Here is a 54,773-nt window from a genome sequence, read left to right on the forward strand (position 1 = left end):
AGCAGCCGGGCCGAGGCGGTGATGTAGAAGCCGGTCAGGCCGTCCTGCACGGCCGCGACCAGGGCCCGCCCGGGCAGCAGGGCGAACAGCCCGCCGGTGATCACCGCGGAGGCGCGCACGTCGGTCTCGGTCAGCTTCAGGGCCACGCCTATGGCGGCGGGCGGCATCGCGGCGACCACGAACTGGTAGAACTCCGGCAGCCCGCGCCCGGCGCACAGCCAGGCCAGCCGGTCGCCGAGCATCGCCCCGATCGCGGCGGCGAAGAAGACGAAGACGCCACCGCCGACCAGGGTGGAGGCGGCCCCGGCGAGCAGCCCGGCTGCGGTCGTCAGGACCCAGGAGGGGTACGGGTGCCGGTTGCGGCGGATCTCGGCGAGGCGCCGGTAGGCCTCCTCCAGCGAGAGCTCGAACTCGTGCGCGCTGATGTCGTCCACCAGCTGGTAGACCGCGGCCAGCCGGGTGTAGTCGGTGCCGCGCCGGCGTACGGTCCGGCTCGCCGAGACCGGGTCGTCGATCAGCGAAGGCTGGTGGGTGATCGACAGCAGCGTGAAGGTGACCGTGGGCTCGCAGCGGTCCAGCCCGTACGAGCGGGCCACCGCGAACATCGCGGCCTCCACGTCCTCGGCGCCCTCGCCGCCCGCGAGCAGCAGTTCCCCGATGCGCAGGGTGAGGTCGAGCACGCGGCCCACGGCGGGTCCGGACTCGGCGTGCTTCTGCACGACCTCGGGGACGGGCCGGACGTCGACGGGCATGCGCAGCATGGTGCGCATGCGGTCCTGCCAGGGGGATTCCTTCATCAGGGAGACGGGGAACCCCGCGCCGGGCGTGTAGGCGGGCGGGGAGTGCTGGGCGCTGTACGTGGCCGGGGGAGCGAAGGCGGAGCCCTCGGTTCCGGGATCGGCGGTCGGCTCGGGGACCCCTTCCGGCACGGCGAACTCAGAGGTCGGCTGGTCCTCGTCGACCGGTTCCGGCTCGATTCCGGCGGGGGGAGCGAAGGCGCTGCGCGCCTCGTCGGATTTCGGCTTCCGGTCCTCCGCGCCCCCGGATCCCTCGCCCTCCGCCACACGTCCTCCAGTCCCCGACCAGCCCGGGTATCAGTATGCGGAACCGTTTCGTCCTCGGCGAAACCAGACGACGAACGGGCGGTACCCCCTCGGTGAAGGGGTACCGCCCGTTTCTGTCCTTCAGGGGCTGAGCGGACTCAGTGGTGGCCGCCCTGCGCCTCGAGGCGCTTGAAGGAGGCCTCGATCTCGGCCTCGGCCTCGGCGCGGCCGACCCAGTTGGCGCCCTCGACCGACTTGCCCGGCTCCAGGTCCTTGTAGACCTCGAAGAAGTGCTGGATCTCCAGGCGGTCGAACTCCGACACGTGGTGGATGTCGCGCAGGTGCTCCACGCGCGGGTCCGAGGCCGGCACGCAGAGGAGCTTGGCGTCGCCGCCCGCCTCGTCGGTCATGTTGAACATGCCGATCGCGCGGCACTTGATCAGGCAGCCCGGGAAGGTGGGCTCGTCCAGGATGACGAGGGCGTCCAGCGGGTCGCCGTCCTCACCGAGGGTGTTCTCGACGAAGCCGTAGTCCGCCGGGTAGCTGGTGGAGGTGAAGAGGCGACGGTCCAGACGGATCCGGCCGGTCTCGTGGTCCACCTCGTACTTGTTCCGCGAACCCTTGGGGATCTCGATGGTGACGTCGAACTCCACGTCCTGCTCCTCCATGATCAGCTTCATTGCTTCGGGACTGCATTGATTCATCTGCGCGCGGGTCCGGCCCGACCCCTGCCGGGTGGGGTGCCATGCTCGCGGCAAGACGCAGTGGTTAAGTGTCCCTCACGCATATGTGTGATCGCGAAAGGGGCTGGTCCGAGGTGCCATTGGTCAAGACGTGGCAGCTCATCGCGGTGTCGGCCGTCGCCGGCCTCGCCCTGTCGGTGGCTGCGGTGGCCGCCGCCGGTCCTTGGGACTCCGGCCAGCGTAAGGCCGAGCGGGACAGGGCCGCCTCCCGGGGCCTTACGGGTGGCACAGATCACGGCGGCGACCGCGGCGCGGGACTCCTGCCGCAGGCCGCGCCCAGCGCCCCCGGGGTGCTCTCCGGGATCGGCCCGGGCGCCGCGCGCACGGCCGGCAGCGGGGTCGCGGCCGCCGATCCGGGGCGGCTCGCCGAGGTGCTGCGGCCGCTGCTGGCCGACCCCGCGCTCGGGAGCGTCCGTACGGCCTCGGTGGTCGACACCGCCACCGGCCAGGTGCTCTTCGAGTCCGGGCCGCGCGAGGCCATGACCCCCGCCTCCACCACCAAGATCGCCACCGCGGTGGCGGCGCTCGAAGCGCTCGGCCCCGAGCACCGGATCCGGACCACCGTGGTCCCGGGTGCCGCCCCCGGGGAGATCGTCCTGGTCGGCGGCGGAGACCCCTCCCTCACGGCCAAGAAGAAGAACCCCGCCGGATCCGGCGGCAGCCTCGTCGCCCTCGCCGCCGACACCGCCCAGGCCCTCAAGGCAGCCGGCACCGACTCCGTGCGCCTCGGCTACGACGACACCCTCTTCACCGGCCCCGCCCGCCACCCGATCGGCGAGAACCCCAACATCGCCCTGGTCACCGCCCTGGCGGCCGACGAGGGCCGCACCGACGACTCCACCTCCGGCCCCGTCGACCGGGTCGAGGACCCCGCCCGGGAGACGGCGCGCTCCTTCGCCGCCCTGCTGGGGGACCGGGGCGTCAAGGTCACCGCCGACCCGGCCCGGGCCAAGGCGCCCGCCGGGGTCCAGCCGCTGGCCACCACCCTCTCCACCCCGCTCGCCGGGCTCGTCGAGCGGATGCTGACCAACAGCGACAACGACATCGCCGAGGTCCTCGCCCGCCAGACCGCCCTCGCCTCCGGGCAGCCCGCCAGCTTCGAGGGCGCCGAGAAGGCCGTCACCGGCCGGCTGACCGCCCTCGGCGTCGACACCTCCGGCTCCCGCTTCGCCGACGGCAGCGGCCTGGGCCGCGCCGACAGGATCAGCACCGGGCTGCTCACCGGACTCCTCGCCAAGGCCGCCGACCCGCAGCGGCCGGAGCTGCGGCCCGTGCTCACGGGCCTGCCCGTCGCCGGATTCACCGGGACCCTGCGCAGCCGCAACGCCGGCACCTCCCCGGCGGCCGGCCTGGTCCGGGCCAAGACGGGCACCCTGAGCGGCGTGAACTCCCTCGCCGGAACCGTCGTCGACCCCTCCGGGCGACTGCTCGCCTTCGCGTTCCTGACCGCCAACACCCCCGACTCCGGGGCCGCGGAGAAGGGCCTCGACAAGCTCGCCGCGGCCGTCGCCCGCGCTTCGTAGCACCTCCGAGGGGCTCCGCCGCGGCGCCGGTCCACGTACCGTTGACGCATGACGAGCATCGGTGGTGCCGAGATGGTCGACTGGAATCTCGCGGTGGCGACCGCGACCCGGCTGGTCCGGCCGGGTCCCGAGGTCAGCCGCGACGAGGCCCGAGCCGTGGTGGCGGAGCTGCGCGGGCATGCGAAGACCTCCGAACGCCACGTCCGCGAGTTCACCCGGATGATCCCGGAGGGGATCACCGTCCCCGACACCCCCGTCCTGGTCGTCGACCGGGCCGGCTGGATCAGGGCCAACGTCGCCGGCTTCCGCGAGATCCTCGCCCCGCTGCTCGGCAAGATGCAGGACCGCCGCGCCGGCGCCCCCGCGGGCGCCGTCCTCGGCGCGGTCGGCGGCAAGGTCACCGGCGTCGAGCTGGGCATGCTGCTCAGCTTCCTGGCCTCCCGCGTGCTCGGCCAGTACGAGACCTTCGCCCCGGCCGGGCGCGACCTGCCGGGCTCCGCCGCGGGCGGCGGCCGGCTGCTGCTCGTCGCCCCGAACATCGTCCACGTCGAGCGCGAGCTGGACGTGCGCCCGCACGACTTCCGGCTGTGGGTCTGCCTGCACGAGGAGACGCACCGTACGCAGTTCACGGCCGTCCCCTGGCTGCGCGACCACCTCGAGGGCGAGATCCAGACGTTCCTCGGCGCCACCGAGGTGGACCCGGCGACCGTCCTGGAGCGGCTGCGCGAGGCCGCCCAGTCCTTCGCCGGCGCCCGCCCCGACTCCGATCAGGGCGACGAGGGCCGCTCGCTGGTCGAGCTCGTCCAGACCCCCGAGCAGCGCGAGGTGCTCGGCCGCCTGACCGCCGTCATGTCCCTGCTGGAGGGCCACGCCGACTACGTCATGGACGGCGTCGGCCCCGCCGTGGTGCCCTCGGTCGCCGAGATCCGCGAGAAGTTCCAGCAGCGCCGGGCCAGCGGCGCGGGACGGCTCGACGCCGCGCTGCGCAAGCTGCTGGGGCTCGACGCCAAGCTGCGCCAGTACCGCGACGGCGAGCGCTTCGTACGGGCCGTCGTCGGCCAGGTCGGCATGGACGGCTTCAACCGGGTCTGGACCTCGCCGAACACACTGCCGACGAAGGCGGAGATCGCCAAGCCCGCGGACTGGGTCGCGCGGGTGCACCGCAAGGGCGAATAGAAGCGAAGGGGGGTGACTCAGGGGGCGTAAACATGTCTCACTGGGGGAAGAAGCGTCACCCGTCCGAGGGACCGTGGGGCGTGGAAGGGCGTGCGATGCTCAGGGAACGGCTCGGTTCTGTCACCATCGACGCACTCTGAGTGACAACCCTCATCTCGCGGGGGCTCCCAGCGGGGGGCTCCTCACGGGGGCCGGGGCACCGGGCAGCGTCGAACAGCACCGAACAGCAGCCGTTCCAGCACCACACCCCCAGCCTTCGAGGCATCCGAACTCCACCGAAGGGCACCGGACATGGGTCCCCATCCTGCGGTCGCGGCGATACGCCTGGCGGTCCGCCGCGTACTCCACGACGTCCTCACCGACCTCACCGACCGTCCCGCCGGCCACTCCCCGAACCCGTCCGGGGGGATTCCCGCCGCCGCGGCCGGCACGCTGCCACTCGTACTCGTCGCCTGCTCAGGCGGCGCCGACTCGATGGCCCTCGCCTCCGCCCTGGCCTTCGAGGCGCCCAAGCTGGGCATCCGGGCCGGCGGCATCACCGTCGACCACGGGCTCCAGGCCGGCTCCGACCTGCGCGCCGCCGAGGTCGTCACCCGCATGACCGCGCTCCGCCTCGACCCGGTGGAGTCCGTCTCCGTGCGCGTCGGCCGTGACGGAGGACCCGAGGCCGCCGCCCGCGACGCCCGCTACGGCGCACTGGACGAGGCCGCCGACCGCCTGGGCGCCGCCGCCGTACTGCTCGGCCACACCCGGGACGATCAAGCCGAAACCGTCCTGCTGGGCCTCGCCCGCGGCTCCGGGATCCGCTCGCTGTCCGGCATGGCCGAGGTGTCCGGCGGCCCGGGCCGCAGCCACCGCTACCGCCGCCCCTTCCTGCAGATCGACCGGCAGACCGCCCGCAAGGCCTGCATGGTCCAGTCGCTGCCGGTCTGGGACGACCCGCACAACATCGACCCCGCCTACACCCGCTCCCGGCTGCGCCACGAGGGGCTGCCCGCCCTCGAGAAGGCGCTGGGCAAGGGAGTGGTCGAGGCGCTGGCCCGCACCGCCCAGCTGTCCCGCGACGACGCCGACGCCCTCGACTCCTGGGCCGCCGAGGCCGAGGCCGGCGTACGGGACGCGGACGGCCGGCTGGAGTGCGCCAAGCTGTACGCCCTGCCCCCGGCCGTCCGCCGCCGCGTGCTGCGCAGGGCCGTGGTCGCGGCCGGTTCCCCCGCGGGCTCCCTCTTCGCCCGTCACATCGAGGAAGTGGACCGGCTCATCACCGGATGGCGCGGCCAGGGCGCCATCAACCTGCCCGGCCGGGTCGAGGCTCAGCGGCAGGGTGGCAGACTTGTCATCCGGCAGGGCTGATTGGTGCTGAAACACGGCTGAGTCCTCCGGGGGCACCCCCGGAGCCCCGGCCGCAAACGAAAGTGATGCGGGTGGACGAGAAGGACATGGGCAGCGACCTCCAGTCGGTGCTCATCACCAAGGAAGAGATCGACGCGAAGCTGGCCGAGCTGGCCGCGAAGATCGACGCGGAGTACGCGGGCAAGGACCTGCTCATCGTCGGCGTCCTCAAGGGCGCGGTGATGGTGATGGCGGACCTGGCGCGCGCCTTGTCCACCCCGCTCACCATGGACTGGATGGCGGTGTCCTCGTACGGCGCCGGGACCCAGTCCTCCGGTGTGGTCCGGATCCTCAAGGACCTGGACACCGACATCAAGGACAAGCACGTCCTGATCGTCGAGGACATCATCGACTCGGGCCTGACGCTGTCCTGGCTGCTGTCGAACCTGGGCTCCCGCCAGCCGGCCTCGCTGGAGGTCGTCACGCTGCTGCGCAAGCCCGACGCCGCGAAGGTCGCGATCGACGTGAAGTGGGTCGGGTTCGACATCCCGAACGAGTTCGTCGTCGGCTACGGCCTCGACTACGCGGAGAAGTACCGCAACCTGCCGTTCGTCGGCACCCTCGCCCCGCACGTCTACGGCGGCTGACGCCCGGATCGCGATCGGGCCCCGGACCGGGGCCCGCTCAGGGGAACCCTGGAACGATTCCTGCCGTTGGAGCAGGGGAAAGCAGTTCTGTCAGCCGTCCCACGAGGCCGCGGGTGACAATACAGGGGTACATTCCGAAGAACAGTCTTTACTCACAGCAGCATTTACCTACGGGCAGGAGGGACGGGGCGCCTGGCGCCCCGTATGGATGGACGTGAAGCGATACTTCCGTGGGCCGGTCATGTGGATCGTGCTGGCCGTCCTCGCCGTGGTCGTGTTGATGAACGTCGTCGGCTCCGGCGGCGGCTACAAGTCGGTGGAGACCAGCGAGGTCATCAAGGCGATCAACAGTGGCCAGGTGGAGAGCGCCAAGCTCACCACCGGTGACAGCCAGATGATCAAGATCGAGCTGAAGAAGGACCAGAAGCTCGGCGACAACGACGGCACCAAGTTCCAGGCCAACTACATCGGGGACCAGGGCGTCCAGCTCGCCCAGAACCTCCAGACCAAGTTCGAAGCCGGTCAGATCCCGGACGGGTACACCGTCTCCCCGGACAAGACCAGCCCGTTCCTCAGCGTGCTGCTCTCCCTGCTGCCCTTCGTCCTCATCGTCGTCGTCTTCCTGTTCCTGATGAATCAGATGCAGGGCGGCGGCTCCCGGGTGATGAACTTCGGGAAGTCCAAGGCCAAGCTCATCACCAAGGACACCCCGAAGACGACGTTCGCCGACGTCGCGGGCTCGGACGAGGCCGTCGAGGAACTCCACGAGATCAAGGAGTTCCTGCAGGAGCCGGCCAAGTTCCAGGCCGTCGGGGCCAAGATCCCCAAGGGCGTGCTGCTGTACGGCCCGCCCGGCACCGGCAAGACCCTGCTGGCCCGCGCCGTCGCGGGTGAGGCCGGCGTCCCGTTCTACTCGATCTCCGGTTCCGACTTCGTCGAGATGTTCGTCGGTGTCGGCGCCTCGCGTGTCCGCGACCTGTTCGAGCAGGCCAAGGCCAACGCCCCGGCGATCGTCTTCGTCGACGAGATCGACGCCGTCGGCCGGCACCGCGGTGCGGGCCTCGGCGGCGGCCACGACGAGCGCGAGCAGACCCTGAACCAGCTGCTCGTCGAGATGGACGGCTTCGACGTGAAGGGCGGCGTCATCCTGATCGCCGCCACGAACCGCCCGGACATCCTCGACCCGGCGCTGCTGCGCCCGGGCCGCTTCGACCGGCAGATCGCGGTCGACCGTCCGGACATGCAGGGCCGTCTGGAGATCCTCAAGGTCCACCAGAAGGGCAAGCCGGTCGCTCCGGACGTCGACCTCTCGGCCGTCGCCCGCCGCACCCCCGGCTTCACCGGTGCCGATCTGTCCAACGTCCTGAACGAGGCGGCGCTCCTCACCGCCCGCTCGGACCGCAAGCTGATCGACAACCACATGCTGGACGAGGCGATCGACCGCGTCGTGGCGGGCCCGCAGAAGCGGACCCGGATCATGTCGGACCGGGAAAAGAAGATCACCGCGTACCACGAGGGCGGTCACGCCCTGGTCGCGGCGGCCTCCCCGAACTCCGACCCGGTCCACAAGATCACGATCCTGTCCCGCGGCCGGGCCCTGGGTTACACCATGGTCCTGCCCGACGAGGACAAGTACTCGACCACGCGCAACGAGATGCTCGACCAGCTGGCGTACATGCTGGGCGGGCGCGCGGCCGAGGAGCTGGTCTTCCACGACCCGACGACCGGCGCGGCGAACGACATCGAGAAGGCCACGGCGACGGCCCGCGCGATGGTGACCCAGTACGGCATGACCGAGCGCCTCGGCGCGATCAAGTTCGGCGGGGACAACACCGAGCCGTTCCTGGGCCGCGAGATGTCGCACCCGCGGGACTACTCGGAAGAGGTCGCGGCGCTCGTCGACGAAGAGGTCAAGAAGCTCATCGAGACGGCGCACAACGAGGCCTGGGAGATCCTGGTCGAGAACCGCGACGTCCTCGACAACCTGGTCCTCGCGCTCCTCGAGAAGGAGACGCTGGGCAAGGAGGAGATCGCCGAGGTCTTCTCGACGATCGTGAAGCGCCCGGCCCGCCCGGCGTGGACCGGTTCCTCGCACCGCACCCCGTCGACCCGTCCGCCGGTGCTCTCTCCCAAGGAGCTCCAGCTGACGAACTCGGCGAACGGCACCTCGGCGGGCACGCCGGCCGTGTCCGTGGAGAAGGACCCCGCGCCGGAGGACCGCGCCGAGTAGCCCTCGGCCGGACCGTCCCGGAATGGATGCCGCGCCCCCCAGGTTCTAGCCTGGGGGGCGCGGCACTTTTGCGTGCCGGTGAGGCGCCAGTGCACAGAGGAACGAGGAAGAGATGACCGACCCAGTGACCCTGACCGGTGACGAGGGCACGATCGGCGAGTTCGACGAGAAGCGAGCCCAGGCGGCGGTCCGCGAACTCCTGATCGCGGTCGGCGAGGACCCGGACCGCGAAGGTCTCCTGGAAACCCCGGCCCGCGTGGCCCGCGCGTACAAGGAGATATTCGCCGGCCTCTACCAGAAGCCCGAAGAGGTTCTGACGACCACGTTCGACCTGGGGCACGACGAGATGGTCCTGGTCAAGGACATCGAGGTCATGTCGAACTGTGAGCACCACCTGGTGCCGTTCCACGGTGTCGCGCACGTCGGCTACATCCCGTCCACCGACGGCAAGATCACCGGGCTGTCGAAGCTGGCCCGCCTGGTCGACGTGTTCGCCCGCCGCCCGCAGGTGCAGGAGCGGCTGACCACGCAGATAGCGGACTCCCTGATGGAGATCCTGGAGCCGCGCGGGGTCATCGTCGTCGTCGAGTGCGAGCACATGTGCATGACCATGCGCGGGGTCCGCAAGCCCGGTGCGAAGACGATCACCTCGGCGGTCCGCGGCCAGCTGCGCGACCCCGCCACCCGCAACGAGGCCATGAGCCTGATCATCGCGCGCTGACCGCGCGCCCGAAGGCGGGCCCGCCCGGCCGGGGGCCGGTCCGTCAGGCGCGGGAGGGGGCCTGGGGGGCCGTGTCGTCGTCTTCCGGGAGCTTGAGGACGTGCTCCAGGAAGAGGGCGGCGGCGATGACGGCCGCGCCCGCCAGGACCGCGAAGCCCGCGTACCAGGTCTGGTCGCGGCGGGCGGGGACGTCGAGGGAGTCCATCAGCAGGAAGACGCCCACACCGCCGTACATGCCCGCCACGAGGGCGGCCACGAGGGCGCTGGCCTGTCCGAAGACGACCGCGCGGGCCGCCATCAGCGGCTCCACGCCCTTGGCGCCCGGCCGCCGCTCGCGCTGCGCCTTGAGGCGGGCGCGGAGCGAGAGGGCCGTGGCCAGCAGGACGACCGCGATGGCGCCGAGCACGATGGGCGCGGCGAGCGGAACGCCCGGCAGGGTCCCGTACGCGTTCCACAGCCGGGCGCCCGCCCAGGACAGCACCCCGGCGACGACGAAGATCCCCGCGAGGACCGCCGGCCTCAGTTGCTTCACGTACCCGTTCCCCGCTCTCCGCGCCGCGGACTCGTCGGCGTCCTCGGCTCCCGCCACAGGTTAACGACTACTCGGGCAGGCGGAGTTCCAGATCCGGGCGCGGCGTGACGCCCGCCAGGCCGATTCCGGCCAGCAGCGCCGCGACGGGGCCGCGGCCGGGGATCTGCGCCTCGGGGTCGATGTCGTTCCAGGGGGCCAGGACGAAGGCGCGCTGGTGGGCCCGCGGGTGCGGGAGGGTGAGGACCGGGTCGTCGGAGACCACGTCGGCGTACGACACGATGTCGACGTCGATCGTGCGCGGGCCCCAGCGCTCCTCGCGGACGCGGTCGAAGGCCTCCTCGATGGCGTGGCCGCGCTCCAGCAGCGAGGACGGCGGCAGGGTCGTCTTCAGCGCGACGACCGCGTTGAGGTACGAGGGCTGCGAGCCGGGCTCGACGCCCCACGGCTCGGTCTCGTAGACCGGGGAGACGGCCTTGACCCGCAGGCCGGGGGTGTCCCCGAGGGCGTCGATGGCGCCCTGGAGGGTCTCCAGGCGGTTGCCGAGGTTCGCGCCGAGCGCGATGACGGCCCACTTGGGGTTGGAGAGGGTGGTGTCGGCCGCGTCCACCGTCTCGACGACGGATGCGGGCACCGGCTGGACGGTGGGGTCGCTCTGGGCGTTCAGTCCGTTGTTCACACGCGGCTCCGGGTGATCGTGATGGTCACGTCGTCGAAGGGGACGGTGATGGGGGCGTCCGGCTTGTGCACGACCACCTCCACCTGTGCCACCGCTTCGTGCTTGAGGCACTGCTGGGCGATCCGCTCGGCGAGGGTCTCGATCAGGTCGACGGGCTCTCCCTGGACCACGTCGACGACCTCCTCGGCGACGACCCCGTAGTGCACGGTCTTCGCCAGGTCGTCGTCGGCCGCCGCGGGGCGGGTGTCGATGTGCAGCACCAGGTCGACGATGAAGGTCTGGCCTTCCTCGCGTTCCCGGGGGAAGACGCCGTGGTGCCCGCGAGCCTTGAGGCCGCGCAGCGCGACACGATCCACGCGAATCACTCCTGCTTTCGTAGGTGCTTCCGGTCCGGGACTCCCCGGATCCATGGGCCTGCGCCGAGTGCGGTCGGCGTCGTCCGTCTTCGAATTTACCTGCGAAAGACCTCGGGCCCCGCCGGTGGGGTCAGGCGGAGTCCTCTTCCTCGTCCCCGTCGGAGTCCGTCAGCACGGGAGAACCGTGGTGGGACCAGAGCCGCCAGCCCTCCGATGTGCGTCGGAACACATTCGTGGCGACGACCAGCTGGCCGACGAGCGGGCCGAGCTCTCCGCCGTCCTCCGCGGGCCCGCCGCTGAGGATGTTCTCCGTGCAGGTCACCAGTGCGGTGTCACCTATGACGGCGACCTTCGTGTCGGTGAGGAAGAACTGGATGTAGTCGGTGTGGGACATGATCAGCGCGTACGAGCGCAGCACCTCTCCGCGGCCGGAGAGCACCGGCCAGCCCGGGTGCACGCAGGAGATCTCGTCCTCGAGCCAGAGCGCCGACAGTGCGTCGAAGTCCCCCCGCTCCATGGCCTCGTAGAAGGCCGTGTTGACCTCGTCGACCGCTTCGATGTCGGTTCTGCTCACCGTGCTCCTTCTCGTTCGATGGTCACAGCGCTCCTTCCACGGCACGGGCCACCCGAACCGCGTCGGCGGTCGCCCGTACCTCGTGGACCCGTACGGCCCAGGCCCCCTGGTGGGCCGCGATGGCGGAGACGGCGGCGGTGGCGGCGTCGCGCTCGCGGGCGGGGGGCGGGGCGGCGTCGGCGGCGCTGGCCAGGATCCGGCCGAGGAATCGTTTGCGCGACGCGGCGACCAGCAGCGGGAAGCCGAGGGCGCGCAGCTCGGGGAGGTGGGCGACCAGGGCCAGGTCGTGCTCGGCCATCTTCGCGAAGCCGAGCCCGGGGTCGACGAGGAGCCGCTCGGGGGCGATCCCGCCGGCCACGACGGCGTCGATGCGGGTCCGGAGCTCGGCGGTGACCTCGGCGACGACGTCCTCGTACACGGCGAGCTTGTTCATGCCGTCGCTGAAGCCGCGCCAGTGCATCACCACGAACGGCACCTCGGCGGCGGCGACGGCCGGGATCATGCCGGGGTCGGCGAGGCCGCCGCTGACGTCGTTGACCAGCGTGGCGCCGGCCGCCACGGCCCGGGCGGCGACGGAGGCGCGCATGGTGTCCACGGAGACGGTGACCCCCTCGGAGGCCAGTCCGCGCACCACGGGCACGACGCGGCGCAGCTCCTCCTCCTCGTCGACGCGGGTGGCGCCGGGGCGGGTGGACTCGCCGCCGACGTCGACGAGGTCGGCGCCCTGGGCGACGAGGTCGAGCCCGCGCTTGACGGCGGCGGTGGTGTCGAACCAGCGCCCCCCGTCGGAGAAGGAGTCGGGGGTGACGTTGACGACGCCCATGACCCCGCAGCGGTCCCATTCCGGCAGGCCTGCGACCCGGCCCCTGCCGGTGGCCCCGCGCTTGATGTTCATGGCTCCAGGGTAGGGCCGGGGCCGTGGCCGGGCCGTATGCGGCCGCCCCGGCCGCCCCCGCCGCCCGCCGCCGGGCCGGGCGCATACGCCGAAGCCCGGTCCGCCGGGGATGCGGCGGACCGGGCTTCGTACCCGTGGGCGGGCCCCCGGGCGGGGTCTACGCGACCTGGACCTCGCGCTCGGCCTTGGCCTGGGCCGGCACCGGGGCGGTCAGGTGCGTGTGGGCGCAGGTGCGGACCGGCTTGGGACGGCGGCGGCTGGCGAACAGCCGGGGCAGGGCCAGCGTGACGAAGCCCTCGGCCTGCATCACGGCGAAGCCGATGCGGGGCAGGTCGCGGCTGTTGCGGTAGACCATGAAGCGCGGCTCCCAGCGGGGGCGGAACTTCTCGTTGAACTTGTACAGCGACTCGATCTGGAACCAGCGGGACAGGAAGACCAGCAGGCTGCGCCACATGCGCAGGACCGGTCCGGCGCCGATCTTCTCGCCGCGGGCCAGGGCCGCGCGGAACATCGCGAAGTTCAGGGAGACCTTCTCGATGCCCAGCTCGGGGGCCTGCTGCAGGGAGGCGACGATCAGCAGCTCGTTCATGCCCGGGTCGGCGGCGCGGTCGCGGCGCATCATCTCCAGCGACATGCCGTCCTTGCCCCACGGCACGAAGTGCTGGATGGCCTTGAGGTCGCCGAACGGGCTGGTGTCGCCCTCCTCGACCCGGTGGGCGGTGGCGATGAAGCAGTCGCCGTCGCCCTCGTCGCCGACGCGGCCCAGGGCCATGGAGAAGCCGCGCTCGGTGTCGGTGCCGCGCCAGGCGACGGCCGCGCCGCGGACCTGCTCCAGCTCCTCCTCGGTCAGCTCGCTGACGCGGCGGACCTTGGTGGTGTAGCCGTTGCGCTCGATGCGCTTCACCATCTGGCGGACGTTGCGCATGGGGCGGCCGGTGAGCGAGAAGTCTTTGACGTCGACGATCGCCTCGTCGCCGAGCTCGAGGGCGTCCAGCCCGGTCTCGCGGGTCCAGACCTCGCCGCCGGTCTCGCTGCAGCCCACGACGGCCGGGGTCCAGGAGTGGGCCTTGGCCTCCTCCATGAACCGCTCGATGGCGCCGGGCCAGGCCTCGACGTCGCCGATGGGGTCGCCGGAGGCGAGCATCACACCGGAGACGACGCGGTAGGTGACGGCCGCCTTGCCGCTGGGGGAGAAGACGACGGCCTTGTCGCGGCGGAGCGCGAAGTGGCCCAGCGAGTCGCGTCCGCCGTGCTTGGCGAGCAGCTCGCGCAGCTTCGTCTCGTCGTCGGCGGTCAGCCGGGCGGCCGGGTGCTCGGGGCGGAAGGCCAGGTAGATGGTGGTGAGCGCGGTCAGCATGCCGAGGGCGCCGAGCGAGTAGCCCACGGTCCAGGAGACCCGGCCGGAGTAGTCGACCGGTCCCTCCATGCCGAAGAGCCCGTACACGACGTGGCTGATCTGCTCGTAAATACCCGGATGGCCGACGACGCGGCTCGGGTGGGAGTTGACGATGACGAGACCGAGGCCGATGGAGCCGGCGCTCATCAGCACGAAGTTGGCCAGCGCCTTCCAGCGGCTGCGCGGGTCCGGCAGCGCCTTGAATTCACCCTGGTGGCGCACGATGAGCCCCAGGAGCACCGCGGCGATGACCACGCTGATGACCGAGTGCCGGTACATGAACTGCGCCACGGCCCCGGCCGGGATCAGCACGACGGCGGCCCGCCAGGCGCGGCGCTTGCGGCGCTTGAGTCCGTGCGCGAGAAGGAGGAGGAGCACGCCCGCGCTGATGGCGAGGGCGGCTGCGAACGGGCCCAGCGAACCGGGCAGCACCTCGGTGACCGCGTGGATCCGGCTGTGCCGGAACCGCGGGAACACTCCCGCCGCGATGTCCAGAAGGCCGACGATCATGACGGCCGTACCTACCAGCCCGGGCACCGACTCCGGTCGTGGGCCGCGGAAGATTCGGCGGACCTGCTTCGGAACCTGTCCCGACTTATCGCCATCTATCCTGCTAGACATCGCTTCCCGTTGCTCCGCGAGAGATCATGTGGCCGAAGGCCGCGACAGCCTCCGGAGTGTGGTGCGTCCACTAGGACGACATCGGGGTCGAGCGGGTTCACTCTTCCGCCGAGAAAAACTAGTCCTGCCATCAGAAAGTCGACTGACTGCTCATGGGTCTCACCAGTAATACGGTTCTGGCGCTGGCCATCATCGCCGGTGTGCTGCTCTTCGCAGCCACGGTGTGGTTCTGGCCCCGGCTCTCGGGCCGCACCTGGCGTGCGCTGCTCGGCCGGATCGGGCTCCTCCTCGCGACCCAGCTGGCACTGTTCTCGGCCGTGGGTCTGGCGGCGAACAAGTCCTTCTCCTTCTACGGCTCGTGGGCGGACCTGTTCGGCCAGCAGACATCTGTCGGCAAGGTCGTGGACCACTCCATGAGCAGCAAGGACATCAAGGTCGTCGACAAGCAGAAGCTCGACGTGCCGGGCGGGGCCCAGCCCCAGGTCGGCGGACAGATCCTGAAGGTTGCCATAACCGGGCAGAAGTCGAAAATAACGAGCCCCGGCTACGTGTGGCTGCCGCCGGAGTACTTCCAGCCGCAGCACAAGGAGCAGAACTTTCCGGCCTCCATCGTGCTGACGGGCTACCCGGGCACCGCCGAGAACCTGATCAAAGGGCTGAACTACCCGATGACGGCCTTCAAGCAGGCCAAGGCGGGCAAGATGAAGCCGATGATCCTGGTGATGCTGCGGCCGACCGTCGCGCCGCCGCGTGACACCGAGTGCGTGGACATACCCGGCGGACCGCAGACGGAGACCTTCTTCGCCGAGGACCTGCCGCAGGCCATCCAGGACACCTTCCGGGTCGGCAAGAAGCCGCAGAACATGGGCTTCATCGGGAACTCGACGGGCGGCTACTGCGCCCTGAAGATCGCCGCGCACTACCCGCAGACCTTCGGCGCCGCCGTGGGTCTGTCCGCGTACTACGACGCGGCAAACGACGCGACGACCGGCAACCTGTTCCAGGGCGACGACAAGCTGAAGAAGCGCGCGGACGTCCTGCACAGCATCGAGCACAAGAAGCCGACCGGTACGTCCTTCCTGGTCACCAGCAGCGAGACGGGCGAGCCCAACCTCGACGACACCAAGAAGTTCATCAAGCTGGTCAAGGGCCCGGACCGGGTCTCCTCGATCATCCTCGACAGCGGCGGCCACAACTTCAACACCTGGCGCCGCGAGATCCCGCCGATGCTGGTGTGGATGAGCAACCGCATCCAGGCCTGACGCCCGGCCCCGGCTCGACGCGGGGACCGGGCCCGGCCCAGGTCCCCCTACGCCTCTTGCAGTTGGGCCCGGCGCAGCGCCCGGTGGACCCCCTCCGGGGTCAGTACGCCGACCAGCTCGCCGGAGTCCGGGTCCGTGACCCCGATCCGGCCGGAGTCCTCCTGCAGCAGCAGCGCGAGCGCCTCGCGCAGACTCGCCCCCAGCGCCACTGCGGCGGTGGGGGCTTTCCCGTCGGCCTGCCCCTGCGCCAGGTCGGCCCGCTCCACCGGGGTGACCGCGAGCCGCTTCAGGCCCCGGTCCGCGCCGACGAAGGAGGCCACGTACTCGGTGGCCGGCGCGCCCAGTACGGCGGCCGGGCGGGCGAACTGCTCGATGGTGCCGGAGCCGTAGACGGCGATGCGGTCGCCGAGCCGGATCGCCTCCTCCAGGTCGTGCGTGACCAGCAGGATCGTCTTGCGCACCGTCCGCTGGAGCGCCAGGAACTCGTTCTGGAGCCGCTCGCGGACCACCGGGTCCACCGCCCCGAAGGGCTCGTCCATCAGCAGCACCGGCGGATCGGCCGCCAGTGCCCGTGCGACGCCGACGCGCTGGCGCTGCCCGCCGGACAGCTGCTCCGGGTACCGGCCGCCGTACACGGCCGGGTCCAGCCCCACCAGTTCGAGGAGCTCGGCCGCCCGGGCGCGGGCCTTGGCCTTGGGGGTGCCGATCAGCTGCGGGACGGTCGCGGTGTTCTCCAGCACCGTCTTGTGCGGGAACAGCCCGACCTGCTGGATGACGTACCCGATGCGGCGGCGCAGCTCCACGGGGTCGGCGCTCGCGATGTCCTCGCCGCCCAGCAGGATCCGGCCGGAGGTCGGCTCGATGAGCCGGTTGACCATCTTCATCGTGGTCGTCTTGCCGCAGCCGGACGGGCCCACGAGCGTGACCAGCTCACCCTCCGCCACCTCGAAGGACAGGTCCTCGACGGCCGTGGTCCCGTCGGGGTAGCGCTTGGTCACATGCTCGAATCGGATCACATGGCCATCCTCCCCCACACGCCGCGGGTTGTTTGTGACAGGAGTATTACCCCGGTGCGAAGGTTTCCGGCCATTGTCCGTCCCGGGGGTTATGGTCGCTCTTGGCCGTGCCCGTTCGGACGGGTGTACGCAGCGGCGGCAGGGGGTGAGGACATGGCCGGGCAGAACTGCCTGGTGGCGAACGACTGGATCTGCTGGGACTACGTCACGTCCCGCTCCCAGGAGCTCACCGACGCCACGGTCCAACATGTGTGGATCACGGGGGTGTCGGTGCTTATCGGCCTCGCCGTGTCCCTGCCGCTGGCCCTGCTGGCCCGCCGCGGCCGCCGCTGGGCCGCGCCCGTGCTGGGCCTGACCACCCTGCTCTACACGGTCCCCTCGCTCGCCATGTTCTCCCTGCTGCTGCCGCTGTTCGGGCTGTCGGCCGCGCTCGTGGTGACCGGGCTGGTGCTGTACTCGCTGACCATCCTGGTCCGCAACGCGATGGCCGGCCTGGAAGCGGTCCCCGAGGAGGTACGGGAGGCCGCGCGCGGCATGGGGTACGGGCCGGGGCGGCTGCTGTGGCGGGTCGAACTGCCGCTGGCGCTGCCCGCGCTGCTCGCCGGGGTGCGGATCGCCACGGTGTCCACGGTGGCGCTGACCACCGTCGGCTCCATCGTCGGCAAGGGCGGCCTGGGCAACCTCATCGCCCCGGCGGTCAACAGCTCCTTCAAGGCCCAGGTGCTCACGGCCTCCGTGCTGTGCGTCCTGCTCGCCCTGGTGGCGGACCTGCTGCTGCTCGGCGTGCAGCGGCTGCTCACCCCGTGGACGCGGGCGACGCGCGCGCCGCGGGCGGCGCGGCGGACGAAGCCGGTGCCCGCGGAGCCCGCTCCGCCGGAACCGACGACCGCGAAGGGGGCATGAGGCGATGGGCGTGCTCGGAGGGGCCTGGGACTGGCTGGCGAACGGGGCCAACTGGTCCGGGGAGAACGGGGTGTGGCACCGGCTCGGCGAGCACGTCTACGTCAGCGGGATCTCCCTCGCCATCGCCTGCGCGGTGGCCCTCCCCGTCGGCCTGTGGCTCGGCCACGTCGGCAAGGGCGGGGCGCTCGCCGTCAACGTCTCCAACATCGGGCGGGCCGTCCCCGTCTTCGCGGTGCTGGCCCTGTTCATGGTCTCCCCGCTGCGCAGCGCGGGCTATCTGCCCACCATCGCCGCGCTCGTGCTCTTCGCCATGCCGCCGCTGCTGACCAATGCGTACGTCGGCATGCGCGAGGTGGACCGCTCGGTGGTGGAGGCCGCCCGCGGCATGGGCATGTCCGGCGGCCAGCTGTTCTGGCGGGTGGAACTGCCGCTCGCCCGCGAGCTGGTCATGACCGGGCTGCGCTCGGGCGCCGTCCAGGTGATCGCCACGGCCACGATCGCGGCGATGGTCGGGCAGGGGGGCCTCGGCCGGATCATCACCGCCGGCTTCAACACGTACAACACTCCGCAGGTCTTCGCGGGGGCGCTGCTGGTGGCGGCGCTGGCCCTGCTGGTCGAGGGCGCCCTGGTGGCGGCGGACCGGCTCTTCCCGCGTCCGGCGGCGCGCTGACCCGTCCGCCCGGCCGTCCCCGCGGGCCCTCCCTCGTCCGTTGGTCGTTTCCACTCCCTTGGAGGAGCACAAGATGAGCAAGACCACGCGCGTCCTCGGCGCGGTACTGGGGGCGGCGGCCCTGACCGCCTCCCTCGCCGCGTGCGGCGGCGACAGCCTGGAGAAGAGCAAGGACACCGGATCGGGGGCCTCCGCCCCCTCGGACTCCGGTTCCGGTTCCGCCAAGGGCAAGATCGTCATCGGCGCGGCCGGTTTCACCGAGTCCAACGTGCTGGCGGAGCTGTACGCGCAGGTGCTGGGGGACGCGGGCTACAGCACGTCGATCACCACGGTGAACAACCGCGAGCTGTACGAGCCCTCGCTGGAGAAGGGCGAGATCGACGTCGTCCCGGAGTACGCGGCCACCCTCGCGGAGTTCCTCAACGCCAAGGTGAACGGTCCGAAGGCGCCGGAGGAGAAGCCGGTCGCGTCGAGTGACGTGGCGGCGACGGTCGCGGGGCTGGAGAAGCTCGCGGCCCCGCTCGGCCTGAAGGCGCTGCCGGCAGGCCCGGCCGTCGACCAGAACGCATTCGCGGTGTCGAAGGAATTCGCCCAGAAGAACAACCTGAAGACCCTTTCCGATCTTGGTAAGTCGGGGCTGAAGGTGAAGATCGCGGCGGGTGACGAATGCGCCGTACGGCCCTTCTGCGCACCGGGGTTGAAGAAGACCTACGGAATCGACGTTTCCGGTATCGACCCGAAGGGCGTCGGCACCCCGCAGGCCAAGCAGGCGGTCAAGGACGGCGTGGACCAGCTGGCGCTCACCACGACCACCGACGCCACGCTCGACAGCTTCGGCCTGGTCCTGCTGGAGGACGACAAGAAGCTCCAGAACGCCGACAACGTCCTGCCGGTGGTCAACGCCAAGGACGCCGGATCCCCGGAGATCGCGGCCGCCCTCGACAAGCTGACCAAGGTCCTGACGACCGCCGACCTCGTCGAGTTGAACAAGCGGGTGGACGCCCAGCGCGAGAAGCCGGCGGACGCCGCGAAGGCCTACCTGAAGGCGAAGGGCCTCACGAAGTAGGAGTAGTTACGGGTTTGGTGGAGAAATGACGGGTAACTGCCCGGCCACAGATTGCCGGGCAGTTACCCCACGGGACCTCCACGCCCTGTAAATTTCAGGCCATGCCCCGTGGACGCCACCGCAATCCCGAACCCCTGCACCGGCTGCTCACGCCGACGACCGTGGCCGGAGTCTCCGTCGCCAGTGCGGCCGCGGCCTGGCTGCTCGCGGAACCCCTGCCCTTGCGCCTGCTCGTGGCCCTCGCGGGGGCGGCGGGCGTGTCCGGCGCCGTCCTCATGCGCGCCTGGGACCGCGCGGCCGGGCGCCGCGTGGCCGAACTCGCGCGCGAGCGGGTCAAGGACGAGTGGAAGACCGAGGAGCGGATAGCCGAGCTCGAGTCCGACCTCGAAGAGGCCCGGGCGCTGCGCGCCAAGCTGGACGCGAAGCTGCGGGCCAAGCGGGTCGAACTCGCGGGGCTGCGCGGCGAGCACGCGGCGCTGCTGCGGCGGTACGCCACCGCCGAGACCGAGCGGGCCAGCGCCCTGGAGGGCCGCCGGCTGCTCGCCATCGAGGCCTCGGCCGCCCCGGAGTCCGCGGCGGCGCCCAAGGAGCTCCCGCCCGTGACCGAGGAGCGCACGTCGAGCGGCGCTCCCACCAGCATCGGCTACGCCCGGGCCAATGCCGCCATGGCGGCCCTCGTCCGCAAGGCGGAGGCCGAGGCGGCGGGCAAGGCGGAAGGCAAGGCGGAACGCTCCACGCAGGCCGGGGCGGAGCCGGCCCCGCCGAAGATGCTGCAGGGCAGGGCCGCCGAGCCGATGGCGCTGGAGGCCGGGCACGCCCGTACGGGCGCGGTCCCCGCGCGCCGGCCGGCCGCGGCGGTGGCCCCGTACTCGGCCGCGCGCCGCACGGCGTCCCGGGTCGAGGGCGGCTTCGACTTCTTCGGCACCAAGAACGCGGCCCAGGCCCGCGCCGTGATCGAATCGGTCCAGAACGAGGACCTGGCCGATGTGGTCGGCGCGGAGGCCCTCGCGGTCCACCAGGCGGAGTCGGCCCAGGCGGAACGTATCGCCGCCGATCAGCCGGCCAAGGACCCGGGATTCAAGCAGCCCACCCCCGAACAGCGCGCGGTGGGCCAGGTCATCGACCTGACGGCCCACGACGAGACGGAGCCGATCGACGTGGTCCGCCTGCGCACCGCGATCTCCTAGGGGTGTCGTCAAAGTCCCTTCTGGCCGGCCTCACGGGCGGACGAAGCTACTTTGACGACACCCCCAGGCCTCAGAACAGCGGGAGCTGGCCCGGCAGCGGCGGGAGGGCGAAGCCGTCCAGGGTCGGGGCCGAGGCGCCGAGCACCACGCGGGCCCGCGAGCCCGGGCAGGAGACCATGTCGGCCCGGCCGCGGCCGGCCGGCGGGTCGTGGCGGGCGATCCGGCCGGCGGTCACGGCGCAGTCGCGTCCGCAGGAGGGGCAGGCCCGTCTGGGGGAGTGGGACATGCCCCAAGTCTGCACCCCCGTACCGACATCAGCCCCGGGCGGCCAGCCACGTCTCGTGGGCCGCGCAGACCCGGTCCCACAGGGCGGTGCGGTCCGCCGGGGTCAGGTCGTCGAGCTTGCGCCCGAAGAGGCCGCCCACGACCGCCCAGAACTCGCCCGGCGTGTCCAGGATCCGCTCGGTCGTCCCCTTCGCCGGTTCGGTCCGGCTCAGCACCCGGCCCCGCAGCGCGTCGGTGCCGTGCGCGTCGCGGCGCAGCAGCGCGAGGGTCCGTACGAAGCCGGAGTCCGGCGCGGTCGACAGCCGCGCGTGCGTGGCCTCGAAGTCGGCCGGCGCCGCAGCCGGCGCCGAGAGCATGTTGACCACCGGGCAGGGGCCCGCTTCGTACACGTACCTCCAGCCGGGCAGGTCCCCGTCCAGCGGGCCCAGCTCGTACGTGAACCGGCCCTGCCGGTGCGTACCGGCGCGCAGCGGCAGCGGCTCGTGCGGGCCGTCGCCGAGCCCGGCGTCGACGAAGTACTCCTCGCCGCCGGTCCGGACCGTCAGCGCGAGGTGATCGCCGTTGACATCGCGGCGCTCGCGCTCCGCCGCGACGAGGACGCCGGCCAGGTGCCGGGTCACATCGAAGCCGAGGTGCTCCAGGAGCAGCGCGAAGGCGCCGTTGAGGTGGAAGCAGTACCCGCCGCGTCCGGCCGCGATGCGGCGTGCGGAGAGCTCGGGGTCGATGCCGGGCGGCCGGCCGAGCTGGATGTCGAGGTTCTCGTACGGGACGCGCTCGACGTGGGCGCGCTGGAGCGCGAACAGCGCCTCCGCGGTGGGCCGGGGCGGCCGCGCGAAACCGAGCCGCCGCAGGTAGCCGTCGAACAGGCCAGGGGTCATGGCCGCACCCTAAGCAGGAAACTCCCGCGCAGTCGCGGGAGTTCCCGCGACTTATCACTTGTCGATGTCTCCCACGACGAAGAACAGCGAGCCCAGGATCGCCACCATGTCCGCGACCAGCTGCCCCGGCAGCAGCACCGACAGGGCCTGGATGTTGTTGTACGAGGCGGAGCGCAGCTTCAGCCGGTACGGGGTCTTCTCGCCCTTGGAGACGAGGTAGTAGCCGTTGATCCCGAGGGGGTTCTCGGTCCAGGCGTACGTGGCCCCCTCGGGCGCCTTCAGCACCTTCGGCAGGCGCTGGTTGATCGGCCCGGGCGGCAGCTCGGCCATCCGGTCCAGGCAGGCCACGGCCAGGTCGAGCGCGTTGTGCGTCTGGTCCAGCAGGCACTCGAAGCGGGCCAGGCAGTCGCCCTCGGTGCGGGTGACCACCTTCAGGACGTCCTGGAGCTCCCCGTACGCCAGGTACGGCTCGTCGCGCCGCAGGTCGAAGTCGACGCCCGAGGCGCGGGCGATCGGGCCGGAGACCCCGTAGGCGTGCACCGCCTCGGCGGACAGCACGCCCACCCCGCGCGTGCGGCCGCGGAAGATCTCGTTGCCGTGGACCAGCTTGTCGTAGACGTCCATGCGGGTGCGGACGTCGGCGATCGCGGCGCGCGCCCGGCCGAGCCAGCCGGCCGGGAGGTCCTCCTTGAGGCCGCCGACCCGGTTGAACATGTAGTGCATGCGGCCGCCGGAGATCTCCTCCATGACGGCCTGGAGCTCCTCGCGCTCGCGGAACGCGTGGAAGATCGGGGTGATGCCGCCCAGTTCGAGGGGGTACGAGCCGAGGAACATGAGGTGGTTCAGCACCCGGTTCAGCTCGGCGAGCAGGGTCCGCATCCACACGGCCCGCTCGGGGACCTCCATGCCGAGCATCCGCTCGACGGCCATGACCACGCCGAGCTCGTTGGAGAAGGCGGACAGCCAGTCGTGGCGGTTCGCCAGCATCACGATCTGCCGGTAGTCGCGCGCCTCGAAGAGTTTCTCGGCGCCGCGGTGCATGTAGCCGACGACCGGTTCCGCGCTGACGATCCGCTCGCCGTCCAGGACGAGGCGCAGGCGCAGCACGCCGTGCGTGGAAGGGTGCTGGGGTCCGATGTTGAGCACCATGTCGGTGCTCTCCGCCGCTCCGCCGATACCGACCGTGGTCTCCGTCATGGCGGCATTGTCGCAGCCCTACGCTGGTCGGATGGAAACGGGGACTTCGGGTGAGACGGACCGGGCCGAGTGGGTGGGGCTGCCGGGCGGGCTGCTCAGGCTGCGGAGGCTGCTGCTGGTGGTCTGGGCGGTGCCGCTCACCGCCGGGACCGCGCTGCTGCTCGGGTTGACGGCCGGTCCGGCCTGGGCGGCCCTGGCGGCGCTCTGGCTGGTCGCCGCGGTCTGGGGCTGGGTGGTGCTCGGCCGCAACTGGCGGTCCTGGCGGTACGCGGAGCGCGCCGACGACCTGCTGATCAGCCGGGGCGTGCTCTGGCGGGCCCAGACCGTGGTCCCGTACGGGCGCATGCAGCTGGTCGAGGTGACCTCGGGGCCGCTGGAGCGGCGCTTCGGGCTGGCCTCCCTCCAGCTGCACACGGCGGCCGCGGCCACCGACGCCAAGATTCCGGGACTGGCCCCGGACGAGGCGCAGCGGCTGCGCGACCGGCTGACGGAGCTCGGCGAGGCAAGGTCGGCGGGCCTGTGACCGCCGAATCGGCCGCCGTCGAGCGCCGGCTGCACCTGCTCACGCCGCTGCGCCGGGCGTGGGTGCCGATCGCCGCGACCGTCGGTGTCGTCGTCCAGCAGGCCGACCAGGTCCAGCGGTGGGCGAGCGGGCTCTCGGTGACCCTGCGCGCCCTCGCCCTGCTCGCCCTCGTCGTCGTCTTCGGCGTGTACGGGTTCCTGAGCTGGTGGTTCACCCACTACGCGGTGACCGACACCGAGCTGCGCATCCGCAGCGGGCTGCTCTTCCGGCGCACCGCGCACATCCGCCTCGACCGCATCCAGGCGATCGACGTGACCCGGCCGCTGCTGGCCCGGGTGGCGGGCGTCGCCAAGCTGCGCCTCGACGTGATCGGCACCGAGGACAAGGACGAGCTCGCCTTCCTCGACGAGGCCGAGGCCGTGGCGCTGCGCGCCGAGCTGCTGGCCCGGGCGGCCGGTTTCGCACCCGCGGAGGCCGTCTCGCTCGGCGAGGCCCCGCAGCGGGAGCTGCTGCGCGTCGGCCCCCGCGACCTGGTGGTGTCGCTGCTGCTCACGCTCTCGGCCTGGGGCGCGCTGGCCGCCGGGCTGGGCGTGCCCGTCGCCGTGTGGTGGTTCAGCGGGAACCCCTGGGCGACGATCGCGACCATGCTGCCGATGCTGGGCGGGCTCTGGTCGGGCACCGTCGGCCGCTTCCTGGGCGAGTTCGACTGGCGGGTCGCCGAGTCCCCCGACGGGCTGCGCCTCGACCACGGGCTGCTGGACCGGGCGCACGAGACCGTGCCGCCGGGGCGGGTGCAGACCGTACGGATCGTGGAGCCGCTGCTGTGGCGGCGCCGGGACTGGGTCCGGGTGGAGCTGGCGGTGGCCGGCTCGAAGAACGACGTCCTGGTCCCGGTGGCCTCGCGGGACGCCGCCCAGGCGGTGGTGGCCCGGGTGCTGCCCGGCGTGGACCTGGGCGCCCTCGTCTTCGGCCGGTCCCCGAAGGCCGGGTCGCGGTGGGTGGTCCCGGTGTGGTGGAGGGGCTACGCCCTGGCCGTCTCCGCGGACGTGTTCGCCGCCCGCAAGGGGCTGCTGTGCCGCCGTACGGAGATCGTCCCGCACGCCAAGGTGCAGAGCGTCCGGCTCACCCAGGGCCCGTGGGCGCGGGTGCAGGGTCTCGCCGACGTCCATGTGGACACCGGCGCCAACGGCACGGTCACGGCCCGGCTGCGCCCGGCGGCCGGGGCCGCGGGGCTGCTGGACGCCCAGGCGGCCCGCTCCCGGACCTCCCGCGCCGACGCCCGCCCGGACCGCTGGATGACCTGACGGGCCGCCCGCGGAGCGGGCGCTCGGCGAGACGCCCCTACGCGCCGACGCCCCTACGCCCCTACGCGCCTACGCCCCTACGCCCACGCCCCTACGCGCCGCCGGCGCGGACCAGCCCCGTTTCGTAGGCGAGGACGACCACCTGGACGCGGTCGCGCAGGCTCAGCTTGGTCAGGATGCGGCCCACGTGCGTCTTGACCGTGGCCTCGGAGAGGACCAGGCGGGCGGCGATCTCGCCGTTCGACAGGCCCTGGGCCACCAGCAGCATGACCTCCCGCTCGCGCTCGGTCAGCCGCTCGATCTCCTTGTTCTGCGGCTCCTGCGTGTTCGTCGGCAGCATCGGCGCGAAGCGGTCCAGCAGGCGCCGGGTTGTGGACGGGGCCACCACCGCGTCACCGCTGTGCACCGAGCGGATCGCGGCCAGCAGCTCCGCCGGCGGCACGTCCTTCAGCATGAACCCGCTCGCGCCCGCCTTCAGCCCGGAGAAGGCGTACTCGTCCAGGTCGAAGGTGGTCAGGATGATCACGTCGGGGTGCTCGTCGCGCTCGCAGATCCGGCGCGTGGCCTCGACCCCGTCGAGCTTCGGCATCCGGACGTCCATCAGCACCACGTCCACCTTCGTGGACCGCAGCACCTCCAGGGCTTCCAGGCCGTCGCCGGCCTCGGCGACGACCTCCATGTCCGGCTGGGCCGCGAGCACCATGCGGAAGCCCGTGCGCAGCAGTACCTGATCGTCGACCAGCATCACTCGGATGGACATCGGTTACCTCGACCTCGTCATTTCTTCTTGAGCGGGAGCAGTGCGCTGATCCGGAAGCCGCCTCCGGGACGCGGGCCCGCGTCCAGGGTGCCTCCGACCATGCCGATCCGCTCGCGCATGCCGATCAGCCCGTGCCCGGCGCCGTCGGCGCCGCCGTCCTCGTACAGCTCGTGTGCCGCCCCGCGGCCGTCGTCCTCGATCAGCAGGCCGAGCCCGTCGTCGAAGTAGACCAGCCGGACGCTCGCCTTGGCGTCGGGGCCGCCGTGCTTGCGGGTGTTCGTCAGCGCCTCCTGGACGATCCGGTACGCGGTGAGCTCGACGCCCGTGGGCAGCCGGCGCGGGGCGCCCTCGACCTCGAAGTCCACCGTGAGCCCGGCCGCCCGCACCTGTTCGACGAGGACCTCGATCTGCTCCACGTCGGGCTGGGGCACGTAGTCCTCGGACTCCTGGGGCTCCCCGGTGCGCAGCACGCCGAGCAGCCGGCGCATCTCGGCCAGGGCCTGGCGGCCGGTTCCGGAGATCGTCTGGAGGGCCTCCTTGGCCTGCTCCGGGGCCACGTCCATCACGTACGCGGCGCCGTCGGCCTGGACCACCATCACCGAGACGTTGTGCGCGACGACGTCGTGCAGCTCGCGGGCGATCCGGGCGCGCTCGGCGGCGACGGCCACCTTGGCCTGCGCCTCGCGCTCCTTCTCCAGGCGCTGGTTGCGCTCGACGAGCTGGGCGTAGTAGGCCCGGCGGGTGCGCAGGGAGTCGCCGAGCACCCAGGCGAGGGCGAACGGGACGATGGCGAAGATCGCGCTCAGGATGTTCGCGGAGGTGTCGAGCTGGTCCGCGCGGAAGGCCAGCACGTACACCGGGGCGGCGGACAGGCCGATGGCGAGGGCCGTACGGGACAGCCAGCGGGGGATCTCGGCCGAGGCGGCCACCGTGTACAGGATGATCAGCATCGCGAGATCGGAGTTGATCAACTCGGTGTGGGTGACCAGCTTGTAGACGCCGACGCCGACGGCGAGCCAGAACATCTGCTGCGTCCACTTGCGCCGCAGGGCGACCACGACGCCCATCGCGAGCACCGAGGGGACGGCGATCAGGCGCGCGGCGGTGCTGCTGAAACTGTCTTCGGCGACTTGCAGCAGCCCGAGCCCGACCAGGAGGACAGCCCAGAAGCTGTCGACGCCCGTCGGGTGTCTGCGGAGGAAGTCGTAGAGGCGCTGCACGTAACCCAGAGTAGGCAAAGGAGATAGGTGCTGGAGTCAACCACAGGTGCGATCCGTGTGACGGGGGCGTACTCCCCAAGGTGGAGGCCGAGCTTAACCTTTCGGGGATGAGGACTGAGGGCGAAGTCGAGGATCCCGATCCGGTTCCGGATCCGGTCCGGTGGAGCACGGCGATGGAGGCCGCGCTGTACGGACCGGGCGGGTTCTACGTACGGCCGGGCGGGCCGGGGCCGGCCGGGCACTTCCGCACGTCCGTGCACGCCTCGCCGCTGTACGCGGGGGCCGTGGCCCGGCTGCTGCGGTGGGTGGACGCGCGGCTCGGGCATCCGGCGGAGCTGGACCTGGTCGATGTCGGCGCCGGGCGGGGCGAGCTGCTGACCGGGGTGCTGGGCGCGCTGCCCGCGGACGTCGCGGGGCGGGTGCGGGCGGTGGCGGTGGAGCGGGCGGAGCGGCCGGCGGGCCTGGACGGGCGGATCCGCTGGGTCGGGCAGGTGCCGCGGGGGACGACGGGACTGCTGTTCGCGAACGAGTGGCTGGACAACGTACCGCTGGACGTGGCGCAGGACGGGCACTACGTCCTGGTCGACCGCGAGGGTACGGAGACCCGCGGGCCGGCGGTGTCCGGCGCGGACCGGGCGTGGCTGGAGCGGTGGTGGCCGGGCGCCGGCCGGGCGGAGATCGGGCGGGGGCGGGACGAGGCGTGGGCCGGCGCCGTGCGCTCGGTGTCGCGCGGCCTGGCGGTGGCGGTGGACTACGCGCACACCCGGGACGCCCGCCCCCCGTTCGGCACCCTGACGGGCTTCCGCGGGGGGCGGGAGGTCGCGCCGGTGCCGGACGGTACCTGCGACGTGACGGCCCACGTGGCGCTGGACGCGTGCGCGGGGCCGGGGGCGGTGCTCCTCTCGCAGCGCGAGGCGCTGGGGCTCCTCGGGGTCTCGGGCGCCCGGCCCCCGCTGGCCCTGGCGTCCACGGACCCCGCGGGGTACGTCCGCGCCCTGGCCCGCGCGGGGGAGGCGGCGGAGCTCACCGCCCGCGGCGGCCTGGGCGACTTCGGCTGGCTGGTCCAGCCGGTCGGCGTCGCGGGCTGGCCCGGCTGAGCGCGGCGCCGCGCGGGGCTCCTCCCCGCGCGGCGGAACCCCTGCCTACTGCGCGAGCTCGTGGTCGTGGCCCGGGCGCAGGCCACCGCCGGTGGCGCCGCCCGTGGTCGGGGCCGAGGGGACCGGCTTCGACAGCGGCGCCAGGTCGAACGCGTAGTGGCCGACCGCGTTCGCGATCACGTCCACGTTGATGTCCAGGGCCTTCTGGTCGATGTTCGTGATGTCGTCGCCCTTGCCGTGGTAGTTCACGTCGTACGCGACCCCGGCCTGGCCCCCGAACTTCGCCGCCTGCGCCGCCGTCTTGATGCCCTCGGCGCCGGTGTCCGTGCCGCCGGACGGGATGCCCGCCTCGATGAACGGGCCGTAGTCCGAGCGGCCGGTGAAGTCGGACCCCTCGTGCGGGATCTTCTGCGCGTCGAGGAAGTCGGTGATGCCCTTCTCCAGCTGCGCCGAGCCCTCCGGCCCCGGGCCCGAGCCGACCTTGTCCGAGTCGTCGCCGTCGTAGACGAAGTACGCGGCGTTCGGCGACGCGATCATGTCGAAGTTCAGGTACAGCCTGATCTGCTTCTTCTGCGCGTCCGTCAGCCCGCCGACGTACGCCTCGGAGCCCAGCAGGCCGAACTCCTCCGCCGACCACCACGCGAACCTGACCTTGTTCTTGATCTTGGTCTGGCTGCTCGCGAGGCGCTGTGCGACCTGGAGGATGCCGGCCGAGCCCGAGCCGTTGTCGTTGATGCCCGGGCCCGCCGCGACCGAGTCGAGGTGCGCGCCGAGGAAGACGGTGTTGTTCTCGTCGCCGCCGCGCGTCTCCGCGATCACGTTGTACGTCTTGCGGTTCTCCCGGAACTCGCGGATGTCGAGGGTCACCTCGACCGGCCCGGCCGCCGCCTCGGCGGCCAGCCGCTCGCCCTCGGCCCGGGAGAGGCCGCCGGTCGGGACCTTGCCCGCGTTCGCGTCGCCCAGGGTGCCGTTGAGGGCGCCGTCGGTGTTGTTGTAGATGATCGCGCCGACCGCCCCGGCCGCCGCCGCGTTGGCCTGCTTGACCGCGAAGGTGCAGCCGCCGCGCTTGATCAGCGCGATCCTGCCGGTGAAGGAGCCCGCGGCGAAGTCGCCGGGCTCGCAGCCGTTCGTACCGTCCGCGTCCACGGGTGCGAGGGCGATCCGCGCGGTCACGCCCCCCTCGGGGCCGCTCGCCGTGTACGTCATCAGCTTGATCGGGACGTCGCGCCCGCCCGCGCCGTTGACCTTCAGCGTCTCGGCGATCGTCTCGACGTACACGAAGTCGAACTCGTTCTTCGAGACCTTGTAGCCGGCCGCCCGCATCACGGCCTCGACGTACTGCGCGGACTGCACGTGGCCCTTGGAACCGGCAACGCGCGTGCCCTTGTTGTAGTCGGCGATGGCCTGAAAGACCTTCAGGTGGTTGTTGGCGCCCTTGCCGGTCGATTCCTTGACCAGCTTGCGGGCCAGCGCGTCGGCCCGCGCGGCGTCGCTCTGCGGGCTGCCGGCGGCACCGGCCGGCCCGGCGAGCAGCAGCGGGGAGACGAGGGCCGCGGCGGCCAGGGCGGCGGTTGCTGCGGCTATACGGCGTGAGGGCATGAAGGTCCTTCCACGACAAGTACGAGCAGACAGACGGGTGGTCGGGCGTCCGGTGGTGCGCGGTGGACGCACGGTATAGACGGCGGGGCCGATCTCGCCAGAGGTTTCGCCGATTCCGGGTGACGATCTCCGCGGGTCCGTCAGCGCAGGATGCCCTCGATGAACTCCGAGCCGATCCGGGCGACCACCTTCAGGTCCAACTGGTGCTGCACGTACCGCCCCTGGCGCCATGTGTGCAGCAGGCCCGCCTTCTTCAGCGCCGACAGGTGCCGTGAGACCTCCGGCGCCGTGATCCCGTGCACGGTCGCCAGCTCGCTCGTCGTGTACGGGGCCCGGGCCAGGCTCCGGCACAGCATCATCCGCATCGGATGCGCCAGCGCCTCCATCCGCCGCTGGAGCAGCTCGACCGAACCCGGCTCGGGCAGTTCGGGGGAGCGGATCGGATAGTGGACCACCGGGATCCAGCCGGGCGCGTGCAGCACCAGCAGGTGCGGCCAGCCGAAGTTCGTCGGGACGAAGACCAGGCCGGGGCCTATCTCCGGGTCCGTCGCGGTGGCCGAGCCGTGGATCATCTTGTCGACGGTGATGGTGGTCGCGGCCGCGTCCACGCTCAGCGCGCTCGACACCTCCTGCAGCGTCGCCGCGAGGCCCTTGCGGCGCAGGACCTCGGTCTTGTGCCGGGCGTCCGCGCTCTGCTGCGGCTCCATCCGCCGCCACGTCTGCGCGAAGAACGCCTCGTCGCAGTCCTCCAGGAGCCGCCGCAGCCAGACCCGCACCGAGGCCGTGTCGTCCAGCAGGCGCAGCGAGAACTCCAGCTGGCGCGGGCCGCGCGCGGCGGCCGTCTCCAGCGCCTTGGTCCTGGCCTGCGGGTTCTTCAGCGGGGAGGGCCCGCCGCCCTCGTTGTACAGCGCCAGCCAGCAGTGCTCCAGGGCGGCCATCACGAACCGCTCGTCGTCCATGCGGTCGAGTACGTCGAGCTCCTCGGCCAGGGTCGCGGCGGGCAGGCCGCTGCCGCCGGGGATCCCCGCGAAGGCCATGAAGATGTCGGAGAAGGAGCTGCGCCACATGAAGTCGCCCTCCAGCAGCCGGTCCGCGAGGCAGGGGTCCAGCGCGGCCGCGGTGGCGGTGGTCCAGGAGGCGAGGCCCGGGTGGTGGGCGGGCTGCGAGAGGGCGTGCAGCGTCATGCAGAGCTCGGAGAGCGGAGAGGGCGCGAAACGGATGCGCCCCGCGGGGAGCCCGGCGATGTCGATGGTGACGCTCATCGGGCCATTCTGACTGCTTCCGGGCCTGTGACCTGGACGGACACGGATCGATTGACGAGGAGCGTCAATCGTCGTGCGGGGTGGCCCGAGCGGGTCCAGGGTGGAGGCATGACAGCGATCGAGCAGTACCTCATCGATACCTGGCGGGCGTCCCAGCAGGGCGCGCCGATGCCGCCGCCGCCCGGCCGCGACGACGTCGCCGTCCTGCGCTCGGCCCGTACGTACGCCCAGTTCCAAGCCGTCCTCGACGGCCGGGAGGCCCGGCACCCCTGGAGGGCCGCGCTGCGCCGGCTGACCCACGCGCACGGGGCCCGGTAGTGCGCTCCGCGGCGCGGCCCGGGAGACGGCCCGGTCAGCGGTCCCCGGGGTGGAAGTCGATCTCGTACGCGATCTCCGAGCGCCGGTCCGCGACCACGATGTCCGCGGTCTCCACGGCCCGGCCGTCCACCGCGTAGTACGTCCGCTCGATCTCGGTGATCAGCTCGCCGACGCTGATGCCGAGCAGATTGGCCTGCGTCTGGTTCGCGCGGGCGGGGCGGGGGACCTCCGTCGCCGAGGCGACCAGCACGCCGATCGAGCGCATCCGCTCGATGACCCCGGCCCCTTTGAAGGGGCCCGCCTCCGGCAGGACGACGGGAGTGCCGTCCGTGACCGCCATCGGCTCCCAGGACTCGCAGATCTCCACCGGCCGGCCCTCGGCCAGGAACTCGTACGTGGTGTGCACGCACGGGTCGCCGGGTGCGACGGCGAGCCGCTCCGCGATCCGCTCGGGCGCCGGCGTACGGGCCGTGGAATGCGATTCCCAGGTCAGGCCGCCGCCCAGCCCGGCCCGGCGGCGCCGCCGGGAGCGGACTATCCGCAGCCGCTCGCGCGGCGCGCTCAGGTAGGTGCCCGAGCCGGCGCGGCCCTCCAGGAGCCCCTCGATGATCAGCAGCTCCAGGGCTCGCTGCGTGACGCTCTGCCCGACCCCGTACTCCTGGGCGAACCGGGACCGCGACGGCAGCTTGGCGCCGACGGGCCACTCCTCGGCCCGGATGCGCGCGCGCAGCGCGTCGGCCACCTTCAAGTACGCCGTATCACGGGCCATATGAGCCGTCCTGTGCCGCTCGACGAGTTGCGCCCAAGCTAATTCATCAGGTCGAACCCGAGTCTTCAGAACGGCGGGGAGTGAGACCAGCACCACACCGCCGCCCGCCCGCCGTTCACGGGCGGCGGGCGGCGGGCGGCGCGCGGGGTGTGGCGCGCGTGCGGCCTCAGTCGAAGCGTGCGGCCTCAGTCGAAGTTCGGCGCGTTGCGCTCGTAGACCAGCCGCAGCCCGATCAGCGTCAGCCACGGCTCGTGGTCGTCGATGACGGAGGATTCGCCGAGGACCATCGGCGCCAAGCCGCCGGTGGCGATCACCCGGACGTCGCTCGGGTCGCCGTGCGGGCCGGCCAGCTCCTTGGCCATCCGCGTGACGACCCCGTCGACCTGCCCCGCGAAGCCGTAGACCACGCCGGACTGCATGGCCTCGACCGTGGACTTGCCGATGACGTTGCGCGGCCGCGCCAGCTCGATCTTGCGGAGCTGGGCGCCCCGTACGCCGAGTGCCTCCATCGAGATCTCGATGCCCGGGGAGATCACCCCGCCCACGTACTCGCCCTTCGCGGACACCGCGTCGAAGGTGGTCGCCGTGCCGAAGTCGACCACGATCGCCGGGCCGCCGTAGAGCTCGACGGCGGCGACCGCGTTGATGATGCGGTCCGCGCCGACCTCCTTGGGGTTGTCCATCAGGATCGGCACGCCCGTCTTGATCCCGGGCTCCACCAGCACCGCGGGGACGTCGCCGTAGTAGCGGCGGGTCACCTCGCGCAGCTCGTGCAGCACCGACGGGACGGTCGAGCAGATCGCGATGCCGTGGATGCCGTCGCCGAGCTCGCTGCCGAGCATCGGGTGCATGCCCATCAGGCCCTGCATCAGGACGGCCATCTCGTCGGCCGTCCGGCGCGGGTCGGTGGAGATGCGCCAGTGCTCGACGATCTCTTCGCCGTCGAACAGGCCGAGCACGGTGTGGGTGTTGCCGACGTCGATGGTCAGCAGCATTACCGCTCCTCGCGCAGGTCCAGGCCGATGTCCAGGATCGGGGAGGAGTGCGTGAGCCCGCCGACGGCGAGGTAGTCCACGCCGGTCTCCGCGTACACGCGGGCGTTGGCCAGGGTGAGCCGGCCCGAGGACTCCAGCACCGCGCGGCCGGCGACCAAGGCCACCGCCTCCTCGGTCTCGATGGGCGTGAAGTTGTCGAGCAGGATCAGGTCCGCGCCCGCGTCCAGCGCCTCGCGGACCTGGTGCAGGGTGTCGACCTCGACCTCGATCGGCAGGTCGGGGAACTGCTCGCGGACGGCCTTGAACGCCTCCGCGACGCCGCCCGCCGCGATCACGTGGTTGTCCTTGACCAGCGCCGCGTCCGACAGGGACATGCGGTGGTTGACGCCGCCGCCGCAGCGCACCGCGTACTTCTCCAGGGAGCGCAGGCCCGGCGTGGTCTTGCGGGTGTCGCGGACCTTCGCCTTGGTGCCCTCCAGCTCGTCGGCCCACGTGCGGGTCGCCGTCGCGATGCCCGACATCAGACAGAGCAGGTTCAGCGCGCTGCGCTCGGCGGTCAGCAGGTCCCGGGTGCGGGCCGTGACGGACAGCAGCACCTGGCCGGGCTTGACGCGGGCGCCGTCCTCGACGTGGCGCTCGACCTCGAACGTGTCGGTGAAGACGACCGACAGGACGGCCTCGGCGACCCGCAGTCCGGCGATCGTGCCCGCCTCGCGCGCCGTGAAGTCGGCCGTGGCGACGGCGTCCTCGGGCACGGTGGCGACGGTGGTCACGTCCTCGCCGCCGTCCAGGTCCTCGGAGATCGCCATGTGGGCGATGTCCTCGACCTCGATGGGGTCCAGGCCCGCGTCGGCGAGCAGCTGGGCGAGCGACGGGTCCAGACCGCTCTCCTCGCCGTCGCCGCACGCGCAGTCGTCGCCGCAGCCGCCGCCCGCGGACTGGTCGAGGAGCGGCAGCTCCGCGTGCTCGTGGTCGTGCTCGTGCTGTTCGGGGGTGCTCACGATGACTGCTCCTGGCTCAGGGGGTGCTGTACGGACGGAAAGCCCGCGGAGTCGGTGGGGGTGACGACCAGGGCCCGCCTCTCGGTGGCGGACAGCCGGACGACGAGGTGGCGGCGCCAGGCGGCGTCGTCCCGGTCGGGGTGGTCCTCGCGCCAGTGGCAGCCGCGGGTCTCCTCGCGGCGCAGGGCGGCGGCGACCAGGACGCGGGCCACGCACAGCAGGTTCGTGGCCTCCCAGGTCTCGACGCCGGGCACGGCGGTCTTGCCGTCCGTCTCCAGTGCCGTGAGGGCCGTCGTGTAGAGGTCCTCCAGCGCGGCGGCCGCCGCGCGCAGGGACCCGGCGGAGCGGAGCACGCCCGCGCCGTCCGTCATGATGCGCTGGACCTCGTACCGCGCCTCGGCGGGCTGGAGCGGGCCGGTCGCGGGGACCGGGATGCCGGGGCCGCTGCCGGCGGGCGCGCCGCCCGCGATGTCGTCGGCGATCCGCTCGGCGAAGACCAGCCCCTCCAGGAGGGAGTTGGAGGCGAGCCGGTTCGCCCCGTGCACGCCGGTGCAGGCCACCTCGCCGCACGCGTACAGGCCGGGGACGGTGGTGCGGCCGTGCAGGTCGGTCCGTACCCCGCCGGAGGCGTAGTGCGCGGCGGGTGCGACCGGGATGGGCTCGGTGACGGGGTCGATGCCGTGCGAGCGGCAGGCGGCCAGGATGGTCGGGAAGCGCTGCTCCCACATCCGCGCGCCGAAGTGCCGGGCGTCCAGGTACATGTGCTGCGCGCCCTGCTCCTGCATGCGGCGCATGATGCCCTTGGCGACGATGTCGCGCGGGGCCAGTTCGGCGAGCTCGTGCTGCCCCTGCATGAAGCGCACCCCGTCGGCGTCGACGAGGTACGCGCCCTCGCCCCGGACGGCCTCCGAGACCAGCGGCTGCTGGCCCTCGGCGTCCGGGCCGAGGAAGAGCACGGTCGGGTGGAACTGGACGAACTCCAGGTCGGAGACCTCCGCCCCGGCACGCAGCGCGAGCGCGACCCCGTCCCCGGTGGACACCGACGGGTTGGTGGTGGCCGAGAAGACCTGGCCCATGCCGCCGGTCGCGAGGATCACGGCGGGCGCGTGGACGGCGCCGACGCCGTCGTGCTGGCCCTCGCCCATGACGTGCAGGGTGACCCCGGCGGTCCGGCCCTCGGCGTCCTGCAGGAGGTCCAGCACGAGCGCGTTCTCGACCGTGCGGATGCCCGCGCGCTGGACCGCCTCGACCAGCGCGCGGGAGATCTCCGCGCCGGTGGCGTCGCCGCCCGCGTGCGCGATCCGGCGGCGGTGGTGGCCGCCCTCGCGGGTCAGCTCTATCTCGCCGGTCTCGGCGGAGGTGTCGAAGACCGCTCCGGTCGCCATGAGCCGGCGCACGGCGTCCGGCCCCTCGGTCACCAGGAGCCGTACGGCGGCCTCGTCGCACAGCCCGGCGCCCGCGACCAGCGTGTCGTCCAGGTGCTGTTCGGGGGTGTCGCCCTCCCCGAGGGCCGCGGCGATCCCGCCCTGCGCCCAGCGGGTGGAACCGTCGTCGAGCCGGGCCTTGGTGACCACGACCGTACGGCGGCCCGCGGCGGCGCACCGCAGCGCGGCGGTCAGGCCGGCGACGCCGGAGCCGACGACCACGACGTCGGCGTCGAGGGCCCAGCCGGGGGCGTTGGCGTGCAGCCGTATGCCGGTGCCTGCGGTGCCTGTGCCTGGGGTGCTCACGTGTGTGCTCCGAACTCCAATGGAATGTTGTCGATCAGCCGGGTCGTCCCCACCTTGGCGGCGACGGCCAGGACGGCCTGCCCGGTGAAGTCGGGGCGGACGTCGGTGAAGTCCTGCGGATCCACCAGCGCCAGGTAGTCCAGCAGCAGCGGCGGATCGTGCCGCCCCGCCTCCTCCAGGACGTGCCGGGCGGCGGCCCGTACGGCGTCCGGCAGCCCGGTGCCCGCGGCGGACACGGCGTGCGCGTCGGCCGCGGAGCGGATCTCGCCGATCCGGGCCAGCGCGGTGGCCCGCTCGTCGCTGGCGGGGGAGGCCTCGGCGCGGGCGCGCAGCGCGGCCTGCGCCGCGAGCCGGTCCTGCCCGGCGAACAGGGCGCGGGACAGGGCCAGGGCGGTGCGGCGCTCCTGGGCGGACAGGTACCGGTTGCGCGAGGACAGCGCGAGCCCGTCCTCCTCGCGGACGGTCGGTACGCCGACCACCTCGACGGGGAAGTTCAGGTCGGTCACCATCCGCCGGATCAGGGCCAGTTGCTGCGCGTCCTTCTGGCCGAAGAGGGCCAGGTCGGGGCGGGTGAGGTGGAGCAGCTTGGCGACGACGGTCAGCATGCCGTCGAAGTGGCCGGGCCGGGTGGCCCCTTCGAGGCGCTCGCCCATCGGGCCGGCGCTGACCCGCACCTGGGGGTCGCCGCCGGGGTAGACCTCGTCTACGGCCGGGGCGAACACGGCGTCGGCGCCGCCCGCGCGGGCGATCTCCAGGTCGGCGTCGAGGGTGCGGGGGTAGCGGTCGAGGTCCTCGTTCGCCCCGAACTGCAGGGGGTTCACGAAGACGGTGACCACGACCTGGCCCGTCTGCCCGGCCCTTTCGCGGGCCGTGCGGATGAGGGTGGCGTGGCCCTCGTGGAGGGCGCCCATGGTCATGACCACGGCGCGGGGGCCGTCGGCGGTGCGCGGGAGCTTGTGCAGCTCCTCGGCGGTGTCGATCAGCAGCAGGTCGGTCACTGGTCCCCACCCTCGGGATCGGCGAGCACGCCCAGGAGGTCCTCGGCGAGTTCGGGCTTGAGGAGGCCGTGCGCGAGGGCCCGGTCGGCGGTGGTGCGGGCCATCGCCAGGTATCCGGCGACCGAGGCCGGGGAGTGCTTGCGCAGCTCCGAGACGTGCGCGGCGACCGTGCCGGCGTCGCCGCGGGCCACCGGGCCGGTCAGCGCGGCGTCACCCGAGCGCAGGGCGTTGTCGAGGGCGGCGCCGAGCAGCGGGCCGAGCATCCGGTCGGGGTGCTCCACCCCGGCCTTGGCCAGCAGCTCCATCGACTGGGCGACCAGTGTGACCAGGTGGTTCGCGCCGAGGGCGAGGGCCGCGTGGTAGAGCGGACGGTTCTCCTCCGCGATCCACTCGGGCTCCCCGCCCATCTCGATGACCAGGGCCTCGGCCGCGAGCCGCAGCTCCTCGGGGGCGGTGACGCCGAACGAGCAGCCGGCGAGCCGCTGGACGTCGACCTCGGTGCCGGTGAACGTCATGGCGGGGTGCAGGGCCAGCGGCAGCGCGCCCGCGCGCCGGGCCGGGTCCAGCACGGCGGTCCCGTACCGCCCGGAGGTGTGGACGAGGAGCTGGCCGGGCCGGACCGCGCCGGTCTCCGCGAGCCCCTCCACGAGGGCCGGCAGCGCGTCGTCGGGCACGGTCAGCAGCACCAGGTCGGCCAGCTCCAGCACCTGCGCGGGAGGTACGAGCGGCACGTCGGGCAGCATCCGCGCGGCGCGGCGGCGGGAGGCGTCGGAGACGCCGGAGACGGCGACCGGCCGGTGCCCGGCCTGCTGGAGCGCACGGGCCAGAGCGGGGCCGACCCGGCCTGCGCCGACGACGCCGACGGTGAGCCGGGCGGGGCGCGGTTGCTGGGATGAGTTCACGCGGGGAGGGCCTTCCGTTCCAGTCCGCGGGGGGTACCGGACGATACGTCGCCATGCTAGCCCCTGGGCGTGTTGGCCGGTCGGCGATGATCGGAGGCATGACGGATGACGATGATCTGGCGAAGCGGCTGCCGGCGGCGGGACGGGCGGCGGCCCGGATGCTCGCGCCCGGAGCGCGCGAGGCGACGGTCGGGGAGCTGCTGGCGGGGCTGGCCGCGCCGGATCCCGACGAGCCGGCCGACCTGTACGGGGACGGGGTGGTGGCCCGGCTGGAGCGGCGGGTGGCGGAGCTGCTCGGGACCGAGGACGCGGCGTTCTTCCCGTCCGGGACGATGGCCCAGCAGATCGCGCTGCGCTGCTGGGCGGGGCGGACCGGGAACCCGGTGGTCGCCCTGCACCCGATGAGCCATCCGGAGCTGTGGGAGGGCGGCGCCCTGTCCGCGGTCTCGGGCCTGCGGACGGTGTACCCGACGACGGACCCGCGCCAGCCCACGGCGGAGGAGGTCGCGGACCTGGCGGAGCCCTTCGGCACGCTGATGCTGGAGCTCCCGCTGCGCGACGCGGGCTTCCTGCTGCCCGGCTGGGACGAGCTGCGGGCGCTGGTGGACGCGGCCCGCGAACGGGACGCGGTGGTCCACTTCGACGGGGCCAGGCTGTGGGAGTCGACCGTGCACTTCGGGCGCCCGCTCCAGGAGATCGCGGGGCTCGCGGACTCGGTGTACGTCTCGTTCTACAAGTCGCTCGGCGGCCTCAGCGGCGCGGCCCTCGCGGGCTCCTCCTCCCTCGTCGCGGAGGCGCGGGTCTGGCGCCACCGGTACGGGGGCCAGGTGTTCCGCCAGTTCCCGCAGGCCCTGGCGGCGCTGGCCGGGCTGGACGGGGAGCTCCCGCGCCTGCCCTCGTACGTGGCCCAGGCGCGGACGGTGGCCGCGGCACTGGCCGAGGCGCTGTCCGGCGGCGCCGTCCCGTGGTTCCGGATCAACCCGGAGATCCCGCACACGCACCAGTTCCAGGTCTGGCTGCCGTACGAGGCGGACCGGCTGACGGAGGCGGGGGTCCGGCTGGCGGAGGAGACCGGCACGCTCCTGTTCCGTCGCTGGTCGCCGGCGCCGGTCCCGGGCGTCTCGGTGACGGAGGTGACGGTCACCGCTCCGGGCCTCACCTGGACCCCGGAGGAGGTCCGCGAGGCGGCCCGGGGCTTCACGGCCCGCCTCTGACGGGGCGCCGCAGATGTGCGAATGGTCCCGCCCGTGCAACGACGCCGCACCGATTTCCGCCGAAGTCGTCGGTCCGGCGCCGCGTCCCGGTTACCTTCCCTCCACGGGAAAGCAACGGAGCCGTCCCCCGGAGGAGAGACACCATGACCGCTCACCCCGCCTGGCAGAAGTCCACGTACTGCGGCGAAGGAGACAACTGCGTCTACGTCTCCGCGGCCCCCGGCCACCTCGTGCGCGTCGCCGACCGGGCCGACCCGGCGCACCTGGTTCTGGCCACGACCCAGTCCGCCTGGGCCGACTTCCTTGACGCCGTCAAGGCGGACGGATAGGCATCGGCGCGCCCGGAATCATGCCGCTCAGGGGATTTTGTCCGATTAGCGCGTATCTTCGGCCCATGCCCACGCCCTACGGATCCCGCGGCGGCATGGCGTTCAGCGCCGCCGAGCTGCACGTGCTCAGGCGAACGCTCGCCCACGCCCTCCAGTCCTCCACGGCCCCCGCCCCCCTGACGGCCCCCGAGGTCCAGGACTGTCTGCGCCTCGCGCAGTCGGTGGACGACGCGGTCCAGGAGGCGGGGCGGCTCAGAGAGTTCCTCCTCGCCGACCTGGCCCGCTACCGCGGCGCCCTGCCCGGCAGCCTCTCCGGCTACCTGGAGCTGCTCCAGGACGCCCTGGCCGCGGGGTACGAGCCCGCGCCCGACGACCTGGCCGCCCTGCGCGCACTGCGGGCCAACGCGGTCGCGGCGGCGCTGCTGGAGCGCTGCCAGGGCATCGCCGAGCGCTCCGTGCGCCGGAGGCTGTCCACGACCCCGCAGCCCCGGACCCGCCTGCTGGCGCTCTCCGGGGGCAAGGACACCAGGGAGGCCAGGGCGTCGGGGGGGTCCAGGGCGTCCAAGGACGGGAAGGACGGCAAGGAGGAGCCCGCCCGGCCCGCGCCGGCGCCCAAGGAGCCGCCGCGCCCCGAACGCCCGTCCGAGCGGCCGATCCCGACCCCCGGAGAGGTGTTCCCGCCGCGCCGCAAGCCCACCCCGCCCCCGGCGGCCGGGCTCGCGGCCGGGTAGCTACGCTGGGGGCATGGACTACGTTTCCGCGCTCGTGCCCCCCGTAGTGATGGCCGGCTTCTTCATCGCGCTCGTCGTGACGATCGTGAAGAGCCAGGGCGGCGCCAACAAGGCCAAGGAAGACGCGGCCGTCGACGCCGTGATCGCCCGCGCCGAGGCCGCCCAGCAGACCCGGCCCGGCAAGTAGCCCGCCCGGCCTTCCCCGCCCTTCCCCCTTCCCTCTCCCGCGCCGCTCCCGCGTGCCCCTGCCGCGTAACGCGGTGTCCTCGCATTCTTGCGGCGCGTTGCGTTCCGAATAGCCGGGCAATTCCGCACATTCCGCACTATCGTGCTGTTGTGCCTCGCCCCTTGGGAGAACTCGAAGACGCGGTCATGACGCGGGTGTGGCAGTGGAACCGCCCGGTCACTGTTCGTGAAGTACTGGAAGACCTCCAGCAGGAACGGTCCATCGCGTACACCACGGTCATGACGGTTATGGACAATCTCCATCAGAAGGGCTGGGTCCGCCGGGAAGCCGAAGGCCGCGCCTATCGATATACCGCGGTCTCCACCCGCGCCGCCTACTCGGCCGCACTGATGAACGAAGCCTGGTCGACGAGCGACAACCCCGCGGCCGCCCTCGTGGCCTTCTTCGGCATGATGTCCGCGGAACAGCGCGACGCCCTGCGCGACGCCTTCCGCATCGTCGGCTACGACGACGGGTCGGCCGCGGAGCCGCCCGCCGAGTCCGCCGGCCCGCCGCCCGCCGAGACGCCCTCCGAACCCCCCGCCGCCGAAGGGGACTCCGCCGGGCGCGGGGTCGAGCCCGGGCGATAGCGTCCGCGCATGGGTGAGTTTTCCGCTGAACACGCAAAAACAGTGACGATCCGCCGTGCCCGCACCGGCGATGTTCCCGCGCTGCGCCGCCTCCTCGACCAGTACGTGCAGCAGCGGATCCTGCTCGACAAAGCCCCGGTGGTTCTTTACGAGGACATCCAGGAGTTCTGGGTCGCGGAACGCGACCGGGACGGCCAGGTCGTCGGCTGCGGCGCTCTCCACGTCATGTGGGAAGACCTGGCCGAAGTGCGCACACTCGCGGTCGACCGCGAGTTGAAGGGCGCCGGAGTCGGCCATCAGCTGCTGCGGCAGTTGTTGGACACCGCGCGGACCCTCGGTGTCGCCAAGGTTTTCTGCCTGACCTTCGAAGTGGACTTCTTCGCGAAGCACGGCTTCGTCGAGATCGGCGAGACCCCGGTCGAGACGGATGTCTACATGGAGCTCCTGCGTTCCTATGACGAGGGCGTCGCCGAGTTCCTCGGTCTCGAACGAGTGAAGCCGAACACCTTGGGCAACAGTCGGATGCTTCTGCACCTCTGAACGATCACGGCGGCTTTTCCCGTGCTCCGCGCACCTGTGGCCTATGTCCGAATCGCGCACGTTTCCCGCCGCGTTGCGGTCTCGAACCTCTCCCCGGGGGTTTGTGTTTTCCAGGGAAAAGCGGTTTCCTTTCCGCGTACTGCTTTTCGATGAAAGGAAATCCCGGTGGCACAGAAGGTTCAGGTCCTTCTTGTCGACGACCTCGACGGTGGCGAGGCGGACGAGACCGTGACGTTCGCTCTGGATGGCAAGACCTACGAGATCGACCTCACCACCGCCAACGCGGAGAAGCTGCGCTCCGCGCTCGCCGACTACGTCAAGGGCGCCCGCCGCACCGGTGGCCGCGCCTCGGGCGGTCGCGCCAAGACGCGTACGGCCGCGACGTCCGGAAACCCGGACACCGCCGAGATCCGCGCGTGGGCCAAGGCCCAGGGGATGAGCGTCAACGACCGCGGGCGCGTCCCGCAGGAGATCCGCGAGGCCTACGAGAACGCCAAGGGCTGACCCTCGGCCTCTCGTTCCCTCGGGGCCCTCGGGCCCGCGGGGGAAGGGGCCCTCGGGGGCGTACGCCGCCACAGGCGCGCCCGGTGGCATTCCGTCGCCGCCGCCGCGACCAGGCGTACGAGATCGGGCCCGGCGCCACCGTGCCGGGGACCGGCGCCCTGCCCCGGACCGGGCAGGGACGGCAGCAGTGCCTCACACCCCTGCTCGGGGGGTCGCAGCCACACGGCGGCCCCCCGGGGACTTCCCTGGGGGTGGCCCGGCGGGACCGGGGCCGCGATCCGGCCGCCGGCGCCCAGCGCGCGGAGGTCCAGGGCGACCCCGCCCCACTCCAGCCAGTCGAGCAGCCCGTCCAGCTCGTCCGCGCTCCCCGCGGCCACCAGGAACCGCATCCTGAGCCCCGCGAGCGCCACCGGACCCGTGGCGACCGGCCTGCGCAACAGCCGCTCCCCGGCATCGGCCGGGAGCTCCAGCACGTCGAACCGCACCCCGGTGACCAGCCGGGCGGGCGCTCGACCCGCGACGGGCCAGCCGAGCACCTCCTCGTACCAGGACGCGTACGCGTCCCGGGGCGGATCCGCGGGTGAATCCTCGGGCGCGACGCGGGGCGGTGGAACGGTGACGGCCATGCCCGGAGCAACTCCGGAGGGGCACCGGAGTTACGCTGCGCGCCGGTATCAATGCGGAACGTAAACATCCGTCGAGGTGGAGTCCCACATTCGGGACGCAATCGTGTTCGCCCGTAGCGGAGGGAACCGGTGCCACCGGCATGGAGTGTCCGTCCTTACGGGTAAGACATTCCTAGTGGATCGGGGCGACACGCTGATTTGGGCGGCTTCCGTTCGCCATCGGCGTACACGTGTGACGGGTATCTGCCTGGCCTGCGGGAACATCGTCTCGCACCATCGGGTTGGAGCAGTTGTCGGCTGTTGAAGCCGGTTTTCCCCACTGACGTGGGGGTGATCGCGGACGGATGTCGGCAGTTGGAATGAGCTGTCCCGCCCCGCGGGACTAGCATGCGGAAGGACAGGGCGGGGACCGACCCCGAACTGCCCGACCGCTCTGAGGAGCGATAAACGATGTTCGAGAGGTTCACCGACCGCGCGCGGCGGGTTGTCGTCCTGGCTCAGGAAGAAGCCCGGATGCTCAACCACAACTACATCGGCACCGAGCACATCCTCCTGGGCTTGATCCACGAGGGTGAGGGTGTCGCCGCTAAGGCCCTGGAGAGCCTCGGGATTTCGCTCGAGGCTGTTCGCCAGCAGGTTGAGGAGATCATCGGTCAGGGGCAGCAGGCCCCGTCCGGCCACATCCCCTTCACTCCGCGGGCGAAGAAGGTCCTGGAGCTTTCGCTCCGAGAGGCCCTCCAGCTCGGCCACAACTACATCGGCACCGAGCACATCCTGCTCGGCCTCATTCGCGAGGGCGAGGGCGTCGCCGCCCAGGTCCTGGTGAAGCTGGGCGCCGATCTCAACCGAGTCCGGCAGCAGGTCATCCAGCTGCTCTCCGGCTACTCCGGCGGAGGCAAGGAGTCGGCCACGGCCGGCGGCCCGGCCGAGGGCACCCCCTCGACCTCCCTCGTCCTGGACCAGTTCGGCCGCAATCTCACGCAGGCCGCCCGCGAATCCAAGCTCGACCCGGTCATCGGGCGCGAGAAGGAGATCGAGCGGGTCATGCAGGTCCTGTCCCGCCGTACCAAGAACAACCCGGTCCTCATCGGCGAGCCCGGCGTCGGCAAGACCGCCGTCGTCGAGGGCCTGGCCCAGGCGATCGTCAAGGGCGAGGTTCCCGAGACGCTGAAGGACAAGCACCTCTACACGCTTGACCTCGGCGCCCTGGTCGCGGGTTCCCGCTACCGCGGTGACTTCGAGGAGCGCCTGAAGAAGGTGCTCAAGGAGATCCGCACCCGCGGCGACATCATCCTGTTCATCGACGAGCTCCACACCCTCGTGGGTGCGGGTGCCGCCGAGGGCGCGATCGACGCCGCCAGCATCCTCAAGCCCATGCTGGCCCGTGGTGAGCTCCAGACCATCGGTGCCACGACGCTGGACGAGTACCGCAAGCACCTCGAGAAGGACGCGGCCCTCGAGCGCCGCTTCCAGCCGATCCAGGTGGCGGAGCCTTCCCTCCCCCACACGATCGAGATCCTCAAGGGGCTGCGCGACCGCTACGAGGCCCACCACCGCGTCTCCATCACGGACGAGGCCCTCGTCCAGGCGGCGACGCTGGCCGACCGGTACATCTCGGACCGCTTCCTGCCGGACAAGGCGATCGACCTGATCGACGAGGCCGGCTCCCGGATGCGCATCCGCCGGATGACCGCGCCGCCGGACCTCCGCGAGTTCGACGAGAAGATCGCGGGCGTGCGCCGCGACAAGGAGTCGGCCATCGACTCCCAGGACTTCGAGAAGGCGGCTTCTCTCCGCGACAAGGAGAAGCAGCTGCTGGCGGCGAAGGCCAAGCGCGAGAAGGAATGGAAGGCCGGCGACATGGACGTCGTCGCCGAGGTCGACGGCGAGCTCATCGCCGAGGTCCTCGCGACCGCGACCGGCATTCCCGTCTTCAAGCTCACCGAGGAGGAGTCCTCGCGACTGCTCCGCATGGAGGACGAGCTCCACAAGCGGGTCATCGGCCAGAAGGACGCCATCAAGGCGCTCTCCCAGGCGATCCGCCGTACCCGTGCGGGTCTGAAGGACCCGAAGCGCCCGGGTGGCTCGTTCATCTTCGCCGGCCCGTCCGGTGTCGGTAAGACCGAGCTCTCCAAGACGCTCGCCGAATTCCTCTTCGGCGACGAGGACGCGCTGATCTCCCTCGACATGTCGGAGTTCAGCGAGAAGCACACGGTTTCGCGCCTCTTCGGTTCGCCCCCCGGCTACGTGGGCTACGAAGAGGGCGGTCAGCTCACCGAGAAGGTGCGCCGCAAGCCGTTCTCCGTCGTCCTCTTCGACGAGGTCGAGAAGGCCCACCCGGATATCTTCAATTCCCTTCTCCAGATCCTGGAGGACGGTCGCCTGACCGACTCCCAGGGCCGGGTCGTGGACTTCAAGAACACGGTCATCATCATGACGACCAACCTGGGTACGCGGGACATCTCGAAGGGCTTCAACCTCGGCTTCGCGGCCGTGGGCGACGTCAAGACCGGTTACGACCGGATGAAGGCGAAGGTCAACGAAGAGCTCAAGCAGCACTTCCGGCCCGAGTTCCTGAACCGTGTCGACGACACGGTCGTCTTCCACCAGCTCTCGCAGGAAGACATCATCCAGATCGTCGACCTGATGATCGCCAAGGTCGACGAGCGCCTGAAGGACCGCGACATGGGCATCGAGCTGAGCGGCGACGCCAAGCTCCTGCTCGCCAAGCGGGGCTACGACCCGATCCTGGGCGCCCGCCCGCTGCGTCGCACGATCCAGCGCGAGATCGAGGACATCCTGTCGGAGAAGATCCTCTTCGGCGAGCTGCGCCCCGGTCACATCGTGGTCGTCGGCAAGGAGGGTGACGGCGAGGACGCCAAGTTCACCTTCCGCGGCGAGGAGAAGTCGGCCCTGCCGGACCTCCCCCCGATCGAGGCCACGGGCTCCGGCCCGGACCTGTCGAAGGGCGCGTAACGCGCAAGCGGCAGCTGCACCAAGGGGCGGCCCCGGAACCGAAAGGTTCCGGGGCCGCCCCTTTGCCGTCCCCCGGCGGCACTCGCCCCGGACCGATCCGGTGCGCGGCACGTCGGCGCTCACCGGCCCGCGTCGGTGACAAGCCGCACAGGGCAAAACGGACCTACTAGGGCGTCTCGTAGGTGTGATGTCCGTTTTGCCCCTGTCGTGGTGGGCCCTCGACCCAGTGGGGGCGCGGTCAACCGGCTTCGTCACACCCTCGGGCCCTACGAGCGCCGGTAGTAATCGGGAGGTTTGGGGATACCGCGGGGCACGGGTTACCAAGGGTGGGCAAGCCCGGCATCCGCTCTCCAGCGTGCCGGGTGGCTTCTTGCCCGAAGCGTCCTTTGTCCCCGGCCCGGAGGTCTCCTTATGTCCGCGAAGCGCAGCAGCATCCGTCGTACCCGTATCGCCATCGGCGCCACCGCTCTCGGTGCGGCCCTGGCTCTCGGGGCCGGGACGACCGCCGCCTTCGCCGACACGGCTCCGGAGACCGCCCTGACCGGCACCGCCTCGCTGGTCGCCGCCCAGGCGAAGGCCCAGGCCTCCGTGGCCGCGGCCAACACCGCCGCCAAGGCCGTCGTCGCTTGGCAGAAGCCGGTGTCGACCTACACGCTCTCCGCCACCTTCGGCAAGGGCGGCACGATGTGGTCCCACAAGCACTCGGGCCAGGACTTCGCCTGCCCCGTCGGCACCCCGGTCAAGGCCGCCTCCGCCGGCACCGTCGTCAAGGCCGGCCCGAACGGCGGCGGCGACGGCCCGGCGTACGGCAACGCCATCGTGATCAAGCACGCGAACAACACGTACTCGCAGTACGCGCACCTCTCGAAGATCCAGGTCCGGATCGGCCAGAAGGTCACCAAGGGCTCGCAGATCGCGCTGTCCGGCAACACCGGCAACTCCAGCGGCCCGCACCTCCACTTCGAGATCCGGACCACCCCGAACTACGGCTCCGCCGTGAACCCGGTCGCGTTCCTGCGCAACGCCGGCGTCACCGTCTGACCCGTCTGACCGGTCTGATCCCTCCGACCCCTCCCACCCCTTCCGGGGTGGGAGGGGTCGGGGTCAGTAGAGGAGCCAGGAGCCCGTCGGCTTCGTCTTCGCGTCGACCCGGCCCGGCTTGAGGGTGTCGATCTGGGCGGGCGACAGCACCGAGGCGTACGTCTGCACGCTCTCCATCGCCCCGTTCCACGGCGCGGTCCACTTGTCCTCGTGGCGGGAGCGGGCCAGCTCCAGCGGCCCCTGCGCCTGGAAGACCCCGGGGACGGGGGCCTCGCCGGTCTTCTTCCCGTTGACGTAGAGGGCGATCTGCTTGCGCTCGGCGTCGTAGGTCCCGGTCAGGGTGGAGAAGGTCTTCTCCATCTTCGGGCTCTCGCCGGTGACGGTCACGGCGGTCGCCTCCGCCCCCTGGTCGCCGGTCTGGACGCGGAAGACCCAGGCGGGCTTGCCGTTCACCTGGTCCAGGCCCAGCTCGAACGAGAAGGACTTCTCGTTGCCCTGGCTGACGGCGATCTGGCGCCCCTTGGGCGACCGGTTCCAGACGCGGGCCGAGACGGTGAAGCTCTTGGCCGTGTCCACCACGCGCTTCTCGGACTCGGCGTACGAGTTCTCGTTGCCCTTCGTCCGGACCTCGAAGCGCTTGTCGATCGGGAAGACCCCGGCGTCGGGACCCATCTTCAGCGGGGCCTTTCCGCTGCGGTCCCGGATCTGCGTCGGGTCGTCCTTGACGGTCGGGGTGTTGTCGACCGGCGCCTTGCTCTTCGACCCGCTGGGGGAGGGCGAGGCCGATACCGTCGGCGACTCCTTGTCGTCCACCGCCTCGTTCTTGCCCTTGTCGTCGCCGCCCATGAGAAGGAACGCTCCGCCGCCGGCGAGCAGCGCCAGTACGGTCACCGCGCCGCCGATCATCCACAGCCGCTTCCTGCGCCTCTCGGCCGCCGAGCGGTCCGCCATGGCCTCCCAGTCGGGCTGGTCGGAAGGCGGCGCGAACGGGCCGGGAGCACCGGGCGCACCGGGAGCACCGGGGAACCCGGCCCCGCCCGGAGCGCCGGGGGGCGTCGGCGCGCCCATGTCCGGGAGCCCCTGGGCCCACTGCTGCGGGGCCGGCCCGAAACCACCGCCGCCGCCCAGTGCCGGCGGGCCGGGCGGGTAGCCGTAGCCGGCCGCGGGGGCCGGCGCGACCGGCGGGAACCCGTAGCCACCGTCCCCGGGTGCGGGCTGGGGCTGCGGATTGCTGGGGGGATTCGTACCGTCGGTCATGCCAGGGATGCTAAAACACCGGCCCGCACATCCGTACGGCCCGGTCCGGGTCCGGTCGTGGCACGACTGCGCTGCGCGAGCGGCTCAGCCGGGCCGCCGCGCCCCGGACCGCTCCAACATCCCTACGCCTCCGACAGCTTGATGATCGGGAAGCTCCCGGTCGCCGTCGGCGCCTGCTCCGGCAGCCACAGCACCGCCACCGCGCCCGCCGCCGCGCCCTCGCGGTCCACGCCGCCCGGCGCCGCCACGTTGCGGAACGTGAGCCGGGCGCCCAGCACCCGCGCCTGCCCCTCCGCGATGGTCAGCCCCAGCCCGTGCCCGACGCCCGCCCGGTCCGTCGACCCCGTGCGGAACCGGCTCGGCCCCTCGCGCAGCAGCGCGTCCGGGAAGCCCGGCCCGTGGTCGCGGACCCGTACGACCCGGCCCTCGATGTCGACCTGGACCGGCGGCTGTCCGTACCGCGCCGCGTTCGCCAGCAGGTTGCCCAGGATCCGCTCCAGCCGCCGCGGGTCGGTGCTGACGATCTCGTCCGCCACCACCCGTACCGACGCCTCCGGCATCAGCGCGGTCACCCGCCGGCTCACGAACTCGCCCAGCGCCACGTCCTGCAGCTCCGCCCGCTCGGACGCGCTGTCCAGCCGGGCCACCTCCAGCACGTCCTCGACCAGTGCCCGCATCGCCTGCGCCCGGTCCCGCACCAGCTCCGTCGGCCGCCCCGGCGGCAGCAGTTCCGCCGCGGTGAGCAGGCCCGTCACCGGGGTCCGCAGCTCGTGCGCGATGTCCGCGGTCACCCGCCGTTCCGCCTCCAGCCGCTGCTGGAGCGCGTCCGCCATGGCGTCCACGGCCCGCGCGAGGTCGTCGGTCTCGTCCCGTACGACGCCGCCGACCGCGTCCCGCACCCGTACGTCGGGATCCCCGTGCGCCACCCGCTGGGCCGCGGCCGCGGCCTTGCGCAGCCGGCGCGAGATCTGGCCGCCGATGAGCACGCCGAGCGCGGCGCCCGCGACCACGACGGAGATCGAGCCGACGACCAGGGCCCGGTCCAGGTCGCGCACCATGTTGGCGCTCTCCTTGAACTGGTTGTGCAGCGACAGCACCTGCCCGTTCCCGAGCGGCACCGCCGCCCACACCTCGGGCACGCCCTTGCGGGACTCCTGGATGTAGGTCCCGCGCCGCCCCGACCGCGCCTTCTCGCGCAGCGCCACGGGCAGTTCGGGGTCGTTGATCTTCGCCCCCAGGGCCGGCTTGCGCCCGGCCTCGACGAAGCGGGCGATGACGTTCACGTTGGCGAGCTGGGCCTCGCGGGCGCTCTCCAGCATCGACACGCGGGCAGCACTGTGCACGACCAGGCTCAGTGCCACGGCGACGAGCGCGCCGACGGCGGCGATGGCGAGCGTGATCTTCCAGCGGATCCCCGTACGGAGGGTGAAGCGCCTCATGGTTTGAGCTTGTATCCGAATCCTCGGACCGTTTCGATGCGGTCCTGCCCGATCTTGGTGCGCAGCCGCTGGACGTGGACGTCCACGACGCGGGTGTCGCCGCCCCAGTCGTAGTCCCACACCCGCTCCAGCAGGCGGTCGCGCGAGAGAACGGTGCCGGGCGCGGAGGAGAATTCCAGCAGCAGCCGCATCTCGGTCGGCGTCAGCGCCACCGGGGCGCCGGCCTTGCGGACCTCCATGCCCTCGGTGTCGACCTCCAGGTCGCCGAAGAGCAGGACCCCGCGCTCGTCGGAGCCGTCCTCGTCGTGCGCGCCCGGCCGGCCGTTCTGCGGGCCGCCGGCGTGGCCGAAGCGGCGCAGCACCGCGCGGATGCGGGCGACGAGGACCGAGCCGTCGAACGGCTTGGTGACGTAGTCGTCGGCACCCGCCTCCAGGCCGAGGACGACGTCGATGGAGTCGGCCCGCGCCGACAGCATGATCACCGGGACGGTGGACTCGTCGCGGATCCGGCGGCACAGGCTCACGCCGTCCATGCCGGGCACCATCACGTCGAGCAGGGCGATGTCCGGGCGGTCGGCCCGGAAGGACTCCAGGCCGGACAGGCCGTCGGGCATGGCGGTGACCACGAACCCGTCGCGCTCCAGCGCCAGGGTCGTGGCCTCACGGATGACGTCGTCGTCCTCCACGAACAGGACATGGGTCTCGGCCATGCGGGGAAGCCTCGCCTCGCTGCTAGTTCTTCTGGGTGACCGCGGGGGCGGGCTGGGCCCCGCCGTCGACGTTGCTGTAGTCGGTGTGCACCCGGTCCTGCTCGGTGAACTTCTCCCCGTCCCAGCGGTACGTGATGACGTCCTCGCCGGACGGGTAGGCGAGCGGGTCGCTCTTGCCGTACACCGGCCTGGTGACCACCAGGTCGCCCCGGTCGATCTCCGCGTAGACGGGCGGCTGCTCGTCCGAGAACACATTCTCGTACGTCCCGCCCTCCGACCTGTACACGTACGAACCCCGCCCCAGCGCGTCGGCGCAGGAGAGCACGTTGACGACGATGTCGACGACCGAGTTCCCGGTGACCTTCCCGTAGCTCACGTCGATCGGGTACTCCTTGCCCGTGCAGGGCTTGAGGTCCCGCTTGACCTCGGCGCTGACCTTCGGGTCGGCCTGGAGCAGCGCGACCGGGTCGACCTTCTTCGAGGGCTTGCCCGACGCGCCGGTCGTGGCCGGGACGTGGTCGGGCGGGGTGGCCGACGGCGAGGCGCTCTTCGACACGGGGTCGGTGTGGGCGGGCCCACCGTCGCGCAGGCCGGTCCCGCCGGCGCTGCATCCGGCCGCGAACAGCACAGTGCCGGCGAGGACGACCGTCCCCGCCGACATCAGCACCAGCGAACTTCTGCCCCTCAGGCATTGGCCATTCAGGCCGCGCACCGCTCACGCCCCTCGTACCGGATGGTGTGTTCACCGCGGTGGTCACCGCGCTCCAGCGCGCGCATGTCCAGGTCCCGGCTCTCCAGTTCCTGCCGGAGACGGGCCAGTGCGCGGTGCAGGGTGCTCTTCACAGTACCCGCAGACATCCCGAGCGCGGCGGCGGTCTCCTCGGTGCTCATCTGCTCCCAGTGCCGCAGCACGACCACGCTGCGCTGCTTGGGGGCGAGCACCTTGAGGATGTCCATCAGCAGGGCGCGGTCGGCGCGCTGGTCGGAGCCGTCCTCGACGGAGGCGTCCGGGAGCTGCTCGGTGGGGACCTCTTCGAGCTTGCGGGCGCGCCACCACTCGGTACGGGTGTTGATCATGACGCGGCGCATGTAGGCGTCGGCCAGGGACTTGTCGGCGATGCCGTCCCAGCGGCCGTACGTGCGCACCAGGGCGGTCTGCAGCAGGTCCTGCGCGTCCGTGGGGTCCGGAACCAGGCGACGGGCACTGCGCAGGAGCGCGTCCTGCCGAGTGCGTACGTACTCCTCGAATCCGAGTACCTCGCCGTGCGCCATCTCAGACCGCCTCCGTCCCGTGCAACCGCTCGTCCGTTGCCTCTCGCCTTACGGATTCGAAGGTACGGAGGGGTTGTCACGGGCCTGTGCGGGCCAGCCTTCGGTGGGCGCACGGACACCCATAGGTTGTGTAACAGTGCCGTGAGCTGGGGTTTCGCCGAGATAAACGGAATCCCAGGCTCAGCTTGTGGCCGGGCTCGCCGGGGTGCTCGCGGCGGGGCTCGTGGGGGTGGTCGCAGCGGTGCTCGCCGGGGTGGTTGACGCGGTGCTCGCAGGGGTATGTACGGAAGTTGCCTGCGGCAGCCGGTACATGCCCGCCGCGAGCGGCTCGACCAGCCCGTCGGAGACCAGCCCGTCCAGTGCCCGGGCCCGCTGCACGGGCTCGTCCCAGACCGTGTCGAGCACGGCCTGCGGAACCGGCCCGACCGCGTCCCGCAGCACCGCGAGGAGCTTGCCGCGCACCTGCCGGTCCGTTCCCGCGTACGTCTGCCCGCGCCGCGGCGGCCCGTCGTGGGCCGGCTTCCCGGCCAGCCGCCACGCGCACAGCCCGGCGACCGGGCAGCGGGCGCAGTCCGGGGACTTGGCCGTGCACACCAGGGCGCCGAGCTCCATCGAGGCCGCCGCCCAGCGGGCCGCCGTCCCCTCGTCCTCGGGCAGCAGGGCCCGGGCCAGGCGCCGCTCGGCCGCGGTGGTGGCGTTCGGCGGGTACTCGACCCCGGTCGCGGTGCGCGCGAAGACCCGCCGCACGTTGGTGTCCAGTACGGCGTGCCGCTGCCCGTACGCGAAGGAGGCCACGGCGGCCGCCGTGTACTCGCCGATCCCGGGCAGCGCGAGCAGCTGCGCGTGCTCCCGCGGTACGTCGCCCCCGTGCCGCTCCGTTATCGCGACGGCCGCGCCGTGCAGGCGCAGGGCCCGCCGCGGGTAGCCGAGCCGCCCCCAGGCCCGTACGGCCTCGCCGGGGGCCTCGGCGGCCAGGTCGGCGGGGCGGGGCCAGCGGGCGAGCCACTGCTCGTATACGGGCAGGACCCGGCTGACGGGGGTCTGCTGGAGCATGAACTCGCTGACCATGACCCCCCAGGGCCCGGCCTCGGGCCGGCGCCAGGGCAGGTCGCGGGCGTGCTCCTCGAACCAGGCGATGACCGGGGAGTGCAGCGCGTGGGACGCGTCGGGGGACGTCTCGGGGGAAGGGCTGGTGGATGCAGTCATGGCAACTGCATCCTGGCACGTTCAGGGCTGCCGCGCGGGGCCCGGGCCGGTGAACCAGACAGCGGCGCGCCCGCCGCTCGCCCGCATGGCGGTGGTGATCGTACTGATCGGACCGGTCAGGACGGGGACGGCGAGCGCGGCGAGCGCCCCGCCGAGCAGCAGGCCGGCCACCACGTCGTGGGGGTAGTGGACCCCGACGAAGACCCGGGAGAAGGCCATCAGCACCGCGAGGGGGACGGTCAGCAGCGCGAGGCGGCGTACACGGCGCACGGCGAGGGCCAGCGCGACGGCGGCGGCGCCGGCGATGGCGGAGTGGTTGCTGGGGAACGACCAGTCGCCGGGGGCCGGGCAGGCGACGAGCGAGGCGGCGGCCCCGGCGACCGCCCGGCAGGGCCGTTCCTCGTCCACCGCGGACTTCACGAGCTCGGAGGCCGCGTACGCGAGGGCGGTGGCGAGCGGCGCGGCGACGGCGAGGGCGACGGCCCGCGGGCCCGCCTCGGTGCGCGCACGCCACCACACGGCTATGAAGAGCAGGCCGAAGAGCAGCAGCCCGTACTCCGTCCAGACCTCGAACGCCGACTGCACCCAGCCGGGTGCGGAGCGGGCGGAATCGGTGATGTCGCGGTAGAGGCCGGAGGAGTCCATGCTCACCGACCGTACTCAAAGCCGATCAAGTCCGGCGTCGGACTCTTGGCCGATTCTCGACGGTCGGGGGTCCGCCCGCAGGATGATCATCCGCAAAACAAGCCGGTTGCGCGGCATGTGGGGCGCGGATCGGGCCGCGGACTCTCGTAAAGTTCCGTCCGTGGGATCTATGCGCAATCCGGTCGGGCCGCTCCCCTCCTCCATCTACTGGCGACGGAGGGCTGTGCTGGCGTCAGTCGTCGCGCTCCTCGCGCTGCTCGCCGTATGGACCGTCACTTCCGGTGGTGGCACGTCGAGTACGAACGGCAAGGGCGGCGACAAGGGGCCCAAGCCCGTCACGTCGATCACCCCGGGACCGGCCGGGACCGGTCCGGCGATCAGTCAGGCGCCGGGCGGGCGTGCGGAGTCGGGCGGCGGCGCGGGCAAGAACGGTGAGCCGGGCGGCACTCCGGGCACGGGTTCCGCTTCGGGCGGCGGCGCCGGCTCCGGCGCCGGAGGCAGCGGCGGCGGTGCGGCGGGCAACGCGGCTCAGGTCCCGGCGGACTCCCCCCTCCCGACCTGCGCCCCCGGCGGGCTGCAGTGGGAGGTCAAGAGCGTGAAGAACGAGTACGAGACGAGCGAGAAGCCCCGCCTCGAACTGGTCGCGCGCAATGTCTCCGGAACGACCTGCAAGGTCGATCTCGGCCCGAAGCAGGCGGTCCTGACCATCCTTCAGGCGAGCACCAGCAAGGCGGTCTGGTCCTCGGCGGACTGTCCCGCGGGCGCGGGCAACGCCTTCTTCCGGGTCCCGTCCCAGGGCGAGACGAAGCAGTCGCTCGAATGGGACCGGAAGTTCAGCGCCCCCGACCAGTGCCAGACGCCTCCGGCGGGCGCCGCCGCTCCCGACACGTACGTGGTGGAGGTCAAGTCCCCGGGCATGCCGGTCGCCCGGACCTCGTTCGTCCTGAAGCAGGACTGACCCGGCCCGGACCCGGCCCCGCGCCGCCGAGGGGTGCGGGGGCCGCGTCGAGGGATCAGACGTACCGCTCGAGGATCGAGGACTCGGCCAGCCGGGACAGCCCCTCGCGGACGCTCCGCGCACGGGCCTCGCCCACGCCGTCCACGGCCTGGAGGTCGTCGACGCTCGCGGCCAGCAGCTTCTGCAGGCCCCCGAAGTGCTCGACCAGCCGCTCGATGATGGCCCCCGGCAGGCGCGGAACCTTCGCCAGCAGCCGGTACCCGCGCGGGGACACCGCGGAGTCCAGGGTCTCGGGCGACCCCGTGTACCCCAGCGCCCGCGCCACGATCGCCAGCTCCAGCAGCTCCGGATGCGTCAGCGCGTCCAGCGCCGGCAGCGCCTCCTCGACCGTGCGCGAGCGCTTCGCGGTGGGCTCCGGCACGTAGTCCCGGATCACCAGCTCCCGCTCCTGCTCGATCCCGACCGTCAGCTCGTCCAGCTGCAGCGACAGCAGTCGTCCGTCCGTGCCCAGCTCGACCACGTATTCCGCGATTTCCGTGGCAATGCGGCGAACCATTTCCAGCCGCTGCGCGACCGCCGTGACGTCGCGCACCGTGACCAGGTCCTCGATCTCCAGCGCGGAGAGCGTCCCGGCGACCTCGTCCAGGCGGAGCTTGTACCGCTCCAGCGTGGCCAGCGCCTGGTTCGCCCGCGACAGGATCGCCCCGGACTCCTCCAGGACCCGCCGCTCCCCGTCCACGTACAGCGCGATCAGCCGCATCGACTGCGACACCGAGACGACGGGGAACCCGCACTGCTTCGAGACCCGGTCCGCGGTCCGGTGCCGGGTGCCCGTCTCCTCCGTCGGGATCGACGCGTCCGGCACCAGCTGGACGCCCGCCCGCAGGATCTTGGTGAGGTCCTTGTCCAGGATCAGCGCACCGTCGAGCTTGCACAGCTCGCGCAGGCGGGTCGCGGTGAACTCCACGTCCAGGACGAAACCGCCCGTGCACATCGCCTCGACGGCCTTGTCCATCCCGAGGACGATCAGTCCGCCGGTGTTGCCGCGGACGATCCGCTCCAGGCCGTCGCGCAGGGGCTGACCGGGGGCGACCGCACTCAG

56 protein-coding genes (2 of these 56 only partly in view) are annotated in these 54,773 nt (G+C 72.2%); 25 read left to right on the forward strand and 31 right to left on the reverse strand.

Annotated elements, in window-relative coordinates:
• Together ACFYZS_RS12175 and ACFYZS_RS12180 are read right to left on the reverse strand one after the other, a co-directional pair.
• Nucleotides 1-1,064, reverse strand: the 5' portion of a protein-coding gene (locus ACFYZS_RS12175) for a threonine/serine exporter ThrE family protein (RefSeq protein WP_389010044.1). The gene continues 592 nt to the left of window position 1, outside the view; the window shows 1,064 of its 1,656 coding nt (coding positions 1-1,064); the start codon lies at nucleotides 1,062-1,064; the stop codon falls past the left edge of the window.
• 137 nt (nucleotides 1,065-1,201) lie between these two features.
• Nucleotides 1,202-1,696 carry an inorganic diphosphatase gene (locus ACFYZS_RS12180; protein WP_007264878.1) on the reverse strand — a complete coding sequence of 165 codons (495 nt, stop codon included), beginning with the start codon at nucleotides 1,694-1,696 and terminating at the stop codon, nucleotides 1,202-1,204.
• Between the two features lie 164 nt (nucleotides 1,697-1,860).
• Between ACFYZS_RS12180 and dacB the strand changes: the two genes are divergently transcribed.
• The 6 genes from dacB (at nucleotide 1,861) to folE (ending at nucleotide 9,415) form a co-directional block, all read left to right on the forward strand.
• Entirely contained in the window at nucleotides 1,861-3,309 is a 1,449-nt protein-coding gene (dacB, locus tag ACFYZS_RS12185; protein ID WP_389010047.1) for a D-alanyl-D-alanine carboxypeptidase/D-alanyl-D-alanine-endopeptidase, read from the forward strand.
• Nucleotides 3,310-3,357: 48 nt separating this feature from the next.
• The gene (locus tag ACFYZS_RS12190) at nucleotides 3,358-4,485 is read left to right on the forward strand and encodes a zinc-dependent metalloprotease (protein WP_389010050.1); all 1,128 of its coding nucleotides are present in this window, start codon (nucleotides 3,358-3,360) and stop codon (nucleotides 4,483-4,485) included.
• 291 nt (nucleotides 4,486-4,776) lie between these two features.
• Complete coding sequence (tilS, locus tag ACFYZS_RS12195) at nucleotides 4,777-5,838, forward strand: tRNA lysidine(34) synthetase TilS (RefSeq protein WP_389010053.1); 1,062 nt, start codon at nucleotides 4,777-4,779, stop codon at nucleotides 5,836-5,838.
• Between the two features lie 65 nt (nucleotides 5,839-5,903).
• Nucleotides 5,904-6,464 (forward strand): hypoxanthine phosphoribosyltransferase, encoded by a 561-nt coding sequence (gene hpt, locus ACFYZS_RS12200; RefSeq protein WP_030158549.1) that lies wholly within the window; start codon nucleotides 5,904-5,906, stop codon nucleotides 6,462-6,464.
• Nucleotides 6,465-6,672: 208 nt separating this feature from the next.
• Complete coding sequence (gene ftsH / locus ACFYZS_RS12205; RefSeq protein ID WP_134072479.1) at nucleotides 6,673-8,694, forward strand: ATP-dependent zinc metalloprotease FtsH; 2,022 nt, start codon at nucleotides 6,673-6,675, stop codon at nucleotides 8,692-8,694.
• Between the two features lie 112 nt (nucleotides 8,695-8,806).
• Nucleotides 8,807-9,415 carry a GTP cyclohydrolase I FolE gene (gene folE / locus ACFYZS_RS12210; RefSeq protein ID WP_389010057.1) on the forward strand — a complete coding sequence of 203 codons (609 nt, stop codon included), beginning with the start codon at nucleotides 8,807-8,809 and terminating at the stop codon, nucleotides 9,413-9,415.
• A 43-nt stretch (nucleotides 9,416-9,458) separates the two neighbouring features.
• Here the strand turns inward: folE and ACFYZS_RS12215 are convergent, their stop codons facing one another.
• The 6 genes from ACFYZS_RS12215 to ACFYZS_RS12240 form a co-directional block, all read right to left on the reverse strand.
• Complete coding sequence (locus ACFYZS_RS12215) at nucleotides 9,459-9,947, reverse strand: DUF3180 domain-containing protein (RefSeq protein ID WP_389010060.1); 489 nt, start codon at nucleotides 9,945-9,947, stop codon at nucleotides 9,459-9,461.
• Nucleotides 9,948-10,014: 67 nt separating this feature from the next.
• Complete coding sequence (gene folK / locus ACFYZS_RS12220) at nucleotides 10,015-10,623, reverse strand: 2-amino-4-hydroxy-6-hydroxymethyldihydropteridine diphosphokinase (protein ID WP_389010063.1); 609 nt, start codon at nucleotides 10,621-10,623, stop codon at nucleotides 10,015-10,017.
• Entirely contained in the window at nucleotides 10,620-10,979 is a 360-nt protein-coding gene (gene folB, locus ACFYZS_RS12225) for a dihydroneopterin aldolase (RefSeq protein ID WP_030158540.1), read from the reverse strand. The genes folK and folB overlap by 4 nt, the downstream gene beginning before the upstream one ends.
• 130 nt (nucleotides 10,980-11,109) lie before the next feature.
• The gene (locus ACFYZS_RS12230; protein WP_389010066.1) at nucleotides 11,110-11,553 is read right to left on the reverse strand and encodes a nuclear transport factor 2 family protein; all 444 of its coding nucleotides are present in this window, start codon (nucleotides 11,551-11,553) and stop codon (nucleotides 11,110-11,112) included.
• Nucleotides 11,554-11,575: 22 nt separating this feature from the next.
• Nucleotides 11,576-12,448: a dihydropteroate synthase gene (gene folP / locus ACFYZS_RS12235; protein WP_389010069.1), complete on the reverse strand. Its 873-nt coding sequence runs from the start codon at nucleotides 12,446-12,448 to the stop codon at nucleotides 11,576-11,578.
• A gap of 157 nt (nucleotides 12,449-12,605) precedes the next feature.
• Entirely contained in the window at nucleotides 12,606-14,465 is a 1,860-nt protein-coding gene (locus ACFYZS_RS12240; protein ID WP_389010072.1) for a phosphatidylglycerol lysyltransferase domain-containing protein, read from the reverse strand.
• A 152-nt stretch (nucleotides 14,466-14,617) separates the two neighbouring features.
• Here ACFYZS_RS12240 and ACFYZS_RS12245 point away from each other — a divergent pair, with 152 nt between their 5' ends.
• Complete coding sequence (locus tag ACFYZS_RS12245; RefSeq protein ID WP_389010075.1) at nucleotides 14,618-15,727, forward strand: alpha/beta hydrolase; 1,110 nt, start codon at nucleotides 14,618-14,620, stop codon at nucleotides 15,725-15,727.
• A 47-nt stretch (nucleotides 15,728-15,774) separates the two neighbouring features.
• On the opposite strand, the gene ACFYZS_RS12250 is transcribed toward ACFYZS_RS12245, so the two are convergent.
• Entirely contained in the window at nucleotides 15,775-16,743 is a 969-nt protein-coding gene (locus ACFYZS_RS12250; RefSeq protein WP_389010078.1) for an ABC transporter ATP-binding protein, read from the reverse strand.
• Between the two features lie 153 nt (nucleotides 16,744-16,896).
• Here ACFYZS_RS12250 and ACFYZS_RS12255 point away from each other — a divergent pair, with 153 nt between their 5' ends.
• From ACFYZS_RS12255 to ACFYZS_RS12270, 4 genes are all read left to right on the forward strand, one after another.
• Nucleotides 16,897-17,646, forward strand: coding sequence for an ABC transporter permease (locus ACFYZS_RS12255; RefSeq protein WP_389010081.1), 750 nt, complete (start codon nucleotides 16,897-16,899; stop codon nucleotides 17,644-17,646).
• 4 nt (nucleotides 17,647-17,650) lie between these two features.
• The gene (locus ACFYZS_RS12260) at nucleotides 17,651-18,316 is read left to right on the forward strand and encodes an ABC transporter permease (protein WP_389010084.1); all 666 of its coding nucleotides are present in this window, start codon (nucleotides 17,651-17,653) and stop codon (nucleotides 18,314-18,316) included.
• A gap of 73 nt (nucleotides 18,317-18,389) precedes the next feature.
• On the forward strand, nucleotides 18,390-19,382 hold the full coding sequence (locus tag ACFYZS_RS12265) for an ABC transporter substrate-binding protein (protein WP_389010087.1): 993 nt from the start codon (nucleotides 18,390-18,392) through the stop codon (nucleotides 19,380-19,382).
• Between the two features lie 101 nt (nucleotides 19,383-19,483).
• Nucleotides 19,484-20,569, forward strand: a complete 1,086-nt coding sequence (locus ACFYZS_RS12270) for a hypothetical protein (protein ID WP_389010090.1) — start codon at nucleotides 19,484-19,486, stop codon at nucleotides 20,567-20,569.
• A gap of 70 nt (nucleotides 20,570-20,639) precedes the next feature.
• Here ACFYZS_RS12270 and ACFYZS_RS12275 read toward each other — a convergent pair whose 3' ends face one another.
• The 3 genes from ACFYZS_RS12275 to ACFYZS_RS12285 are packed head-to-tail and all read right to left on the reverse strand — an operon-like array spanning nucleotide 20,640 to nucleotide 22,929.
• Nucleotides 20,640-20,855 (reverse strand): hypothetical protein, encoded by a 216-nt coding sequence (locus tag ACFYZS_RS12275; protein ID WP_389010093.1) that lies wholly within the window; start codon nucleotides 20,853-20,855, stop codon nucleotides 20,640-20,642.
• A 28-nt stretch (nucleotides 20,856-20,883) separates the two neighbouring features.
• The gene (locus ACFYZS_RS12280; protein ID WP_389010096.1) at nucleotides 20,884-21,732 is read right to left on the reverse strand and encodes an arylamine N-acetyltransferase; all 849 of its coding nucleotides are present in this window, start codon (nucleotides 21,730-21,732) and stop codon (nucleotides 20,884-20,886) included.
• A 54-nt stretch (nucleotides 21,733-21,786) separates the two neighbouring features.
• Nucleotides 21,787-22,929, reverse strand: a complete 1,143-nt coding sequence (locus tag ACFYZS_RS12285) for an NADH-quinone oxidoreductase subunit D (protein ID WP_053691355.1) — start codon at nucleotides 22,927-22,929, stop codon at nucleotides 21,787-21,789.
• Nucleotides 22,930-22,960: 31 nt separating this feature from the next.
• Between ACFYZS_RS12285 and ACFYZS_RS12290 the strand changes: the two genes are divergently transcribed.
• Both ACFYZS_RS12290 and ACFYZS_RS12295 read left to right on the forward strand, forming a co-directional pair.
• Entirely contained in the window at nucleotides 22,961-23,452 is a 492-nt protein-coding gene (locus ACFYZS_RS12290; RefSeq protein ID WP_389010099.1) for a PH domain-containing protein, read from the forward strand.
• On the forward strand, nucleotides 23,449-24,756 hold the full coding sequence (locus ACFYZS_RS12295; RefSeq protein WP_389010102.1) for a PH domain-containing protein: 1,308 nt from the start codon (nucleotides 23,449-23,451) through the stop codon (nucleotides 24,754-24,756). The genes ACFYZS_RS12290 and ACFYZS_RS12295 overlap by 4 nt, the downstream gene beginning before the upstream one ends.
• A gap of 91 nt (nucleotides 24,757-24,847) precedes the next feature.
• Here the strand turns inward: ACFYZS_RS12295 and ACFYZS_RS12300 are convergent, their stop codons facing one another.
• On the reverse strand, nucleotides 24,848-25,516 hold the full coding sequence (locus tag ACFYZS_RS12300) for a response regulator transcription factor (RefSeq protein WP_030867945.1): 669 nt from the start codon (nucleotides 25,514-25,516) through the stop codon (nucleotides 24,848-24,850).
• A 17-nt stretch (nucleotides 25,517-25,533) separates the two neighbouring features.
• Nucleotides 25,534-26,736 carry a sensor histidine kinase gene (locus ACFYZS_RS12305; RefSeq protein WP_389010106.1) on the reverse strand — a complete coding sequence of 401 codons (1,203 nt, stop codon included), beginning with the start codon at nucleotides 26,734-26,736 and terminating at the stop codon, nucleotides 25,534-25,536.
• Nucleotides 26,737-26,843: 107 nt separating this feature from the next.
• Here ACFYZS_RS12305 and ACFYZS_RS12310 point away from each other — a divergent pair, with 107 nt between their 5' ends.
• Nucleotides 26,844-27,833 (forward strand): SAM-dependent methyltransferase, encoded by a 990-nt coding sequence (locus ACFYZS_RS12310; RefSeq protein ID WP_389010109.1) that lies wholly within the window; start codon nucleotides 26,844-26,846, stop codon nucleotides 27,831-27,833.
• A gap of 45 nt (nucleotides 27,834-27,878) precedes the next feature.
• On the opposite strand, the gene ACFYZS_RS12315 is transcribed toward ACFYZS_RS12310, so the two are convergent.
• Nucleotides 27,879-29,432, reverse strand: coding sequence for a M28 family metallopeptidase (locus ACFYZS_RS12315; protein WP_389010112.1), 1,554 nt, complete (start codon nucleotides 29,430-29,432; stop codon nucleotides 27,879-27,881).
• 140 nt (nucleotides 29,433-29,572) lie between these two features.
• Nucleotides 29,573-30,694, reverse strand: coding sequence for a DUF5937 family protein (locus ACFYZS_RS12320; RefSeq protein WP_389010115.1), 1,122 nt, complete (start codon nucleotides 30,692-30,694; stop codon nucleotides 29,573-29,575).
• 108 nt (nucleotides 30,695-30,802) lie between these two features.
• Between ACFYZS_RS12320 and ACFYZS_RS12325 the strand changes: the two genes are divergently transcribed.
• Nucleotides 30,803-31,012: a hypothetical protein gene (locus ACFYZS_RS12325; RefSeq protein WP_389010118.1), complete on the forward strand. Its 210-nt coding sequence runs from the start codon at nucleotides 30,803-30,805 to the stop codon at nucleotides 31,010-31,012.
• Nucleotides 31,013-31,046: 34 nt separating this feature from the next.
• Here ACFYZS_RS12325 and ACFYZS_RS12330 read toward each other — a convergent pair whose 3' ends face one another.
• The 6 genes from ACFYZS_RS12330 to ACFYZS_RS12355 all read right to left on the reverse strand — a co-directional run bounded on the left by ACFYZS_RS12330 (nucleotide 31,047) and on the right by ACFYZS_RS12355 (nucleotide 37,407).
• Nucleotides 31,047-31,781: a GntR family transcriptional regulator gene (locus tag ACFYZS_RS12330; RefSeq protein ID WP_389010121.1), complete on the reverse strand. Its 735-nt coding sequence runs from the start codon at nucleotides 31,779-31,781 to the stop codon at nucleotides 31,047-31,049.
• Nucleotides 31,782-31,966: 185 nt separating this feature from the next.
• The gene (locus ACFYZS_RS12335) at nucleotides 31,967-32,776 is read right to left on the reverse strand and encodes a type III pantothenate kinase (RefSeq protein ID WP_048478154.1); all 810 of its coding nucleotides are present in this window, start codon (nucleotides 32,774-32,776) and stop codon (nucleotides 31,967-31,969) included.
• On the reverse strand, nucleotides 32,776-33,732 hold the full coding sequence (nadC, locus tag ACFYZS_RS12340) for a carboxylating nicotinate-nucleotide diphosphorylase (RefSeq protein WP_389010283.1): 957 nt from the start codon (nucleotides 33,730-33,732) through the stop codon (nucleotides 32,776-32,778). The genes ACFYZS_RS12335 and nadC overlap by 1 nt, the downstream gene beginning before the upstream one ends.
• Nucleotides 33,733-33,773: 41 nt before the next feature.
• Nucleotides 33,774-35,507 (reverse strand): L-aspartate oxidase, encoded by a 1,734-nt coding sequence (locus ACFYZS_RS12345; RefSeq protein ID WP_389010125.1) that lies wholly within the window; start codon nucleotides 35,505-35,507, stop codon nucleotides 33,774-33,776.
• Entirely contained in the window at nucleotides 35,504-36,505 is a 1,002-nt protein-coding gene (gene panC / locus ACFYZS_RS12350) for a pantoate--beta-alanine ligase (protein WP_389010128.1), read from the reverse strand. Before panC ends, ACFYZS_RS12345 begins: the two co-directional genes overlap by 4 nt.
• A complete protein-coding gene (locus ACFYZS_RS12355) occupies nucleotides 36,502-37,407 on the reverse strand; it encodes a Rossmann-like and DUF2520 domain-containing protein (protein WP_389010131.1) in 906 nt (301 codons plus the stop codon). Before ACFYZS_RS12355 ends, panC begins: the two co-directional genes overlap by 4 nt.
• A 98-nt stretch (nucleotides 37,408-37,505) precedes the next feature.
• Here ACFYZS_RS12355 and ACFYZS_RS12360 point away from each other — a divergent pair, with 98 nt between their 5' ends.
• From ACFYZS_RS12360 to ACFYZS_RS12390, 7 genes are all read left to right on the forward strand, one after another.
• Entirely contained in the window at nucleotides 37,506-38,621 is a 1,116-nt protein-coding gene (locus tag ACFYZS_RS12360; protein ID WP_389010134.1) for a threonine aldolase family protein, read from the forward strand.
• Between the two features lie 143 nt (nucleotides 38,622-38,764).
• Nucleotides 38,765-38,950, forward strand: coding sequence for a DUF397 domain-containing protein (locus ACFYZS_RS12365; RefSeq protein ID WP_030158488.1), 186 nt, complete (start codon nucleotides 38,765-38,767; stop codon nucleotides 38,948-38,950).
• A gap of 65 nt (nucleotides 38,951-39,015) precedes the next feature.
• Nucleotides 39,016-39,681 (forward strand): hypothetical protein, encoded by a 666-nt coding sequence (locus tag ACFYZS_RS12370; RefSeq protein ID WP_389010137.1) that lies wholly within the window; start codon nucleotides 39,016-39,018, stop codon nucleotides 39,679-39,681.
• Nucleotides 39,682-39,694: 13 nt separating this feature from the next.
• Entirely contained in the window at nucleotides 39,695-39,868 is a 174-nt protein-coding gene (locus tag ACFYZS_RS12375) for a hypothetical protein (RefSeq protein ID WP_389010140.1), read from the forward strand.
• 149 nt (nucleotides 39,869-40,017) lie between these two features.
• A complete protein-coding gene (locus ACFYZS_RS12380) occupies nucleotides 40,018-40,497 on the forward strand; it encodes a BlaI/MecI/CopY family transcriptional regulator (protein WP_389010143.1) in 480 nt (159 codons plus the stop codon).
• Nucleotides 40,498-40,506: 9 nt separating this feature from the next.
• A complete protein-coding gene (locus ACFYZS_RS12385; RefSeq protein WP_384704564.1) occupies nucleotides 40,507-41,037 on the forward strand; it encodes an amino-acid N-acetyltransferase in 531 nt (176 codons plus the stop codon).
• A gap of 165 nt (nucleotides 41,038-41,202) precedes the next feature.
• A complete protein-coding gene (locus ACFYZS_RS12390; RefSeq protein WP_030867899.1) occupies nucleotides 41,203-41,541 on the forward strand; it encodes an Lsr2 family protein in 339 nt (112 codons plus the stop codon).
• On the opposite strand, the gene ACFYZS_RS12395 is transcribed toward ACFYZS_RS12390, so the two are convergent.
• A complete protein-coding gene (locus ACFYZS_RS12395) occupies nucleotides 41,520-42,167 on the reverse strand; it encodes an SCO3374 family protein (RefSeq protein WP_389010146.1) in 648 nt (215 codons plus the stop codon). The genes ACFYZS_RS12390 and ACFYZS_RS12395 overlap by 22 nt on opposite strands.
• A 450-nt stretch (nucleotides 42,168-42,617) precedes the next feature.
• Between ACFYZS_RS12395 and ACFYZS_RS12400 the strand changes: the two genes are divergently transcribed.
• Together ACFYZS_RS12400 and ACFYZS_RS12405 are read left to right on the forward strand one after the other, a co-directional pair.
• Entirely contained in the window at nucleotides 42,618-45,143 is a 2,526-nt protein-coding gene (locus ACFYZS_RS12400; RefSeq protein WP_030158472.1) for an ATP-dependent Clp protease ATP-binding subunit, read from the forward strand.
• 411 nt (nucleotides 45,144-45,554) lie between these two features.
• Entirely contained in the window at nucleotides 45,555-46,184 is a 630-nt protein-coding gene (locus tag ACFYZS_RS12405; RefSeq protein ID WP_389010149.1) for a M23 family metallopeptidase, read from the forward strand.
• Nucleotides 46,185-46,247: 63 nt separating this feature from the next.
• On the opposite strand, the gene ACFYZS_RS12410 is transcribed toward ACFYZS_RS12405, so the two are convergent.
• The 7 genes from ACFYZS_RS12410 to ACFYZS_RS12440 form a co-directional block, all read right to left on the reverse strand.
• Nucleotides 46,248-47,441: a LamG-like jellyroll fold domain-containing protein gene (locus ACFYZS_RS12410; protein ID WP_389010152.1), complete on the reverse strand. Its 1,194-nt coding sequence runs from the start codon at nucleotides 47,439-47,441 to the stop codon at nucleotides 46,248-46,250.
• Nucleotides 47,442-47,563: 122 nt separating this feature from the next.
• Nucleotides 47,564-48,880 carry a two-component system sensor histidine kinase CseC gene (gene cseC, locus ACFYZS_RS12415; protein ID WP_389010155.1) on the reverse strand — a complete coding sequence of 439 codons (1,317 nt, stop codon included), beginning with the start codon at nucleotides 48,878-48,880 and terminating at the stop codon, nucleotides 47,564-47,566.
• A complete protein-coding gene (cseB, locus tag ACFYZS_RS12420) occupies nucleotides 48,877-49,590 on the reverse strand; it encodes a two-component system response regulator CseB (RefSeq protein WP_389010158.1) in 714 nt (237 codons plus the stop codon). The genes cseC and cseB overlap by 4 nt, the downstream gene beginning before the upstream one ends.
• A gap of 22 nt (nucleotides 49,591-49,612) precedes the next feature.
• On the reverse strand, nucleotides 49,613-50,251 hold the full coding sequence (locus ACFYZS_RS12425; RefSeq protein ID WP_389010161.1) for a hypothetical protein: 639 nt from the start codon (nucleotides 50,249-50,251) through the stop codon (nucleotides 49,613-49,615).
• A gap of 38 nt (nucleotides 50,252-50,289) precedes the next feature.
• Nucleotides 50,290-50,862 (reverse strand): SigE family RNA polymerase sigma factor, encoded by a 573-nt coding sequence (locus ACFYZS_RS12430; RefSeq protein WP_389010164.1) that lies wholly within the window; start codon nucleotides 50,860-50,862, stop codon nucleotides 50,290-50,292.
• Nucleotides 50,863-51,042: 180 nt separating this feature from the next.
• Nucleotides 51,043-52,068, reverse strand: a complete 1,026-nt coding sequence (locus ACFYZS_RS12435) for an A/G-specific adenine glycosylase (RefSeq protein ID WP_389010167.1) — start codon at nucleotides 52,066-52,068, stop codon at nucleotides 51,043-51,045.
• Between the two features lie 21 nt (nucleotides 52,069-52,089).
• Nucleotides 52,090-52,713, reverse strand: a complete 624-nt coding sequence (locus ACFYZS_RS12440; protein ID WP_389010170.1) for a phosphatase PAP2 family protein — start codon at nucleotides 52,711-52,713, stop codon at nucleotides 52,090-52,092.
• A 223-nt stretch (nucleotides 52,714-52,936) separates the two neighbouring features.
• Here ACFYZS_RS12440 and ACFYZS_RS12445 point away from each other — a divergent pair, with 223 nt between their 5' ends.
• Nucleotides 52,937-53,671 carry a hypothetical protein gene (locus ACFYZS_RS12445; RefSeq protein WP_389010173.1) on the forward strand — a complete coding sequence of 245 codons (735 nt, stop codon included), beginning with the start codon at nucleotides 52,937-52,939 and terminating at the stop codon, nucleotides 53,669-53,671.
• Nucleotides 53,672-53,726: 55 nt separating this feature from the next.
• Here the strand turns inward: ACFYZS_RS12445 and disA are convergent, their stop codons facing one another.
• Nucleotides 53,727-54,773, reverse strand: partial view of a DNA integrity scanning diadenylate cyclase DisA gene (gene disA / locus ACFYZS_RS12450; protein WP_030158457.1) — the 3' portion only. The gene runs 78 nt beyond the window's last position; only the last 1,047 of its 1,125 coding nucleotides appear in the window; its start codon lies off the right edge, out of view; its stop codon occupies nucleotides 53,727-53,729.

This window comes from Streptomyces sp. NPDC001903 (assembly GCF_042891345.1).
In the GTDB taxonomy this organism is placed as follows: domain Bacteria; phylum Actinomycetota; class Actinomycetes; order Streptomycetales; family Streptomycetaceae; genus Streptomyces.

Excerpts from the sequence above, each read along its gene's own strand:
- ACFYZS_RS12190 (WP_389010050.1), top strand. The coding sequence starts at position 3,358 with ATGACGAGCATCGGTGGTGCCGAGATGGTCGACTGGAATCTCGCGGTG.
- tilS (WP_389010053.1), top strand. The coding sequence starts at position 4,777 with ATGGGTCCCCATCCTGCGGTCGCGGCGATACGCCTGGCGGTCCGCCGC.
- hpt (WP_030158549.1), top strand. The coding sequence starts at position 5,904 with ATGCGGGTGGACGAGAAGGACATGGGCAGCGACCTCCAGTCGGTGCTC.
- ftsH (WP_134072479.1), top strand. The coding sequence starts at position 6,673 with ATGGACGTGAAGCGATACTTCCGTGGGCCGGTCATGTGGATCGTGCTG.
- folE (WP_389010057.1), top strand. The coding sequence starts at position 8,807 with ATGACCGACCCAGTGACCCTGACCGGTGACGAGGGCACGATCGGCGAG.
- folP (WP_389010069.1), bottom strand. The coding sequence starts at position 12,448 with ATGAACATCAAGCGCGGGGCCACCGGCAGGGGCCGGGTCGCAGGCCTG.
- ACFYZS_RS12240 (WP_389010072.1), bottom strand. The coding sequence starts at position 14,465 with ATGTCTAGCAGGATAGATGGCGATAAGTCGGGACAGGTTCCGAAGCAG.
- ACFYZS_RS12245 (WP_389010075.1), top strand. The coding sequence starts at position 14,618 with ATGGGTCTCACCAGTAATACGGTTCTGGCGCTGGCCATCATCGCCGGT.
- ACFYZS_RS12255 (WP_389010081.1), top strand. The coding sequence starts at position 16,897 with ATGGCCGGGCAGAACTGCCTGGTGGCGAACGACTGGATCTGCTGGGAC.
- ACFYZS_RS12260 (WP_389010084.1), top strand. The coding sequence starts at position 17,651 with ATGGGCGTGCTCGGAGGGGCCTGGGACTGGCTGGCGAACGGGGCCAAC.
- ACFYZS_RS12265 (WP_389010087.1), top strand. The coding sequence starts at position 18,390 with ATGAGCAAGACCACGCGCGTCCTCGGCGCGGTACTGGGGGCGGCGGCC.
- ACFYZS_RS12270 (WP_389010090.1), top strand. The coding sequence starts at position 19,484 with ATGCCCCGTGGACGCCACCGCAATCCCGAACCCCTGCACCGGCTGCTC.
- ACFYZS_RS12275 (WP_389010093.1), bottom strand. The coding sequence starts at position 20,855 with ATGTCCCACTCCCCCAGACGGGCCTGCCCCTCCTGCGGACGCGACTGC.
- ACFYZS_RS12280 (WP_389010096.1), bottom strand. The coding sequence starts at position 21,732 with ATGACCCCTGGCCTGTTCGACGGCTACCTGCGGCGGCTCGGTTTCGCG.
- ACFYZS_RS12285 (WP_053691355.1), bottom strand. The coding sequence starts at position 22,929 with ATGACGGAGACCACGGTCGGTATCGGCGGAGCGGCGGAGAGCACCGAC.
- ACFYZS_RS12290 (WP_389010099.1), top strand. The coding sequence starts at position 22,961 with ATGGAAACGGGGACTTCGGGTGAGACGGACCGGGCCGAGTGGGTGGGG.
- ACFYZS_RS12300 (WP_030867945.1), bottom strand. The coding sequence starts at position 25,516 with ATGTCCATCCGAGTGATGCTGGTCGACGATCAGGTACTGCTGCGCACG.
- ACFYZS_RS12310 (WP_389010109.1), top strand. The coding sequence starts at position 26,844 with ATGAGGACTGAGGGCGAAGTCGAGGATCCCGATCCGGTTCCGGATCCG.
- ACFYZS_RS12315 (WP_389010112.1), bottom strand. The coding sequence starts at position 29,432 with ATGCCCTCACGCCGTATAGCCGCAGCAACCGCCGCCCTGGCCGCCGCG.
- ACFYZS_RS12320 (WP_389010115.1), bottom strand. The coding sequence starts at position 30,694 with ATGAGCGTCACCATCGACATCGCCGGGCTCCCCGCGGGGCGCATCCGT.
- ACFYZS_RS12325 (WP_389010118.1), top strand. The coding sequence starts at position 30,803 with ATGACAGCGATCGAGCAGTACCTCATCGATACCTGGCGGGCGTCCCAG.
- ACFYZS_RS12330 (WP_389010121.1), bottom strand. The coding sequence starts at position 31,781 with ATGGCCCGTGATACGGCGTACTTGAAGGTGGCCGACGCGCTGCGCGCG.
- ACFYZS_RS12335 (WP_048478154.1), bottom strand. The coding sequence starts at position 32,776 with ATGCTGCTGACCATCGACGTCGGCAACACCCACACCGTGCTCGGCCTG.
- ACFYZS_RS12360 (WP_389010134.1), top strand. The coding sequence starts at position 37,506 with ATGACGGATGACGATGATCTGGCGAAGCGGCTGCCGGCGGCGGGACGG.
- ACFYZS_RS12365 (WP_030158488.1), top strand. The coding sequence starts at position 38,765 with ATGACCGCTCACCCCGCCTGGCAGAAGTCCACGTACTGCGGCGAAGGA.
- ACFYZS_RS12370 (WP_389010137.1), top strand. The coding sequence starts at position 39,016 with ATGCCCACGCCCTACGGATCCCGCGGCGGCATGGCGTTCAGCGCCGCC.
- ACFYZS_RS12375 (WP_389010140.1), top strand. The coding sequence starts at position 39,695 with ATGGACTACGTTTCCGCGCTCGTGCCCCCCGTAGTGATGGCCGGCTTC.
- ACFYZS_RS12385 (WP_384704564.1), top strand. The coding sequence starts at position 40,507 with ATGGGTGAGTTTTCCGCTGAACACGCAAAAACAGTGACGATCCGCCGT.
- ACFYZS_RS12395 (WP_389010146.1), bottom strand. The coding sequence starts at position 42,167 with ATGGCCGTCACCGTTCCACCGCCCCGCGTCGCGCCCGAGGATTCACCC.
- ACFYZS_RS12400 (WP_030158472.1), top strand. The coding sequence starts at position 42,618 with ATGTTCGAGAGGTTCACCGACCGCGCGCGGCGGGTTGTCGTCCTGGCT.
- ACFYZS_RS12405 (WP_389010149.1), top strand. The coding sequence starts at position 45,555 with ATGTCCGCGAAGCGCAGCAGCATCCGTCGTACCCGTATCGCCATCGGC.
- ACFYZS_RS12410 (WP_389010152.1), bottom strand. The coding sequence starts at position 47,441 with ATGACCGACGGTACGAATCCCCCCAGCAATCCGCAGCCCCAGCCCGCA.
- cseC (WP_389010155.1), bottom strand. The coding sequence starts at position 48,880 with ATGAGGCGCTTCACCCTCCGTACGGGGATCCGCTGGAAGATCACGCTC.
- cseB (WP_389010158.1), bottom strand. The coding sequence starts at position 49,590 with ATGGCCGAGACCCATGTCCTGTTCGTGGAGGACGACGACGTCATCCGT.
- ACFYZS_RS12425 (WP_389010161.1), bottom strand. The coding sequence starts at position 50,251 with ATGTCGGCGGGGACGGTCGTCCTCGCCGGCACTGTGCTGTTCGCGGCC.
- ACFYZS_RS12430 (WP_389010164.1), bottom strand. The coding sequence starts at position 50,862 with ATGGCGCACGGCGAGGTACTCGGATTCGAGGAGTACGTACGCACTCGG.
- ACFYZS_RS12435 (WP_389010167.1), bottom strand. The coding sequence starts at position 52,068 with ATGACTGCATCCACCAGCCCTTCCCCCGAGACGTCCCCCGACGCGTCC.
- ACFYZS_RS12440 (WP_389010170.1), bottom strand. The coding sequence starts at position 52,713 with ATGGACTCCTCCGGCCTCTACCGCGACATCACCGATTCCGCCCGCTCC.